This is a genomic window from Corallococcus sp. AB018, from assembly GCF_003986945.1.
Lineage (GTDB): Bacteria > Myxococcota > Myxococcia > Myxococcales > Myxococcaceae > Corallococcus > Corallococcus exiguus.
This window is the reverse complement of record NZ_RAWR01000034.1, coordinates 1-55427: the sequence shown is the minus strand read 5'-3', so window position 1 is coordinate 55427 and position 55427 is coordinate 1. Positions and strand designations below refer to the sequence as shown.

Here is a 55427-nt window from a genome sequence, read left to right as displayed (position 1 = left end):
GCTCGGGCTCCGGCTCGTCGGCCTCCTCGGAGCCGGTGTCCTCCACCGGATCATCCTCCGTGGCCTGGAAGGTGCTGGGGTCCGGCTCCGGCTCGATGACCTTCTCCTCGATGCGCAGGAGCGGCTCCTGCATCAACGCAGGGGCGCGAGCGGGGACAAGCAGCACGAGGCTGCAACACAGGCCGAGGAACGAGCGGAGCATCCGGACGTCCGATGATAGGCGACAGGCTGGACGATCCGAAATCATGTGGTGCCTTCCGCCCGTGCTACAGGATCCCGTGGCGGGGGGATTGCTCGGGAGTGAATGAATGGCGGCGCCTGGAAGCGAGCTGGAACGACTGGTGGAGATCATGCGGCTTCTTCGGGCCGAGGGAGGCTGCCCGTGGGACCGCGAACAGGACCTGCGCTCGCTGCGCCCCTACCTGACCGAGGAGGCGTTCGAGGTCCTGGATGAAATGGACCGCGTCTCCGACGGCGGCCCGTGGCGCCCGCTGTGTGAAGAACTGGGGGATCTGCTCTTCCAGATTGTCTTCCACGCGCAGCTGGCGGCGGAGCTGGGCGAGTTCACCATGGCGGACGTCTGCGCGGCGATCAGCGACAAGATCACCAGCCGGCACCCGCACGTGTTCGGGGATCAGCAGGTGAAGGTGAACGGCGCCGAGCAGGTGCTGGCCAACTGGGCGCAGCTGAAGGCGGAGGAGCGCAAGAAGAAGACCGGGCGCGCGGGCTCCGTGCTGGACGGCGTGCCCACCGCGGCCCCGTCCCTGCTGCGCGCGGAGCGCCTGACGGAGAAGGCCAGCCGCATCGGCTTCGACTGGCCGGACCTGGCCGGGGTGCGCGGCAAGCTGGACGAGGAGCTGCGCGAACTGGACGAGGCCATCGCGTCAGGCGGCCGGGACGCCATCGAGCACGAGCTGGGGGACGTCCTGTTCTCGCTCGCGAACCTCGCGCGCTTCGTGAAGACGCCCGCGGAGGACGCGCTGCGCATGGCCACGCGCCGCTTCGTCACGCGCTTCCAGTACATCGAGGCGAAGCTGCACGAGGAGAACGTCCCGTTCGGCGGCGCCACGCTCGAGCACATGGAGCGCCACTGGCAGGCCGCGAAGGCCGTGGAGAAGGCGCTCCCCCCGCCCAGCCACCCGCCGCGCGCGTCCGTGGCCACCCTGCGCCTGGCGGTGCCGGACGTGGCGGCCCAGAAGGCCTTCTGGGACGAGCTGGCCTCCTGGCTGGGCTGGACGCCCACCCGGACGACGGATGGCACGGCGGCCTACACGGGCGCGGGCCTGGGGCTCGTCTTCATGCCGGGCGCCCAGGGACAGGTGGCGTCCGCGGTGGCCCTCACCCTGGAGGCCCCCTCCTTCGGGGGGGTCGCCCGGCTCCTGGAGCTGTTCCGGGCCCACCATCCGGGACGGTTGGTGCCGTGCGCCAACACCGAGGCGGGCTTCCAGTTCGTGGATCCCGCCGGGTTGCGGTGGGAATACGCCGCCCCTCCGGCATGATTCTTCCGGCGTGAGGCGTCGATGGGGCCCCGGGAGGCATTCCGGAGGCCTCCGGGGGTTCCGGAACTGGAAATCCTGATCGCGATCGCACGCGTGCCTTGACGCAATGGGGGCGTCGCAGTAAGGACGGCCCCTCTTTTTCCTTGCCTTGCCTTCCGCTGGAGCATTGCCTTGGCGAACACCAAGTCTGCAGAGAAGCGTTACCGCCAGTCCCTGAAGCGCCGCGCCCGGAACGTGAATGTCCGGACGTCCGTGAAGGACGCCGTCAAGTCCGCCCGCGAGGCCATTGCCTCCAAGGACGGTTCGAAGTTGACGGACTCGCTGAAGGCGGCTTCCAAGTCCCTCAACAAGGCGGCCAGCAAGGGCGTCCTGCACAAGCGCACCGCCGCGCGCCGCATCTCCCGGCTGGCCAAGGCCGCCGCGAAGAAGAAGGCCTAGTCGTCCCGTAGCACCACCGCGCGTTGAGGACCGGGCTCCCCGGTCCTCACCAGGTGCTGGCCAGCCGATCGTACCCGTCGCGCATGAGCAACTCCGCCAGGCGCGCCAGCGCGGCCTGACGGTTGGCCTCGGCTTCCAGGACGTTTCCGCGTCCCTGGAGGTAGTCCTCGGTCCCTGACACCACCGTCTCCCCGAGCAGCTGCCCCTCCTTGACGAGGCGCAGCCGCACCGTGGTGGAGACGCGGTAGTTGTTGCCGATGATGGTCGGGGAGGCCCAGACGTTGAGCACCGCCCCCTCAATCGTGGACGTGCAGTTCGGAGCGCTGGCCAGACGGCCCGCTTCGATGAGCTGCTGCCGCAGGTAGCGCGTGAAGAGGTTCTCCAGCGCGGGCTCCGGCGTCTCGTTGGCGAAGATGGGGGCGCACACCTGGCCCGTGCCCTCTGGCAGCGCGGAGCCCCACGGGCTGAAGCGGTAGCCGCACCCGGCTCCCAGCATCGCCACGGCCACCACGCCCCACCGGAACGCCTTCACCGCACCCACCTGAACCGCGCTCCTCGAGGGCCGCATGGGCGCGCACCCTACCCGGCCGCGATCCTCCGTCAAGCGCCGGGGCCGGCCAGCGGCGCGGCTTCGAGACCGGGCCCGTTGTCCCGCGGCGCGGGCTCCCTCAAGCGCCGGAGCCGGCCAGCGGTACTCCTCGCATGCGTCCAGCAGCCGCCAGCGTGTCGCGGGCCGCGGTGAGCCGTGCCTCGCGGGCCGAGCCCTTCAGCGCCATGCCCAGCGGCCACTGCATCCGCGTGCCGTCATCCAGCTCCAGCGTGAGGCCATGGTGGCGGTACAGCGCCGCGAGCCCCAGGCCGATGACGCCCGCCATGAAGGCCATGATCCGCACCGCCTGCGTGGGCGCCCAGAAGAGGCCCAGCGCTGTGAAGGCGAGCAGCCCCAGCGATTCGAAGTAGGGCCGCGTGCGCCACTCCAGCCGCCGCACCCTCGTCCAGGGCACCTCGAGCGTCGGGCCTCCGCCCGGGCGCCCCTGGAACGACAGTTGCGTGTCGTTCACCGCCAGGGCGCGTCGGTTGCCCAGGTCCAGCGCGAAAGGGGAGACGCCCGGCAACGGCGCGGGCGACTCCGAAGCCTCGGGAGACCGGGGCGGCAGGGGCGCCTCCGGCAGCTCCGCGTTGCAGAAGGCACAGCGGCGCCGGGCCGCCGTCTGGGGGCGCCCGCAGGCGGAGCACATGACGAGCACTTCCGCGGGCACCGCCCCTCCCTCCCGCCGTCAGCCGACGACGAAGTTCACCAGCCGCTTGGGGACGAAGACGAACTTGCGCAGCGTCTTGCCTTCGAGGGCGGCCTTCACCTTGTCGTCCGCCTCCGCCGCCGCGCGCACATCCGCCTCGCTCGCGTCCGCCGCCACGCGCACCTCCGCGCGCAGCTTGCCGTTCACCTGCACGGCGTACGGAATCACGTCGTCCACCACCAGCGCCGGGTCGAACTCCGGCCAGGACTCCGTGACGGTGGACGCCTTCGCGCCGTAGGCCTCCGCCAGCTCGTCCGCGATGTGCGGCGCGAGGGGCGTGAGGATGCGCGCGAGCAGCCGCACCGCCTCCCCCATCGCCGCCTTCTCCGCGGGCGTCTCCGGCGTGCCCACCGCGTAGAGCGCGTTCACGCACTCCATGACGCCCGCGACGGCGGTGTTGAAGGACAGGCGCTCGATGGCCTCCGTCACGCGCTTGACGCACTTGTGGGCCGCGCGGCGCGTCTCCAGCGCCTTGCCCTCGTAGGGGCCCGAGTACGTGGCCTCCGCCGAGGAAGCGTGGTGCGTGGCGGCCAGCGTCCACACGCGCTTGAGGAAGCGGAACACGCCCTCCACCTGCTCGTGGGACCAGTCGAAGTCGCGCTCCGGCGGGCCCGCGAAGAGCACGTAGGTGCGCGCGGTGTCCGCGCCGTACTTCGCCACGATGGTGTTGGGCGCCACGCCGTTGCCGTAGCGCTTGCCCATCTTCCGGCCGTCCGCGCCGTTGACGATGCCCTGCGTGATCAGCCGAGTCACAGGCTCGTCCACCGGGGACAGCCCGAGGAGCTTCATCACCCGGGTCCAGAACCGGAAGTAGAGCAGGTGCATCACGCCGTGCTCGGGGCCGCCCACGTAGATGTCCACCGGCAGCCAGCGCTGGCCCTCCTTCGGGTCGAAGGGCGCCACGTCGTACTTCGGCGACAGGTAGCGCGCGAAGTACCAGCAGGAGTCGACGAAGGTGTCCATCGTCTCCGTCTCCCGGCGCGCGGAGCCACCGCACTTCGGGCAGGTCGCGTTGACGAACTCCGGCACCTTCGCGAGCGGCGGCTCCCCCTTGCCGGTGAGCACCGCCTGCGTGTCGATGTCCGGCAGCCGCACCGGGAGCTGCTCCATCGGGACGGGGATGCCCTTGCGCTCGGGGTCGCACTTCTCGCAGTAGACGATGGGGATGGGCGTGCCCCAGTAGCGCTGGCGGCTGAAGCCCCAGTCCTTCTGGCGGTACGTCACCGTGGCCTTGCCCTGCCCCTGCGACTCCAGCTTCGCGGCCAGCTTCACGCGCACTTCGGCCGAAGGCATGCCGGTGAAGTCACCGGAGTCCACGAGGACGCCGTCCTCCGTGTACGCCGCGTCGAGCGTCTCACCGGCGCCGAGCTTGTCGCCGGACGCCGGCTGGATGACCACGCGCACGGGCAGCGAGTACTTGCGCGCGAAGGCGAAGTCGCGCGCGTCGTGCGCCGGGACGCTCATCACCGCGCCGGTGCCGTAGTCGCTCACCACGAAGTTGGCGATCCAGATGGGCACCGGCTGGCCCGTCACCGGGTTCAGCGCGTAGCCACCGGTGAAGACGCCCTCCTTCTCCGCGTCCTCGCCCAGCCGCTCCGTCTTGTTCTGGGCGGCCATCTTCTTCGCGAACGCGTCCACGTCCGCGCGGCGGTCCGCCGTCGTCACCTGGGCCACGAGCTTGTGGTCCGGCGCGAGCACCACGTAGGTGCAGCCGTAGAGCGTGTCCACGCGGGTGGTGAAGACGCGCAGGGCGGCGTCATGCCCCTGCACGCGGAAGTCCACCTCCGCGCCGTCCGAGCGGCCAATCCAATTGCGCTGAGCCGAGGTGATGCGGTCCGGCCACTCCTTGAGCGTGTCGAGCGAGTCGAGCAGGTCCTGCGAGTACTTCGTGATGCGGAACGCCCACTCGGGCATCTCCTTGTCCTGCACCTCGGAGTCACAGCGCTCGCAGCGGCCGTCCTTCACCTGCTCGTTGGCGATGACGGTGTGACAGCCGGTACACCAGTTCACCTTGCTGAAGCGGCGATAGACGAGCCCGCGCTCGAGCATCTGGAGGAAGAACCACTGGTTCCAGCGGTAGTACTCCGGCTGGCTGGTGTTGACCTCGCGCGTCCAGTCGTAGCTGTAGCCGAGCGTCTTGATCTCCGCCTTGAACGACTCGATGTTCTCGCGGGTGCGGATGGCCGGGTGGACGCCGTCCTTGATGGCCGCGTTCTCCGCCGGCAGGCCGAAGGCGTCCCAGCCCATGGGGTGCAGCACGTCGAAGCCGCGCATCTGGTAGTAGCGCGCGTAGACGTCCCCGATGAGGTAGTTGCGCACATGCCCCATGTGCATCTGGCCACTGGGGTACGGCAGCATCTCCAGGACGTACTTCTTCGGGGCATCCGGGCGCCTGCCTGCCCGGAAGAGGCCCTCCTGCTCCCAGCGGGTCTGCCACTTTCCTTCAATCGACTGCGGCTCGTAACGCTCGTTCATCGCCATGGCTTCTCGGTCTCTTAGCGGGAGGTAGGACACGCGGGCAACAAGTCTTGGCGCGTCGAAAGCCTGGACGGCTGGCGGCCCCGGGGCCCTGACCGGGAAACCCGGATGGGCGGGGACCCGGCAGGCCCCGGGCCGGGGCCAGGCTTCGCTCGGTGCTTGCCCTTGGGGCCGGGCACGACTAACTCGCCTTCCCGGTCTGGAGCAGAGGGAGAGCACCATGCAGGTCGTGAGTGTGAAGAAGGCCCTGTCGGGGGCCGTCGAAGCGGGCTCGAAGGTGGAGGTGCGCGGCTGGGTGCGGACGCGCCGCGACTCCAAGGCGGGCATCAGCTTCGTGAACGTGAGCGACGGGTCGGTCTTCGACCCCATCCAGGTCGTCGCGCCCAATTCGCTGCCCAATTACGAGAAGGAAATCCTGCACCTCACCGCGGGCGCCTCCGTCATCTGCCGGGGCACGCTGGTGCAGTCCCAGGGCAAGGGCCAGGCCTTCGAGATCCAGGCGGATGAAGTGCAGGTGCTGGGTCTGGTGGACGACCCGGACACCTACCCCATCCAGCCGAAGCAGCACTCGCTGGAGTTCCTGCGGGAGGTGGCGCACCTGCGCGTGCGCACCAACACCTTCGGGGCCATCACCCGCGTGCGCAACGCGGCGGCGCAGGCGGTGCACCGCTTCTTCCACTCGGAGGGCTTCTGCTGGGTGAACACGCCCATCATCACCGCGAGCGACGCGGAGGGTGCCGGGCAGATGTTCCGCGTGTCCACGCTGGACGCCACCAACCCGCCCCGTGGGCCGGACGGGAAGATCGACTGGGGCAAGGACTTCTTCGGCAAGGAGGCCTACCTCACCGTGTCCGGGCAGCTGAACGTGGAGGCGTACTGCCTCGCGATGTCGAAGGTCTACACGTTCGGCCCCACGTTCCGCGCGGAGAACAGCAACACCACGCGGCACCTGGCCGAGTTCTGGATGATTGAGCCGGAGATCGCCTTCGCGGACCTCAACGAGGACGCGCTGCTGGCGGAGCGGTTCCTCAAGTACGTGTTCAAGGCCGTGCTGGACGAGTGCGCGCCGGACATGAAGTTCTTCGAGGAGCGCCAGCAGAAGGGCGTCACGGAGCGGATGGAGAAGTTCATCGGCTCCAGCTTCGAGCGCATCGACTACACGGACGCCGTCTCCATCCTCCAGAAGGCGAAGAAGAAGTTCGAGTACGCGCCGGAGTGGGGCAAGGACCTCCAGACGGAGCACGAGCGCTACCTCACCGAGGAGCACGTGGGCCGGCCCGTGGTGGTGATGAACTACCCGGAGGCCATCAAGGCCTTCTACATGCGCATCAACGAGGACGGGAAGACCGTGGCCGCGATGGACGTGCTCGCCCCGGGGATTGGCGAGATCATCGGCGGCAGCCAGCGCGAGGAGCGCCTGGACGTGCTGGACGCGCGCATGAGGAAGTTCGGCCTCGATCCCGCGCACTACCAGTGGTACCGCGACCTGCGCCGCTACGGCACGGTGCCGCACGCGGGCTTCGGCCTGGGGTTCGAGCGGCTCATCGTCTACATGTGCGGCCTGCAGAACATCCGCGACGCCATCCCCTACCCGCGCGTGCCGGGCTCCGCGACGTTCTAATCCGCGCCGCGGCGCACTGAAGTCAGCGAGGGCCTTCCGTGGCGCGAACCACGGGAGGCCCTTCGTCTTTTCAGCCCTTCTTCGTGATGCCGGCGCGCTCCTGAGCAAGCGCGCCAAGCGCGGACCAGTCCTCATCGCCGCGCCCCTGGGCGACGCCGGTGAGGAAGTGGTCTCGCAGCAGGCTGGCGAGTGGCAGCGGCACCTCCGCCGCCCTTCCCGCTTCGAGCGCCAGCGTCACGTCCTTGAGGCCCAGGCGCAGCGCGAAGCCCGCGGGCGTGTACTGCCCCTTCGCGATGGCGCCCGCGTAGTTCTCGAAGATGGGCGCCTTGGCGAAGACGGACTTGAAGACGTCCAGGAACGCGGCGCGCTCCACGCCGCACTTCTCCGCGAGCGCGAAGGACTCCGACAGCGCCTCCATCATCGACGCGATGAGGAAGTTGCCGGACAGCTTCACCGTGTTCGCGGCGGACGGCCGTTCCCCCAGCTCCGTGAGGCCGCGCCCCAGGGCCGTGAGCACCGGACGCACGCGCTCCACCTGAGCCTTCGGGCCCGCGGCGACCACCCAGAGCTGCTTGCCCGCGGCGGCTTCGGGCCGGCCGAAGACGGGGGCGGAGACGTAGCCCTGTCCCGCGTCCGTGTGCGCCTTCGTCAGGCGCTCCGACAACGCGACGGAGATGGTGCTGGAGGAGACATGAATGGCGTTCTTCGGCAGGGCGCTGACGATGCCGTCCTTCCCCAGCACGGCTTCTTCCGCGGCGTGGTCGTCCGCGAGCATGGACACGACGACCTCCGCGTCGCGGGCGGCCTCCGCGGGCGTCTTCGCCACGCGCGCGCCCTGCTGCTTCAGCGGATCCGCCTTGGAGGCGGTGCGGTTCCAGACAACGAGCTCATGGCCCGCGCCGATGAGGTTCTTCGCCATGGGCGTGCCCATGTTCCCCAACCCGATGAAGCCGACCTTCATGGAGATGCTCCCTTCGTGCTCGCGTTCACGCTTCGTTCGACTGTTCTTCCGACACGTCCAGCCGCTCGAAGGCGCGGCCCAGGACGGCGACGCCCAGCGCCACCTCCGCGAAGAGTGCTCCCGCCGCCGCCAGCCCCGCGAGCGGAACCGCCCAGCGCCCCATGACAGTGAACAGCGGATAGCCCACGAGGAGGGCTACAACGGCGGCCGGCAACAGTCCCAGGAACGTCACCACCAGCGTGCCCACCAGCGTGAGCAGCCGCTGGCCCAGCGCCTCCACGCCACGCGCCCGCTCGGAGTCCGCCGGAATCCACGCGGGCAGCAGCACTACCGCCGCGTTCTGCACGAACAGCCCCGCCAGGCCCAGCGCCGGCAACACCGACAAGAGGCCGAGCACCACCGGCGTGGACCACGGCGCGAGCGTCACGTCGTCCGCGCCCACGCCCAGCACCAGCGCCACGAGCAGCATCACCCATTGCGCCACGCCCAACGTCAGCGCGGACGCCGCCAGCTCCGCGCCCACCACCTGCCGCCCCGTGAGCGGCAATGCGCGCAAGAGCTCCAGCTTCGGCAGGTCCATGCGCAGGTCGGTGCGGAACGCGCTCGGGCCAATCACGGCCATGGCCACCGCGACCATCAGCGCCATGGGGCCCAGGAACTCACGACTGTTGGAGAACAGCCGCGTGTCCCCCATCACCAGCGCGAACACGGCGCCCAGCACCCCGAAGGACAGCAACATCACCAGCCCGCTGCCCATGCGTCTGCGCGCGATGAGGTTCTTCCACAGGAGCGCCACCTCCGGACGCCCCCGGGCCTTCAGCACGAAGGGCACCCGGCCCACGCGCAGATTTCCCGAGCGCGCGGCCCGCTGCTCCCTGCGCTTCGTCCGCGCTTCCGCCCCGGCCACAGCGGAGTCCTCGAAGGGCACCTCCACCGCGAGCACCCAGGCGTAGTGCGCCACCAGCAGCGCCAGCGACGCGGGCAGGTAGCGCAGGAAGCCCTCCCAGCTTCGCGCCATCGCGGGGGCCACCAGCGCCCGGCCCGGCCACAGCACCGCTCGGGGGCCGGGAGCATCGAGCACATCGCGCAACCACTCGCGCACGGCGAAGGGTCGGGAGAGGTTCTCTGGCAGCGGGTAGTCGCGCAGCGTGGACAACAGCGTGCCCATCCCCGCGACCATGACGACCGCCACGATTGCCCACCGCACCGCGCTGCCCCAGCGGCCTTGAGACACGAGCCACGCGCGCACGAAGGACGCCGCCGTGCCGTGCAGGTAGAGCGTCCCCATGGCCAGCGCCGCGCCCAGGAAGAAGAGCACCGGCTGGGGGCTCGTGAATCGCCCCACGAAGAGGGTCGCCGCCAGCGCCGCGAGCATCGCGCTCAAGAGGCCGCGCAGCAGCTTGTAGTGCAGGAGCGCCTTGCGCGTGACGGGCGCGGCGAAGAAGGTCTGCACCTCCGTCTGCGTGAAGGTCAGCGCGGGCCGGTCCGCGCCCAGCACCCACGCCGTCACCAGCGTGCCCAGCACGGAGACCTCCAGCGAGAACTCCGCGAACAGCCTCGCGTTGGGCGACACCGCGCGGCCCGTGCCCTGCACGAAGACGCTGCGCCCCACCAGCGAGTACAGGTACGCGAGCCCCACCAGCGCGCCCAGGAGGTAGCGCGGACGCTTCAGCCGCTGCACCTGGCGCACCACCCGGTTGCGCCACGTCCTCACCCAGAGGAACGCCACCGCGCTCGGGAAGCTCACGCCGGTTCGGTCCCCCGCGCTTCCGCCTCCTCCGACGCCGCGCTGGTGATGCGCACGAACAGCTCCTCCAGCGACGCGCCGTCCCCGGCTCCGCCCGCCATCTGCTCGCGAATCTCCGCCAGCGAACCCAGCGCCACCGCGCGCCCTCCGGCGATGACGAGCAGCCGGTGGCACAGCTCCTCCACCAGCGGGAGCAGGTGCGACGACAGCACCAACGCCGTGCCCTCCTCCGAGCGGCGGCGCAGCGAGGCCTTCATGCGGCGGATGCCCAGCGGATCCAACCCCGTCAGCGGCTCATCCAGGAGGATGAGCCGGGGCTGGTGCAGGAAGCCGCACGCGATGGACAGCTTCTGCTTCATGCCCCGCGACAGCTCACCCGGCAGTGACTTCTCCCGGCCCGTGAGCTCCATCTCCGCCAGGAGCTCGCGGCCCCGCTCCTCCCAATCCTCCACGCCGTAGAGGCGCGCGGTGAAGTTCAGGTGCTCCCAGACGGTGAGATACTCGAAGAAGCGCGGCTCGTCCGGGAGGAAGGCCAGCTGGCGCTTCGCCTCCACCGGCGCCTGCGCCACGTCGAAGCCCGCCACCCGCACGCGCCCCTCGGAGGCCGGAAGGATTCCGGCCAGGCACCGCAGCGTGGACGTCTTGCCCGCGCCGTTGGGCCCCACCAGCCCCAGCACCTCGCCCGGTGCCACCTGGAAGGACAGGCCGCGCACTGCCCGCACCGCGCCGTACGTCTTCTCCAGCCCTTCGACGTCCAGCGCCGGTTCCATGCGTGCCCTTGGGATTCCTGTCGAAGCTCAGCCGAGCTTCAGCAGTTCCTTCACCGTGTCCAGCACCACGCGGGCCTGCACGGGCTTCACCAGGTAGGCCGTGGCTCCCAGCGCCATGGCCCGCTCGCGGTCCGCCGCCGCGCCCTCCGTCGTCACCACGACGATGGGCACCGCCCGGTGCTCTTCCGTCTGGCGGATGTGGTGGATGAGCTTCAGCCCGTCCATCAACGGCATGTTGATGTCCGTCATCACCAGGTCGAAGCGGCCCTGCGTGGAGAGCTTCTTCAGCCCCTCCACGCCGTCCTGTGCCTCGATGCAGACCACCCCGGCCAGGCGCTGGAGCGCGTACATGATGCTGCGGCGCATGGCCTGCGAGTCATCCACCACCAGCGCGCGGATCTGCTGCGACATGGACACCAGCCTAGCACCCGCACGCCGTCCGGCCTGGGATTGTGCGGCGGCTGTCATGCAGCCAGCGATTCACTGCCCGCCGGACTGCCGTCGGCGGCGCACCAGCGCGGCCAGCTCCGTCCCGATGGCGTCCAGGGCCAGCACCCGGCTCACCGCGCCCGTGGCGATGGCCTCCTTGGGCATGCCATACACCACCGCCGTGTCCTCGGACTCGGCCCACGTCTCGCCGCCCTCGCGGTGGACGGCGCGCACGCCCTGCGCCCCATCCGCTCCCATCCCCGTCAGCACCACCGCCACCGCGCGCGGTCCCAGCACGTCCGCCGCGCTCTCGAAGAGCCGGTCCACCGACGGTGCGTACTTGTCCGCGGGCACGGGCGACGGCGTGCGCAGCTCCAGGCGCCCGGTGCGGTCGGACAGCAACAGGTGGCGACCTCCCGGCGCGATGTAGACGTGGCCCGGCTTCACCATGTCGCCCTCGCACGCCTCCCTCACCGTGAAGGGGCCGATGCGATCCAACCGCTCCGCGAAGGCCTTGGTGAACTGCGACGGCATGTGCTGGCCCACCAGCACGCTGACGGTCGGCTCGGTGGCCAGTCCCTCCAGGAGCCGCTGCACCGCGGGAGGCCCGCCCGTGGACGCACCCACGGCGATGATCTGCGGCACCTCCCCCGACAGCACGACGCCGCGCGGCGCGGCCCCGTGGCGTCCCCCGGCCTTCACGTGGCGCGCCGCGAGCACCTTGTCGATGAGTTCGCGCCGCAGGTGCTCCAGCGCCGCTGGCGTGACCTGGGGCGGCTTGGCGATGAAGTCGAACGCGCCCAGCTCCAGCGCCTTGCCCACGTCCGAGCGGTGCGCGTAGCTGGAGATGACGATGACGGGCGTGGGCGCCGCGCGCATGAGCAGCCGCAGGAAGGTGTGGCCGCCCAGCCGGGGCATCTCCAGGTCCAGCGTCACCACGTCGGGCTTCAGGTCCAGGACCTTCCTGAGCCCCTCCTCGCCGTCCTGGGCCCAGTCCAGCACCATCACCTCCTGGGAGGACTCCAGCAGCGTGGTGAGCGTGCGGCGGTTGGTGGCCGAGTCGTCGATGACGAGCACCGTGAGCGGGCGTCCCATCAGCGGCCCTCCCCGCCCGGAAGCTCGGGCCGGCGGTAGACGAGGTCGCCCTTCAGGTGCACCAGTTCGAAGTCCGCGCCCAGGCTGAGCAGGTTCTCCGCGTGGCCCAGGAGCAGGTAGCCCCCGGGACAGAGCCGGTCGCGGATGACGCCCAGCACGCGGCGGCGCGCGGCCAGGTCGAAGTAGATCATCACGTTGCGGCAGAAGACGACGTCCGAGCGCGGCACCAGCTGGCTGCCCGCCACGTCCGACAGGTTGTGGTGACCGAAGTTCACCCACGCCTTCACGTCGTCGCGCACGCGGACGCGGTTCACCCCCGCGGGCACGAAGTAGCGCTCCAGCAGGTCCGGCGGCGTCGCGCGCAGGGCGCTGGGGCCGTACTCGGCGCGGCGGGCCACGGCCAGCACGCGGCGCGACAGGTCCGTGCCCAGGACCTCCACGTCCCAGTCGTCGAAGCGGCCGCTCTCCTTGAGCAGCATGGCCAGCGTGTACGCCTCCTCACCGGAGGAACACCCCGCCGACCACAGCCGCAGCCGCCGCGTGTGCGCGTTGCGCTTCTCCAGGATGGGGAGCAACTCCTCGCAGAAGGCCTTGAGCTGCGCGGGTTCGCGGAAGAAGTACGTCTCGTGCGTGGTGAGGGACTCCACCGCCGCTTCCAGCTCCGCGCTGCGCTGGGCGTCGTAGCGCAGGTAGCGGTGGTAGGAGCCGAAGTCCTGGATCCCCAGCGCCTCCAGCCGGGGCCACAGCCGGCGCTCCATCACGAACTTCATGTTCTCGTGGATGAGGATTCCGCAGTGCGCGTAGACGTGGTCGCGCAGCAGCCGGAACTCCTCCAGCGTCATCTCCGGGCGGCCCTCGTCGAAGCGTGGCATCCGAGTCCTCTCCTCAGCGCCCCGACAACCGGACGACCGCTTCCGCCAGCGCCACCTGGGCCAGCGCGTCCTGCTCCACCGCCATCGCCTGCTCGAGCGCGGGCAGGCACTCCGGCCGCCCCAGCCCGCCCAGCACGCGCGCCGCGGTCGCCCGCACGTCCCAGCGGGGATGCCCCAGCAGCGACACCGCCAGCGCCGCCCCATCCGCCGAGGCCTCCGCCGACCCCAGCGCCGCCAACGCCGCCTTCACCACCTCCGCGTCGTGATGGCTGAGCGCGTCCCACAGCACGCCCGCGCCCACCGTGCCCAGCTTCGTCAGTGCGCGCACCGCCAGCATCGCGAGCGCACCATCGCCGTGGCGCACCAGGGCCTCCAGGTCCGGCGAGCGCTCCTTCGCGCCCGCCACGCCCACGGCCTCCACCGCGGCCACTCGCACACCGCGGTCCTCGTCCTTCAGCGCGAGCCCCAGGAACGTCGCGGCCTCCCTGCCGCCCTGCTGCCCCAGGGAGCGCACCGCGGCGATGCGCACCTTGGGGGACTCGTCCGCCAGCGCGCCGCGCGCCAGCTCCATGCCGGCCTCGCCGTCCGCCCGGCCCGCGGCCTCGACCGCCGCCGCGCGCCAGGAAGCGTCTTCATCGCGAGCAATCCGCCGCAGCACGGGCAGCACCCGCGCTCCACCCAACCGGCCCAGCACCGCCACCGCCGCGGGCGTCGTGCGCTGCTCCACCGCCTCCTCCAGCGCGGCCAGCGCCGCCAGCGGGTGGGCCACGGTCAGCTGCTCCAGCGCTCGCGCCGCCATGCCCGACAGCGCGGGGTCCGAGAGCAGCTCCACCAGCGGCGCCACGGCCTCCGGCGAGCGCGTGCGCCCCAGCGCGCGCACCACCACCGCGCGCAGGTCGTCCTCCGCCCACTCCAGGAGCGCGCACAGCTCCGACACCGACGTCGAGTCCACCAGCAACACCAGCGCCTCGGCCGCCACCGTGCGCGCGGGCAGCGACAGCGTGCCCATGCTCCCGAGCAGCAGGCGACGGCCCTCCGGCCCCAGCTGGCCCAGCGTGAAGAGCACCTCGCGCAACAGCCGGTCCTCGCGCGCCACCTCCGCCACCGCCACCGCGAGCGACGCTTCGCCCAGCGCTCCGGCCGCCACCAGCGCGCCGGCCCGCACCCGGACATCATCGCCGTCCAGGGCCTGCGCCACATGCGCCGTCACACCTGGGATGCCGCTCAGCACCGAGCGAGCCACGGCATCCAGCTCACCGCGCTCGTACGGGCCCAGCCCCACGGCCTGCTTCCCCAGCGCGACGAGCGCCGCCTCGCGCACCGAGCGCACCGGCGACGCCAGCGCCCGGCAGATGCGCTCCGTGGACACGCCCGGGGGGTACAGGCCGAGGAGCCGCAGGGCGCTGCGCTGTACCCCCGGGTCCTCGACCAGCGCCAGCACCCGCACCAACGGGGGCGCGCGCTTGAGCGACGCGAGCCCCTCCAGCGCGGCCAGTCGCAACAGGGGCGTGGGCGCGTCCAGCAGGCCTTCCAGCGCCCGCGCCGCGGCGTCCCCGCCCATCCGGCCCAGCGCCTCCGCGGCCGCCACGCGCACGTTGAGGTCGTCGTCGGAGAGCGCGCGCAGGAGCACGTCCTCCACCTCCGGACGGCCCAGCTGGCCCAGGATGTCCGCCGCCAGCTTCCGCTGATCCGGATCCTCGTGCTCCAGCAGGTGCACCAGCGGCGGGATCGCCACCGGGCCCATTCCGGCCAGCGCCTCGGCCGCCGCGTTGCGCGCGCCCGTCTCGCCGCGCTTGCCCAGGACGGAGATGAGCCGCGCGGTGACGCTCCGCGCATCCGGCACGTGGCGCAGTCCTTCCGCCGCCGCGTGGCGCACGCGCCAGCTCTCGTCATGCAGACCGGTGGTGAAGGTCTCCAGGGCTCCGGGCGCACGCGGATCCACCGCCTGCAATGCCCGATACCGCGCCTCTTCCTGCCCCGCGGGGGACCGCACCGTGTCGCTCATCCGCCGTCCTCCTTCGGGGCTCGTGTTGCTCGGTTTGGCTCCATCCTGCTCGAAGCCGCCGGGGGAGTCGCGTCCCACGAGACTGCTCCCACCGCAGGTGGACAGCCCTGCGCCGGATGGAAACGTTCACCTTCGCACCCTTCGCCACACGCGGCGCGCTCAGGCCTCCTGGAGGTCCGCGTCCCAGCCCTCCTGGCCGAAGAACCAGAGCGAGTAGACGCCCAGCACCGTACCTAGCGGAAAAGTGGGCAGGGCCACGAGGCCGAGCAACGTCGCCAGGCCCTTGGAGACGGGGCGGCCGCGCACGAGCCCCAGGCCCAGGGCGAGCCCTGCGATGGACGCCGCCAGGAGCACCACGAAGATGCCCGCCATCGCGAGGACGAGCGGGTTCTCCCACACCGGAATCGCGGGGGCGGACCTGCCGGCGGCGGCGACGAAGCCCAGGGCGGCCGTGACGTACGCCAGCACGCCCGTGCCCGCCAGCATCAGCGTGTGCACGAACAGGTAGAGGAACCCCAGGGACTTCCGGTGCCCGCTCAGGTCTCGCATGAGGCCCCCTCCTAAAGCCGGGATGCGCACGCCGAAAACGCGCGCTCAGCCAGCGGGCGGCGGGCGGGAGTCGCGCTCCAGCTCCGCGCGCAGGAGCGCCTTCAAGTCCAAGAGCAGCCTCAGCCGCTCCGGCGGTCCGCACACGCCCACCACGAACGGCGTGCGCCCCCCGGCCATGAGCGCCGGCGCGGGCTTGATGTCAGCCCGGCGCACGCGCAGCACCTCCGCCACGCGGTCCACCCGCGTCACCACGCGCCGCGTTCCCAGCCGGCACACGAGCAGGCGCGTGCGCCGCGTCTCCTGCGCGGGCTCGCCCAGCAAGCGCCGCCGCAGGTCCACCACGGGCAGCATCGCGCCGCGCAGGTGCAGCACGCCCTCCACGAAGGCGGGCGCGTGCGGGATGGGAATCACGCGCTGGGGCGGGAGGATCTCCTCCACGCGCATGATGTCCAGCACGTACTCCTCGTTGCCCACGAAGAAGGCGCACAGCTGCACCTCGGCCGAGGGCGTCTCGGAGGTCTTCTCGCCGCGCGGTCGGCGGACCATCAGGTTCACGGGGTCCGTCATGGGGCGAGCGCCTGCTCCGGATCCAACAGGATGTAGAGCTGCGAGCCCTTGCGCCCCAACCCCGCCACGCAGTCCCGGTCTCCCCGCAGCCCCGCGGGCGACAGCTCCACCATGGACGGCTTGAGCCGCACCACACCCGCCACCGAGTCCACCCATACGCCCGCGGGCCCGTCCTCCGTCTTGAGCACCAGGATGCGCGAGGCCCGGGGCGGCAGGCCCGCGTCCGGCCCCGCCACCAGTGGCGGCACGTCCGCCAGCCGCAGCCGCAGCTTCACGTCGTAGACGGGCAACAGCTCCCCGCGCAGGTTCATCACGCCCAACAGCTGCGGCTCCGCGCGCGGAATCTCCGTGAGCAGCGGCACCTTGCAGATCTCCCTCACCGCGAGGATGGGCACCGCGTAGCACTCCGCCTCCAGGCGGAAGGCCAGGTACTCGACGGGCTCCTCCTCCAGCAGAGGCTGCGCCAGGTCGTCACTGCCCGCGGCGAAGTCCAGCAGGCCGCCGACGTCCTCGTCCGGACGGTAGAAGAACGCGTCGAGCAGGGCTTCGAAACGGGACACGCCCGGGAGGATAGCAGCCCCCGGCGTGGACGCCTCAAGCGCGGCGCCGCTCCTGCGCGATGCCCTCTTCCAGGAGTTCCGCGACATCCAGCACCAGGACGGTGCGGCGGTTGCCCAGGTCGGTGGCGCCGGAGATGCCCTTCACGCGGCTCAGCCGGCCGCCCAGGGGCTTGGTGACGATGTCCTGCTGGCCGAAGAGCTCGTCCACCGCGATGCCCAGCCGCTGCTGCGCCAGGCCCACCACGACGACGAAGTGGCGGCTCACCTCGCGCTCCGGCAGGTGGAACAGGCGCCCCAGACGCAGGAAGGGCAGCGTCTGGCCGCGCAGGTCCAACACCTCGCGCCGCTCCACGGTGCGGATGTCGCGCGGCTGCACGGACAGGATTTCCAGCACGCTGTTGAGCGGCACCGCGTAGGTGCGGCCGCTGACGCCCACCACCAGCGCGCGCACGATGGCCAGCGTCACCGGCAGCGTCAGGTGGAAGGCCGTGCCCTTCCCGCGCTCGCTCCACACGTCGATGATGCCGGAGAGGTTGCCCAGGTTGTTCTTCACCACGTCCAGGCCCACGCCTCTTCCGGAGAGCGCGCTGACGCTGGAGCGGGTGGAGAAGCCCGGCAGGAAGATGAGGTTGAGCAGCTCGCGCCGCGTCATCTCACTGACCTGCGACGGGGTGACGAGCCCGCGCGACAGCGCCACTTCGCGCACGCGCACCTCGTCGATGCCCGAGCCGTCGTCGGACACGCTGATGACGACGTGGTTGCCCTTCTGCTCCGCGCGCAGCCGGACCGTCGCGCGCCGGGACTTGCCCGCGGACAGCCGCGACTCCGGGCCCTCCGCGCCATGGTCGATGGCGTTGCGGATGAGGTGCATCAGCGGGTCGCTGAGCTCCTCCACGATGAGCTTGTCCAGCTCCACCTCGCCGCCGGAGCTGACGAAGTCGATCTCCTTGCCGGCCTCGCGGGCAATCTTGCGCACCAGCCGCGCCAGCTTGTCGAAGACCTGGCCCACCGGGACCATGCGCGCTTCGAGCAGCCCCTCCTGGAGCGCCTCCAGCTTGCGCTCCAGCTGCCGCGTCTCCCGCGACAGCTCCTGGCCGAAGAGCTTGGACAGCGCGACGGTGCCGTCCTGCCGGGACGTCTCCGCCAGCCGCTGGAGGTTGGCCTTGATAAGCAGCAGCTCGCCCACCATGTTGATGAGCCCGTCCAACCGCCCGATGTCCACGCGCACGGTCTGCGTGAGCGAGCGCAGGGACGTCTCTTCCGCCTTGGGGCGGCCCGCGGTGAGGGGCGCGGACGCGGCGGCCTGGAGCCCCACCACCGTGGCCGGAGGCGTCACCGCCCGCATGCGCGGAGGGCTTGCTCCCGGGTGCGCGGACACGGTCGCGAGGCCTCGGGTCTCCACCGGCCCCTCCGCGTCCTCGTCCTCCGGAGGCAGCACCTCGACGTCCTCGCGCACGGTCGCGGCATCGCGTGGCCGAGGCATGTCGAACGCGGGCCCCGTCGAGCCCGATTCCGGCGGCCGGACGGACAGCGGCGCCAGCTCCGCGGGCGTGCCCCGGAGGCCGTCCTCCAGCGCTTGCGCACCCACCTTCGCGCCGAAGATGAGATCGAACGCGATGCCGGTGGAGCCGCCCGGCCGCGACGAGGGCAGCGTGCTGATGACCTCGCCCAGGGGCTTGAGGCGCGCGTTCAGGTCCGCGAGTCCCTGGTCGAAGTCCGTGAGGTCGAACGCCGCGCGCACCCGCCACAGCGCCACCCCGCGCCGCACGTTCTCGCGCAGCCGGTGTTCCTCGTACTCGGTGAAGACGGCGCGCACCGTCGCGTCCAGCTCCAGCCGCTCCAGCGGATCCTCTTCCACGGCGGGCGGGGGCGACCCCAGCCGCGCCATGCGGTCCTCCATGTCGCGGGTGCGCTGGGAGAGCTCGGGGCCCTCCTCGCTCCGGGACGCCTCTCCGAGCAGCGCCTGGAACGTGTCCAGCGCGTCCACCAGCGTGTCCAGGACCTGGTCGTCCAGCGTCAGCCGGCCCAGCCGAAGCCGGTCCAGCAGGTCCTCCGCCGCGTGCGCCAGCTGGGTGATGCGCTCCTGGCCGAAGAGGCCCGACAGGCCCTTGAGCGAGTGCGCCGCGCGGAAGATGCCGTTGATGTGCTCGGGGTCCGCCTCCAGGCCCCGCGCCTCGTCCAGGGCCAGCAGGTCGCGGCCCAGCGCATCCAGGATTTCGGTGGCCTCGGCGACGAACTCCGCGAGCGCCTTGCCCCCAGGCGTCACAGCGGCTTCAGGAAGCGCCGCAGGAGCGCCTCCAGGTCCGCCGGCTGGAACGGCTTCACCAGGTAACCAGCGGCGCCCAGCGCCATGCCCCGCGAACGGTCCTGCTCACGCCCCTCGGTGGTGACGATGATGAGCGGCACGTCCCGGTAGTTGGGGTTCTTCTTGACGAAGTTGATGAGTTCCAGCCCGTTGATGTCGGGCATGTTGATGTCGGTGATGATCAGGTCGAAGCGCTGACGCGGCAGCAGCTTCAGCGCCTCGAAGCCGCTGGCGGTGGTGACGGCCTCGACGCCGTCCACGGCCTCCACGGTCGCGGCGATGTGCTCGCGCGACACCTTGGAGTCCTCGACGATCAACACCTTGAACTTCATCGCGCGCGCCTCAAGGGCCGGATGCTAGCAGAACCCCTGTCTGGCCGCTGTGCGTCAACCCTTCCGGGATGACAGCGACCCGACAAGGCCCTTGTCCGCGAGGAGGGACACCCGTCCCCCCTTGAACGCGGGCAGGAACTGCCGCTGGTACGCCTCCGCCCGAGCGGAGTCGCTCAGGGAAGACCCCTGAGGCACCTCCAAGGCCACGGACTCCACCTTCGCGCGGCTCAAGACCTTCGCCGCGCCCGCCAGCGCCTCGCCCAGCGAGGCCGCGTCCAGGCGCTTCCGGGAGCCCAGCCCCACCACGAAGATGCGCGGCACGGTCAGCTTCCCGTCCGACGGCAACAGGAGCCAGTCGTCCTTCACGCCGGTGAAGAACCCACCCTGGAGCACGCGCGACAGGGCGCCGCACAGCCGCCAGTCCACGTAGCCGGCGGAGGACGGCAGGGGGCGGTCGTCCTCGGCCACGAAGAGGCAGAGGGCGTCCACCCCGTTCAGCGCGTCCAGGCCCTCCAGGCCCACGTCCAGGGTCTGCGTCTGGCTCACGGCTTCCCGAGCGCCACCGCGACGCGGTCCAAGAGGCCGTTGACGAAGGCGCTCGACTCCTCGTTGCCGAAGTTCTTCCCCAGCTCCACCGCCTCGTTGATGGTCACCTTGCGGGGGATGTCCGGGCGGTACTTCAGCTCGAAGATGCCCAGCCGCAGCACGTTCCGGTCGATACGGGACATGCGGTCCAGGCGCCAGTTGTGGCTGTGGCGTTCGATGAGCCCGTCAATCTCCTCGCGGTGGGCCTCCACGCCCTCCACGATCTCCTTGGCGAACTTCACCGCGTCCGGCTCCGGCGTACCGTCCTCCGAGGAGGCGGCCCACGCCGCGTCCAGGGCCTCCCGCGTGGTGGCGCCCTGGGTCATCTCCAACTTGTAGAGCGCCTGCAGCGCCCGCTCTCGTGCCGTTCTGCGCGCGCCCATCGCGGTTATCCCTTTCGCTCCGCGCCGGACATCCGCGCGAAGAGGTTGACCATCTCGATGCAGGCCAGCGTGGCCTCCGCGCCCTTGTTGCCCGCCTTCACGCCCGCCCGGTCGATGGCCTGCTCCACGGTATCGCACGTGAGGACGCCGAACGTCACCGCCGCAGGCCGGGGGCCCGCCGCGGCGCTGAACGCCACCGAACCAATGCCCTTGGCGCACTCGCCAGCCACGTAGTCGAAGTGGGGGGTGCCGCCGCGAATCACCGCGCCCAGGACGATGATGCCCGCGTACTGGCCACCCTCCGACACGCGGCGGGTGACGCCGGGCAGCTCATAGGTGCCGGGGCAGCGGTACACGTCGATGGCGTCGTCCTTCACGCCATGGCGCACCAGGGTGTCCACGGCGCCCTTCAAGAGCTCCTCCGTGATGAAGCTGTTGAACCGGGACACGCAGATGGCGAACCGGCCCTGGGGGGGGAGGAAATCCCCTTCGAAGTAGCGAGGCATGGCGCGCTCCTTACACCACCCGAGCCCCTACCCGCGAGGGCTGAAACCCGCGGCCCGCACCACCGCCTCCGTCAGCCCCGCTCCCTGGGCGGCGGCCTCCGGGGCGCCCCGGAGGGCGTACAGCCGGGCCACGTACTTGCCAATGAGGTCGCCCTCCAGGTTCACCCGGGCCCCAGGCCCCTTGCCGTGCAGGGTGGTGCGCTCCTGCGTCTCCGGAATCAGCTGCACCCGGAAGCGGTCCGTCTCCACCGCGTTCACCGTGAGGCTGATGCCGTCGATGGTGACGGAGCCCTTCTCGATGAAGCAGGGCGCCAGCTCCGGGGGCAGCCGGAACACCATCACCCACGAGCCGCCCTCCGCGAACGTCTCCAGCACTTCACTGACGGCGTCCACGTGGCCCGACACCAGGTGTCCGCCCAGCCGGTCCCCCAGGGCGAGCGCCCGCTCCAGGTTCACCTTGTCGCCCGTCTTCCGGGCCCCCAGGGTGGTGCGCCGCAGCGTCTCCGGGGCCGCCTGCACGCGGAAGGTGTCCCCGCCCTTCTCCACGACGGTGAGGCAGGCGCCGTCCACGGCGATGGATTCCCCCAGGGCGAAGGCCTCCGCGCCCAGCGAGGTGCGAATCCAGAAGTCGGTCATCGCGCCGGTGGTGACGCGGGTGACGGTGCCAGTGTCCTGGATGAGTCCGGTGAACATGGCCGGAACCTTAACGGATGCCCTGTCCGGGCGCTGGCCTTCAGAGCAGCGCGCGCAGGAGGACGTCGTCCCCCACCTTCTCCATCGTCAGGTCCTTCACGGCCAGGGCGTGGGCCATGTCCTTCACGCCCAGCTCGCCCGCCCACGACAGGCCCCCGGCCCCCACCAGCTTGGGAGCGAGGAACAGGGCGAGCGCATCCGCCAGGTGCTCGCGAAGCAGCGTGCCGTACAGGCCCGCGCCGCCCTCCACGAGCACGTGGTTGAGCCCTTCCTTCTTCACGCGCTTCAGCACCGCCTTCAGGTCCACGCGGTCCTGCTTCGCGCGCACGTTCCACACCTCCACGCCCTGGGCCAGGAAGCGCCGGGCGCGCCGTCCCTCCGGGTCCTCCAGCGTGGCGATGACGGTGCGCGCAGGGCTGCGCTGCGTGAAGACGGTGTGCCCCGGAGACAGCTTGAGGTGCGAGTCCACCACCACGCGCACCGGGTCCTTGCCCCCGCCGCCCGGCAGCCGGGTGGTGAGCTGCGGGTCATCCATGCGCACGGTGTTGGCGCCCACGAGGATGGCGTCCACCTGGTTGCGCAGCCGGTGCACCCACGCGCGCGAAGCCTCGCCCGTCACCCAGCGCGAGTCTCCAGACGGCGCGGCGATCTTCCCATCCAGCGTCACCGCGGCCTTGAGCGTCACCCACGGCAGGCCCGTGCGCATCATCTTGAAGAAGGGCCGGTTGAGCGCGTCCGCCTCGTCCTTGAGGACGTGCGTCACCACCGCCACGCCGCCGCGCTTGAGCCGGTTGAGCCCCTTGCCACTGACCAGTGGGTTGGGGTCCGACGACGCGCTGAACACGCGCCGCACGCCGGCCTCCAGCACCGCCAGGCTGCACGGCGGGGTGCGCCCGTAGTGGTCACACGGCTCCAGCGTCGTGTAGAGGTCCGCGCCGCGCGCCTTGGAGCCCGCGGCCTCCAGCGCCACGACTTCCGCGTGCGCCGTGCCGGCCTTCTTGTGGTGGCCGCGCGCGATGATGCGCCCGCCCTTCACCAGCACCGCGCCCACGACGGGGTTGGGGCTGGTGCGGCCCAGGCCCTTGGCGGCTTCTTCCAGGGCGATGCGCATGAAGAACTCGGCCACCGCGTGGTCGAAGTCCGCCGCGCGCTTGGAGCGGGGCGTCTTCACCGCCTGCAACCGTGACCTCGTGAGCAAGCGCATACCGCCCTTCCTAACCGTCCTTGGGCGGAGTCACAGGCGGCTTCGCCTTGCGCTCACGCTCCTGGTCCTCGAGCAGGTCCTTCAGCTCGTGCATGAACTCGGAGATGTCCCGGAAGCTCCGGTACACGGACGCGAAGCGAACGTACGCCACCTCGTCCAGTTGCTGTAACCGCCGCATCACGTGCTCGCCAATGGATGAGGAGGGAACCTCCTTCTCCCCCATCCCCTGGAGCAGCCGCTCGATGTCCTCCACCGTCGCCTCCAGCTGCGCGGCGGACACCGGGCGCTTCTCACACGCCTTCTTCAGGCCGTTGAGCATCTTCTCGCGGTCGAAGGCCTCGCGGCGCCCGTCCTTCTTCACGATGAGCGGGTAGAGCTCCTCCACCCGCTCGTACGTGGTGAAGCGGCGCTTGCAGACCAGGCACTCGCGGCGCCGCCGGATGACGGAGCCCTCGTGCGACTCTCGCGAGTCGATGACCTTGTTCTCCGGGTCCTGACAGAAGGGGCAGCGCACGGGCGGGCTACTTCAACCGCGAGGCGTACAGCGGGAAGCCCTGCGCCAACTCCTTCACCTGCCCCTTGACCCGCGCGAGCGCCGCGTCGTCCTGCGCGGCGTCCAGCGCCTGGCCGATGAGCCGGCCCACCACCGCCATCTCCGCCTCGCGCATACCGCGCGTGGTGATGGCCGGGGTGCCCACCCGGACGCCAGAGGTCGTCGTGGGCTTCTCCGGGTCGAAGGGGATCATGTTCTTGTTGACCGTGATGCCCGCCTTGCCCAGCACGTCCTCGGCCACCTTGCCGGTGAGCTTCTTGGCGCGCAGGTCCACCAGCATCAGGTGGTTGTCCGTGCCGCCCGAGCACAGCCGCAGGCCCGCGGCCTTCAGCGCCTCCGCCAGCGCCTGCGCGTTGGCGACAATCTGCTTCTGGTACGTCTTGAACTCCGGCGACAGCGCTTCCTTGAAGGCCACCGCCTTGCCCGCGATGGCGTGCATCAGCGGGCCGCCCTGGATGCCGGGGAAGATCTGGCTGTTGATGGTCTTCGCGAAGGCCTCACGGCTGAGCACCATGCCGCCGCGAGGACCGCGCAGCGTCTTGTGCGTCGTCGTCGTGACGATTTCAGCGAAGGGCACCGGCGACGGGTGCACGCCCGCGGCCACCAGACCCGCGATGTGGGCCATGTCCACCAGCATGGCGGCGCCCACCTTGTCGGCGATCTCCCGGAACTTCGCGAAGTCGAGCGTGCGCGGGTACGCGCTCGCGCCCACCACCAGCACCTTGGGCTTGTGCTCCAGGGCCAGCGACTCCACTTGCGCGAAGTCGATGGTCTCCGTGTCGCGGGACAGGCCGTAGTGGACGACCTTGTAGAGCTTGCCGGAGAAGTTGAACGCCGCGCCGTGGGTGAGGTGGCCGCCGGAGTTCAGGTCCAGGGACAGCATCGTCTCGCCCGGCTTCATCAGCGCCATGAAGGCGCCCATGTTGGCCTGGCTGCCGGAGTGCGCCTGCACGTTCACCGCGTCCGCGCCGAACAGCTCCTTCGCGCGCGCGATGGCCAGGTTCTCCGCCACGTCCACCACCTCGCAGCCGCCGTAGTAGCGCTTGCCGGGGTAGCCTTCCGCGTACTTGTTGGTGAGCACGGAGCCCACCGCCTCCAGCACCGCGGGGCTGACGAAGTTCTCCGAGGCGATGAGCTCCAGCCCCTCCTCCTGACGCTCCGTCTCGTGCCGGAGCACCTGGGCGATTTCAGGATCCACCTGGGACAGCGTGCGGGTGTTCTCCATGGGGGTTGCCTCCTGGCGTACGAACGAAGGGGACTGCGAAGGGACGCCTCACGGCCCTCAGCGCTGCTGGGCCTCGACGTCGCGAATCTTCTGGACGCGCTTCTCGTGGCGGCCGCCCTCGAAGGCGGTGGAGAGGAAGGCCTCCAGGATGCCGCGCGCCACGCCCGCGCCCACCACGCGCTGGCCCAGGCACAACACGTTGGCGTCGTTGTGCGCGCGGGTCATCCGCGCCTCGAACTCGGTGGTGCACAGGGCCGCCCGGATGCCCCGGTGCTTGTTGGCCACGATGCTCATCCCGATGCCGGTGCCGCACACCAGCACACCCAGCGTGCCCTCTTCCGACACCACCTGGCGGGCCACCTGCGAGGCGAAGTCCGGGTAGTCCACGGACTCGCGCGTCTGGGGGCCCAGGTCCTGGAAGTCGGCGCCGCGCTCCTTCAGGAGCGCCACCAGTTCCTGGCGCAGCTCGATGCCCGCATGGTCGGAGGCGAGGATGACTTTCACGGCCGGACTCCGGAAGGCGGGGCCCGCGCCGTGAGGGCGGGGCCGGGAAGGAGGGCCCCTGCCCGCCGCTGCCCGTCACCGGGAGCAGCGGGCCGGATGGCCGTCAGGCGAAGCGCTTGAACACCAGGACCGCGTTGGTGCCGCCGAAGCCGAACGAGTTGCTCATCACCGCGTCGACACGGGCGTCGCGCGCCGTGTTGGGCACGTAGTCCAGGTCGCAGTCCGGGTCCGGAGATGTCATGTTGATGGTGGGCGGCAGCACGTTCTTGGTGAGCACCTGCACGCTCACCACCGCCTCCGCGCCACCCGCCGCGCCGAGCATGTGGCCCGTCATGGACTTGGTGGACGACACCGCCAGCTTGCGCGCGTGGTCGCCGAACACGGCCTTCAGGGCCTTGGTCTCGTTCGCGTCGTTGAACGGCGTGGACGTGCCGTGGGCGTTGACGTAGCCCACCTGGTCCGGCCGCATGCCCGCGGACGCCAGCGCCAGGCGCATGCAGCGCGCCGCGCCCTCGCCCTCCGGGGCAGGCTGGGTGACGTGGTACGCGTCCGAGTTGGCGCCGTACCCCACCACCTCCGCCAGGATGTTGGCGCCGCGCTTCTTCGCGGCCTCCATCTCCTCCAGGATGACGATGCCCGCGCCCTCGCCCATCACGAAGCCGTCGCGCTCCTTGTCGAAGGGACGGCTGGCGCGCGCCGGGTCGTCGTTGCGCGTGGACAGGGCCTTCATCACGGAGAAGCCGCCCATGCCCAGGGGCGTGATGGCCGCTTCCGCGCCGCCCGCGATGGCCGCGTCCGTCTCACCCAGGCGGATGGACTTCCAGGCCTCGCCGATGGCGTGCGCGCTGGTGGCGCACGCCGACACCGGGGACCAGTTGGGGCCCTTACAGTTGTAGCGCATGGAGATGAGCCCAGGCGCCATGTTGATGATCATCTGGATGATGAAGAAGGGCGACAGCCGGTCGAACCCCTTCTCCAGCCCCTTGCGGTGCTGCTCCTCCAGGGAGGAGATGCCGCCGATGCCGGAGCCCACGATGACGCCCACGCGCTCCGGCTGGTAGCCATGGGGCGCGTCCGGGCCGATGGGCAGGCCAGACTCCTTCACCGCCATGTCGGCCGCGGCCATCGCGTACTGGGCGAACAGGTCCATCCGGCGCACTTCGCGCCTGTCGATGAACTGCTCGGGCTGGAAGTCCTTCACCTCGCCCGCGATTCGCGCGTCGAGCTTCCCCAGGTCGAAACGGGTGATCGTGCTGATACCGGATTGACCGGCCAGCATCGCCTGCCAGTTCTTCTCGGTGCCGGTGCCCAGCGCAGAAATGATGCCGGTTCCGGTGATGACGACTCGACGGTTTGACACTGTTCTTCTCCGCTGACCGCGATGGGGCGTGGAAGCGCCGGTGAGGACGCTCCCCCAGGCCCCGGACTTCCGGGTGTCGCGACTGCCTACTTCTTGTGGGTCTTCACGTAGTTCACGGCGTCGCCGACGGTCTTGATGTTCTCCGCCTCGTCATCCGGAATCTCGACCTCGAACTCCTCTTCCATCGCCATGACCAGCTCGACGATGTCGAGGCTGTCCGCGCCCAGGTCTTCGATGAAGGACGACTCGGGCTTGATCTCATCCTCACCCACACCGAGCTGGTCGGCGATGATGGACTTGATCTTGGTTTCCACGTCGGTTGCGGTGGTGGACATACGTGCAGAACCCTCCAGCTACAGATGGGGCCCGCCGTTTTGAGTCGCGGGCCGTCTTCAAGGCGGGCGCGGTATATCCCACGCCCGGCGCCAATCCAACCTTGGCTTACATGTACATGCCGCCGTTGACCTTCAGGACCTCGCCGGTGATGTAGGACGCCGCATCACTCGCGAGGAATACCACGGCCCCGGCGACCTCCTCCGGGTTGCCCAGGCGGCCGAGCGCGATGCCGCCCACCATCTTCTGGCGCAGCTCGTCGTCCAGGTGCGACGTCATGTCGGTCCCGATGAACCCGGGGGACACGGCATTGACGCGGACGCTCCGGCTGGCCAGCTCCTTGGCCACGGACTTGGTCAGGCCGATGAGCCCCGCCTTGGCCGCCGAGTAGGCCGCCTGCCCCGGGTTGCCCATCTCCCCCACGACCGAGGTGATGTTGATGATGGCGCCGGAGCGCTGCTTCATCATGGGCCGGCTGGCGGCGCGGATGAGCGCGAAGGCGCCCCGGAGGTTGGTGTCCATCTGCCGGTCCCAGTCCTCGTCCTTGACGCGCATCACCAGACCGTCAATGGCCATGCCCGCGTTGTTCACCAGCACGTCCAGCCGGCCGTGCGCCTTGATGACGCCGTCGATGGCGCCCGCGCACGCGGCGGTGTCCGCCAGGTCGAACCGCACGGCCTCCGCCTTCGCGCCCGCCTGCTGGAGCAGGCCCACCGTCTCCTGCGCGGCGGCCTCGTTGCCCACGTAGCTGATGACCACGGTGGACGCGCCCGCCTTCGCGAAGGCCTGCGCGCACGCCCGGCCGATGCCGCGCGAGCCGCCCGTCACCAGCACCACCTTGTCCTTGAAGCCGCTCATGCTGCCCCCAACGCGGCGAGCACCTTCTCCAGGGTCGCGGCGTTCTCGACGTTGAACGATTCGATGTCCTTGGTGATGCGCTTGATGAGTCCGCCCAGCACCTTGCCCGGCCCCAGCTCCACCACGTGCGTGACGCCGTTCGCCTTCAGCGACTCCACGCACTCAATCCAACGCACTGGCGAGCTCACCTGCTCCAGCAGCAGCGGCACCACGCGGGACGCGTCCGCGTTGGGCTTCGCCTCCACGTTGCTCACCACCGGCACGGACGGCGCCAGGATGCGCACGCCCGCCAGCACCTCCGCCAGGCGCGGCTTCACGGGGTCCATCAGCGCGCAGTGGAAGGGCGCGGAGACGGGCAGCGGCATGACGCGCTTGGCCCCGGCCTCCTTGCACTTCGCGCCGGCGCGCTCCACCGCGGCCGCGTGGCCCGCGATGACCGTCTGCTCGGGCGAGTTGTAGTTGGCCGGGGAGACGACCTGCCCTTCCGCCGCCGCGTCGCAGGCGGCCTTCACCGCGTCCGGGGTGAGGCCCAGGATGACGGCCATGCCGCCCGTGCCCACGGGCACCGCCTCCTGCATGAAGGTGCCGCGCGCGCGCACCGCCCGCGCCGCGTCCTGGAGGTTCATGGCGCCCGCGGCCACCAGCGCGGAGTACTCGCCCAGCGAGTGGCCCGCGACGAACGCGGGGGCCGGGCCGCGCTTCTGGAACACCGCGTGAACCGCGGCCGACACCGTGAGGATGGCCGGCTGGGTATTGGCGGTGAGCTTCAGCGCGTCTTCCGGGCCCTCGAAGCAGGAGGTGGAGAGCTTCTCGTGCAGCGCGTCGTCCACGGCGTCGAAGACGGCCCGCGCTTCAGGGAACTGCTCGTAGAGGTCCTTGCCCATCCCCACGGCCTGACTGCCCTGCCCGGGAAACACGAACGCGACCTTCGCCATGTTGCGGTCCTTCCTTGTGTCGTCCTGCCTACCAGCGCACCACCGCGCTGCCCCACGCCATCCCCGCGCCAATGGCCATCATCGCGATGACGTCGCCGCGCTTGAGGCGGCCGGCGCGCTGCGCCTCGTCCAGCGACATGGGCAGCGAGGCGGACGACGTGTTGCCGTACTTGTGCAGGTTGAGCCAGCATTTTTCCTTGGGAATCTCCAGCCGCTCCATCACGGCTTCCAGGATTCGCAGGTTCGCCTGATGGGCGATGACGTGGTCCACCTGCGTCGTATCCATCCCGTGGGCCCCCAAGGACGTCTGGGTGGATTCCACCAACGCGCGCACCGCGAAGCGGAACACTTCCTTCCCGCTCATCTTGAGCTTGTGAAGATTTGCATCCACGTTGTCCGCGGTGACGGGGGTACGCGAGCCACCGGCAGGGATGCAGAGCAGGTTCGCGAGGTCGCCGTCGGTGCGCAGATGGGTGGAGAGGATGCCGCGCGGCGCCATGGCGTCTTCGTCCGCGTCCTGTTCCGCCGCCAACACCAGGGCGCCCGCACCGTCCCCGAAGAGGACGCAGGTGTTGCGGTCCGTCCAATCCACCGCGCGGGTGAGCAGGTCCGCGCCCACGACGAGCGCGCGCTTCACCTGGCCCGAGCGCACGAACTGGTCCGCCACGCTCAGCGCATACAGCCCACCCGCGCACGCGGCGGACACGTCGAAGGCGAAGGCGCGCTTCGCACCCAGCTTCGACTGCACCAGCGCGGCGCACGAAGGCATGGGCATGTCCGCGGTGACGGTTCCCACGATGATGAGGTCCAGGTCGCCGGGCGCCACGCCCGCCATCTCCAGCGCGTGACGGGAGGCGTTCACCGCCAGGTCGCTCGTCGCCTCATCGGGGGCGGCCTGCCTGCGCTCCTGGATGCCGGTGCGCTCGCGGATCCACGTGTCGCTGGTGTCCACCAGGCGCTCCAGGTCCTGGTTGGTCAGGACCTGCGCGGGAGCATAGGAACCCGTTCCGATGATGTGCGTGCGTGCCAAGAGGCCTCCGAGTCGTCGGAGTCCAACGCATGGCCGGCGCGCTCTAATCGGCCCCTTCGTCCCCGTCCGCCTTCCTTCCCCGCTGGTGGGGAGGAAGCCAGGCGGCGGCGTTGGCAATGCAGCGCGTCAGCTCTTCCTGCACGCCCGCGCGCACATGCTGCAGCGCGGTGACGAGCGCGTTGTGGATGGCGCGGGGAGAGGAGCGGCCGTGCGCGACGATGCCCACTCCCTGGAGGCCCAGGAGCGGCGCGCCGCCGTATTCGGCGTAGTCCATGACGCGGCGCAGCCCCAGCAGGGTGGGCTTGAGCAGGAGCGCGCCCAGCTTCTCCGGCAGGCCGCCGCGCTTCTCGATGGCGGAGCGCAGGAGTCCGGTGATGCCCATGCCCACGCCCTCGGAGGTCTTGAGGACGATGTTGCCGGTGAAGCCGTCCGTCACGACGACCTCCACGTCGCCGGAGAACAGGTCCTTGCCCTCCACGTAGCCCACGAACTCCAGGTCCGAGCGGCGCAGCAGCGCGCTGACGTCCCGCGTGAGCTGCGTGCCCTTGGATTCCTCTTCGCCGTTGGAGAGCACCGCCACCCGGGGACGCTTCACGCCCAGGCGGGTGCGCGAATAGGCCTCGCCGAGCACGGCGAACTGGGCCAGGTGCGAGGGACGGCAGTCCACGTTGGCGCCCGCGTCCAGCAGCAGGCAGCGGCCTTCGCCCTTCAAGGCCGGGAACAGGGCCGCGATGGCCGGACGCTCCACGCCGGGAATCCGGCCGAGCGTCAACATGCCACCGGCCATCACCGCGCCGGAGTTGCCCGCCGACACGAGGGCGGACGCCTCCCCTTGCCGGACGAGCTCGAAGCCCACCCGGAGCGAGGAGTCCCGCTTGCGCCGGAACGCGGCGGTCGCGGGGTCGTCCATCTCCACCACTTCGGACGCGTGGTGGAGGTGGATGTTGGGAGGCGAACCGGCGCGCTCCAGGACAGGGCGTACACGCGTGGCGTCCCCGACCAGCACGAGTTCGTGCCCGGGATACGCTCGCGCGAACAGCACGCCCCCGTCCACGACGGCGTCGGGGGCGTGGTCGCCACCCATCGCGTCGAGGACGAGCCGCACCGGCAGCCTTCCGCTTTCAACTACTCCGCGGCGGTCGCGATGACTTCACGGCCACCGTAGTTGCCACAGGCCGCGCAGGCGCGGTGCGGCATCACGGGCTCCTTGCACTTGGAGCACTTGATGACCTGCACGGGGGTCCGCAGGTTGTTGTTGCCGGCCCGACGACGGTCCCGGCGCATCTTCGACGTCCGCTTCTTGGGAACTCCCACGGCTCACCTCGGCATCGGACCCGTCCCCCCTCGCGACCTGCGAGGGGCATAGGGACCGTCAGTTCAGCTTGATGTTCTTCAGCGGCGACAGTCGAGGGTCCACGACCTTCGGCTCGCAGCCGCACTTCTTTTCATTGAGGTTCTGGCCGCACTGCGAGCAGAGCCCCTGGCAGTCTTCCCGACAGACCGCGCTCATCGGGAGCGCGAGCAATACCTGTTCCCGGAGGATCGGATCCAGATCGATCGTCTTCCCATCGAAAACCTGCTCGTCCGTGCCGTCCAGTTCGAAGGTGCCCCCGGATTCACCCTGGGTGCGTTCCTTCTTCTCCATGACCTTCTCGTCGTCGTCCTTGAAGTCGTCTCCCCGGGCCAGGGACTCCGGCACCAGGTTGATGATGAAGGACACGGGGAGGTCCAGCTTCACGTCCGCGAGGCAGCGCTTGCAGGGCGCGCCCAGGTGGACGGTGAAGTTGCCGTTCAGCAGCACGCCGCCGCTGAGCTTGCGCAGGGTGGCGTGGAGCGTGGACGGAGCGGTCGCCTGAAAGCCAGTGCCCTCACCGGACGACTGGCCCTCCAGGGCCTCCTTGAGGAGGCCAGGAGCGATGGGCTCGTCGAGCTTCAGCCCTGCTTCTTTGATTTGTTCAATCTTTACGACCATCTACAAGGCTTCCCGGCAAAAGGGCGCGCAACATAGAGGGACTCCCCCCTTCAGTCAACACGCCGGGTTGGACTCGCGAGCCGAGCCGCGTGGATCCACTCAACACCGCTCTGCTAGCTTTCCATCTGATGCGCAACCCCGCCCGAGGTTGGCGGGGCGCACTCTGTGTCTGGGGGCTCGGGCTGACGCTCGCCCTGCCAGCGCAGGCCCGTGCGCCCCTGCCCCCGTCTCCCCTCCTCTTCCAGTTGGGCCCCACGAGCCCCGCCATCGACTCCGCGAAGGAACTCCTGGAGGCCGGCCGCTTCCAGGAGGCCCTGGGCGTGGTGCAGGGCGGGCTGGATGCGCCCGACGTCACGGACGACGAGCTGGTGGAGCTCTACCGCCTGCAGGGGCTCACCGCCCTCTACCTGGGCGACGAGGCCCTGGCGCGCGGGGCGTACGAGAAGCTGCTCCAGGCCCGGCCGGACTTCGAGCTGCCCCGCTCCGCGCCGCCGAAGGTCCGCGGCCTCTTCGCGAAGCTGAAGGAGGACCTGCGCCACCGCCGCGTCCACCCCGTCACCCTGGAGGTGGACCCCATCCCGGACCCGGCGCCGGGAGACCGCGTGGAGGTGGACGCCGTCCTCCGGGACATGGCGCTGGGCGCGCGGGCCCGGCTGTTCTACCGGCGCGCCGGGGCGCAGGGCTTCTCGTCGGTGGACTTCGTGCGCGACCGCGCCCGGGCCGAGCACTACCTCGCCGTGCTGCCCGCGTATGAGCTGCCGGTGGAGTCCACGCCGTATGAAGTGGAGTACTACTTCGAGGTCGTGGACGCGGCGCAGCGCCGGCTCGCAGGACGCGGGGATCCGTTCCACCCCCTCCTCTTCCAGGTGGCGTCGAAGGCCGCACCCGCCGCGGCCCTGACGGAAGGGACGAGCCGCCCCTGGTACAAGAGCCCCTGGCTCTGGGTGGCCGTGGGCGCGGTGGCCATTGGCGGCACGGCCGGCGTGGTCGCCCTGTCCTCCTCCGAGGAGCGCGGCCGGGTGCCCATCACCATCCGCGTGGAGGACGCAGCACCATGAGACGCCCCACCCTGCTGATGCTGGCGCTGCTCGCCGGCTGCGGCCCGGACGCCACTTCGGAGGCCCTGCCCTTGGGCCTGGACATCACCTTGAGCCGCGCCGTCGCCAGCCAGGTGGGCGCGTACCAGGTGGCCGTGTTGAAGGACGGCACGAAGCGCAACTGCACGGAGCTGCAGCGCACCTGCCTGTCCTCCCAGGTGTCCTCCAGCGACCTGCTGGAGTTGAAGGACGCGGACGGCAACTCGGGGCGCACGCTGCGCTTCCCCTCGGCTCCCGGCGGCGCGGCCATGGGGCTTTCCGTGGACGTGCCGGTGGGCCGCGACTACGCGCTCGTCATCGAGGCGCTGACGGCCGACACGCCCACCCGCTTCCTGGGCAGCTCCTGCAACTACCTGCGCGTGGTGAACTCCGGCACCAACGCGACCCTGGTGGCGGCGCCCATCGAGCTGACCACGCAGTCCTGCGACCCGGTGTTTCCGCGCTGACGCCCGGTCCCAGGTCCCCTGGTGGGAGAGCGGGCATGGTGCATGGATGTCACATGGATGTCCCGGGCGCGCCGGAACGAATCTGTTACGGGACGCCACGCATTCCATCCCTTCGCGGGAGCACCTTCATGGCGCGCATCCTCATCATCGAGGACGAGCAGGACCTGGCCGGACTCGTCGACTACAACCTCCGCGCGGCGGGCTTCGAAACGGACACGGCGAACACCGGCGCGGGGGGGCTCGCCCGGGCGCGGGCCCATCCTCCGGACCTGGTGCTGTTGGACCTGATGCTGCCGGACGTGGCGGGCGGTGAAGTCTTGCGCATGCTCAAGAGCGACGCGGAGCTGAAGAAGGCCGCGGTCGTCATCGTCAGCGCCAAGGGCCAGGAAGCGGACCGCATCCAGGGACTGGAGCTGGGCGCGGACGACTACGTGGTGAAGCCCTTCTCCGTGCGCGAGCTGCTGCTGCGCGTGAAGGCCGTGCTGCGCCGCGCGGACGCGGAGGAAGGCCCCGCCGCGGAGCTGGTCGCGGGCGACATCAGCCTGGACACGTCGCGCCACCAGGTGCGGGTGAAGGGCGAGGAGGTCATCCTCACCGCGCTGGAGTTCCGCCTGCTGCGCACGCTCCTGGAGCGAAGCGACCGCGTGCAGACGCGCGAGGTGCTTCTGTCCGACGTCTGGGGCATCCAGGCCGAAATCCACACGCGCACCGTGGACACGCACATCAAGCGCCTGCGCGAGAAGCTGGGCCCCGCGGGCGACATCATCGAGACCGTACGCGGCGTGGGCTACAAGCTCAGCCCTCCGTGAGGCCGCCATGCCCCTGCGCTTCACGCTCCTGGCCCTGCTCGTCCCTCCCCTGCTGGTCTCGACGCTGCTCGTGCTCTTCGGGCACCCGGCGGGCGCGCTCGCCGCGGGGCTCGTCACGCTGGCGGGCTCCGCGCTGGCCCTGGGGACGAGCCGCGTGGCCATGGAGCGACAGCTTCGCGCGCTGACCCAGAAGACGCAGTCGCTGGCGGCGGGCATGGACGTGGCACCGCCCGCGGGCCTGGAGCGCACGGACGACCTGGCGCAGCTGGAAGACGCCATCGACACGCTGGACGACAAGCTGTCCATGCGCGCCGCCGCGCTCAACCAGGAGGCTCGCATCCTCACCGCCGTGCTGGACGGCATGGCGGAGGGGCTCTGGGTGACGGACGCGGAGGGCACCGTGGTACGCCACAACGACGCGCTCGCGGAGATGCTCCTGCCCGCGCACGGCGCCATCGTGGGCCAGCGGCCGCTCGCGCTCATCCGCAACGAGGCGCTCAACGACGCGGTGGCCCGCGCCTGCCATGAAGGCGCCTCCACGCGGCTGGAGCTGACGCTCGAGGGGCTCTACTCCCGCACCCTGGCCGTGCGCGTGACGCCCGTGGGGCGGGATTTGCCCGGCAGCTCCGCCGTCTTCCACGACGTCACGGACCTGCGCCGGCTGGAGAAGGTGCGCAAGGACTTCGTGGCCAACGTCTCCCACGAGCTGCGCACGCCCATCACCGCCATCCGAGGCTACGCGGAGACGCTCCAGGGCGGCGCGCTCCAGGACACCCAGGTGGCGCCCAAGATGGTGGAGATCATCCACCGCCAGTCCGAGCGCCTCTCCGAGCTGGTGGAGGACCTGCTGGAGCTCTCCCGCCTGGAGGCGCGCGAGATGACCTTCCAGCGCACGGAGGTCCCCCTGGCCCTGGCCGTCTCCCGCGCCGCAGAAGGCGTGCGCCCCAAGGCCGAGGGCAAGAACCAGCAAATCGGGTTGCACGTGCCGCCGGGGCTGGTGGCGATGGGGGATGGGCGGGCCATCGAGCAGGTGCTCCTCAACCTGCTCGACAACGCGGTGAAGTACACGCCTGCGGGCGGCAGGGTGGACGTGGACGGGGCGTACGAGGGCGGCCGGTGCGTCGTGCGCGTGCGCGACACAGGCGTGGGAATCGAGCCCAAGCATCTTTCCCGGATTTTCGAGCGATTCTACCGGGTGGACAAGGGCCGCAGCCGGGACATGGGGGGGACGGGACTGGGCCTTTCCATCGTGAAGCATCTGATGGGCGCGATGGATGGCGAGGTGAAGGTGGAGAGCCAGCCGAACGCGGGCAGTACCTTTGTCATTTTTCTACCCTCGGCGGCTGGCCCGACGGCTGCGACGGGCTAGGATGGGGGCGGCCATGCGGGTCGCCATCCTCGCGGACATTCACGGGAACCTTCCGGCCTGCGAGGCCGTGCTGGACGACATCACCAAATCGGTGGCGCCGGATTACATCGTCGCGGCCGGAGACCTGGCGCTGCGGGGCGCGCACCCGCGCGAGACGGTGGAGCTGCTCTTCAGCAAGTGCCACGCCCTCATCATGGGCAACACGGACGCGTACCTCGCCGGCAACTACCTGGGCGGCGCGTACCGCGAGCGCGACCACTGGAAGACGGAGCTGTTGCGCTGGACGCGCGACCAGCTGGGCGACACGCTGCTCCACCAGCTGGGACAGATGCCCTTCTCCCTGCGCTACACGCCGCGCAAGGGACAGGACCTGTTCATCTGCCACGCGAATCCCCGAAACCTGGAGGAGTCGCTGGACCCCACGCTGGACGACGTCGCGGTGCGTCGCTTCTTCACGCACCTGGACGCGGCCGCGTGCGCCTTCGGGCACCTGCACTTCCCCTACCGCCGGCGCGTGGGCCGGATGCTCATCGCGGACGTGGCCAGCGCCGGGATTCCTCGCGACGGCGACCTGCGCCCTGCCTACGGCGTCTTCACCTTCACCCCCAAGGGCTGGCGCGTGCAGATCCGCCGCGTGCGCTACCCGGTGCGCAAGGCCACCCAGGCCCTCACCGCGCGCCGCGTGCCCGGGGGGCCGCTGCTCATCCACAAGCTCGTGGAGGCAAGGTACCGCCACCACAACGCCCTGATGGAGGCCGCGCGGCGGCACTCGGGGCTGCCTCCTCCGGGGCCCGTGCTGCGTCCGCCCCCGGGGACCGGAGGTGCGCGCCCCGTGCTCGCCGCGCCCTTCGAGAACAACCCTCCGCCAGAGGTCGATCCGTCCACGCTGCCCCTGGACCTGGACGGCACGGTGACGGGCGCATCACCGCTTCCGCCCGACGCGCTCAACGACCTGGACGGGTGAGGCCCACGCCCACCGTGTGCGTCAGGACGGCCCGTCCGGGAATGGACAGGCGCGCCGTCACTTCTGACGGACAGCGGGCTTTTCGCAGCCCGAAATCCGCTTGGCCTCCCGCACGCACAGATGCACTCGGGCGCGCCGGGCCTTAGCAACACCTGAGGCGACGACAACGCGGGAGGGGCCATGGTCGGGTGGATGGTCGGACTGTCGGTGGTAGCGGTGTCCCTGACCGCTGCCGGAGCAGAGGCGCCCTCTACGACTCCGCCGCCCACGGAGGCGCCCGCGGAGGAGTCACCACCGCCCGCGCCATACTGCGAAGGCGAATACGCGGACAGCTACGCCGCTCTGTCCCCCAAGGCGCGGGCCTTCGAGCAGGCGATGAAGAAGAAGTACACGTACTGCGTGCGCAGCACCGCCGTGTACGAGTGCCTGTCCTACGGAGCGGAGGGCAACGTGCGCCGCACGCGCACGCCGGTGTCCGCGCACGGCACCGCGTTCGCTTACAAGCAGCAGGCCGGGGAGACGCTGCTGCTCACCAACGAGCACGTCGTGGAGTGGCCGGACGTCACCAGCGACGCGCGCCCGGTGGACGGCGTGCCTTCCGGCTGCAAGCGCGTGAAGGACGGCCTGAGCATCGTGGAGAACGAGGCGGACCACTACGACCGCGACGACGTTCCGTTGTCCAAGGCGGTGGTGGATCCGCAGCTGGACCTGGCCGTCATCAAGTCCAAGACGCCCCTGACGGTGATGCCGTGGAAGGTGGGCCGGAGCGCCGCCGTGCGCGAGCGCGACGTGGTGGACGTGCGCGGCTTCCCACTGGGCGTCTTCAACGCCACCAACATGGGCAAGGTCATCTCCGCCTACGACCGCGACGAGTACAAGGAGTGGTACCACGACGACTTCGTCATCGACGCGCTCCTGTCGCAGGGAAACTCGGGGTCGCCCGTGCTCGCCATCTCCTGCAAGACGGGCGAGTTCGAGCTGGTGGGCGTCTACCACGCGGGCTATTCGCGAGGCAGCGCGCTCAACGTGGTGGTGGGCATCGACCAGGCGCGCGACCTGATGAACAACCTGCGCCGCACGCCCAAGCGCGCCATGGAGGACACGACGCCGTTGGACGCGCTGGCCCGGGCCCGCGTGGCGAAGCGCGCGGAGGTGTCCGCCACGCCCTTCTTCCCCTTCGGCTCGCGCACCGCGGCGGTGTTCCCTCGCGCGGACGGCACCCTGCTCTTCGCGCTGTATGAACAGGACTTCCCGCGCCGCGTGCACCCGCTGCTCGTGATGGAGGACGTGCCCCTGGCCTCCGCGGACGAGGGCTTCGGGAAGGTGGGGCGCGTCTGGTTCGGCGGCGAGCGGGGCCTGCTGGAGCGCCCTCGTGCGGAGCAGGACGCGGAGCTGCAGCAGCAGCTGGCCCGGCTGCTGGATGCGCTGCGCCGGGACGCGACGCTCGCGTTCTCGTACCAGGACTCGCTGCCGGGCTCGGACGAATCCCGGCAGACCTTCGACACGTCGGCCCGGCTGGGCAAGACGCTGGAGCGCACCATCGTCGCGCACCGCGAGATGAGCGACGCCGCCGCGGAGCTGGCGGACCGCTTCGCGCCGGACATCACCGAGCCCGCGACGCGGACGGAGTCCGTGCTGAAGAACCCTCCGCCGCCCGGCATCCACCTGGGCCTCACGGGTGAACCGGAAGGCCAGCCCTCCACGGGCGCCCCGCCTCGGGACTCCGGTGCTCGCCAACCCGCGAAGAGCACGCAGGGAAAGGGAGCCAGGACTCCGTCGGGCAAGTAGTCCATCCGGAACGCGACAGCCCGCGCGAGGCATGCAGCGCTGCGCGGCAAGGACTCCGGCGGCCCGGTCACCCGTCCGGAACGCGACAGCCCGCGAAAAGCACGCAGCGGGACGTGGCCAGGACTCCGTCGGACCGGCAGTCCGTCCGGAGGACAGGCGGCCAGGCGGAAGCCTCCGGGAAATACCGTGCGGTCCCGGGAAGGCCCTTCCCTCCTCCGTACATTGGACAGGTGTGGAGGCCATGCCCGAACCCGCATCCGGAGCCGTACATCCCGACCTGAGGACGGGGGCACCCTCGCCCTGGCTGCGGCGGATCCTCCGGGGCCTGTTGGGACAGGAGCGGCGCTTCTGGGTGCTGGTGGTGGGCGTGGGCCTCATCTCCGGCCTGGGCGCGGTGGCGCTGCTCGCCGTGCTGCGCTTCACCCAGCACCTGTTCTGGCAGACCAACTCCGAGCACTTCCTGGAGGGCGCGCTCGCGTCGCCGGGCTGGCGCCGGTTCCTGGTGCCGGTGCTGGGCGGCGCGCTGGTGACGCTGGTGTCCCTGGTGGTGGGCCAGCCCCTGCGAGGCCACGGCACCGCGGGCATCATCGAGTCCATCTGGGTGAAGTCCGGCCGGCTGCCCTTCCCCCGCGCGCTGCTGCGCGGCTTCGTGTCCATCCTCGCGGTGGCGCTGGGGGCTCCACTGGGCCGCGAGGGCGCGCTCCTCCAGACGGGCGCGGCCAGTGGCTCCGCGATGTCCGGATGGCTGAAGTTGGGGCCGGGCCAGGCGCGCGTGCTGGTGGCGTGCGGCGCTTCGGCGGGCATCGCGTCCGCGTACAACGTCCCCATCGGCGCGGCCCTCTTCGGTCTGGAGGTGCTGCTGGGCAGCTTCGCGCTGGAGCTCTTCGGCCCCATCGTCGTGTCGTGCGTGGTGGCGACGCTCGTGTCGCGCACCCTCATCGCGGACCATCCCAGCTACGTCATCCCCCACTACGCCCTCACCCACCCGCGCGAACTGCTGCTCGCGCTCATCCTGGGCGTGCTCGTGGGCGGGGCCTCCGCGCTCTACGTGCGCGGCATCAACTTCACGTCGGACCTGCTGGACAAGCTGCCCTCGTGGCTCACCCCGTTCATGCCGCTGGTCGCGATGACGGTGGTGGGCGTCACCGCCATCGCGGGGCCGTACCTCATGGGCAACGGCTACGACTCCGTGAACATGGCGCTGCACGGGACGCTGCCCCTCACGCTGCTGCTCATCCTGCCCCTGGCGAAGCTGGCGGTGACGTCGCTGTGCGCGGGCGCGGGGGTGCCGGGCGGTCTCTTCACCCCGTCCCTCTTCTTCGGCGCGCTCCTGGGCGGCGCGTTCGGGATGATGGTGGAGCGGGCGCTTCCGGGCGGGGCGGCGCCCAGCGGGGCCTACGCGCTGCTCGGCATGGGCGCGGTGCTCGCGGGCACCACGCATGCGTCCGTGTCCGCGGTGCTGATGATCTTCGAGATGACCGGCGACTACGACCTCATCCTCCCGCTGATGCTCGCCGCGGTGGTGGCCGCCGTCGTCAGCCGCCGGCTGGAGCCGGAGTCGCTCTACACGTCCGTGCTCGCGAAGCGCGACGTGCGCGTGCCCGCCTCCGTGCCGCACTGGCTGCGGGAGGAAGGCGTGCGCTCGCTCCTGTCACCGGCCACGCAGCGGGTGCCTCCCTCCGCGCCCTTCGACGAGGTGGTGGTGCTGCTCCTGGAGCAGCCCGCGGGCGCGGACCTCTACGTCACCGACGCGGAGGGGCGCCTGTTGGGCGTCATCACCCTGGACGCGCTCAAGGGCCACCTGCCGGACCACTCGCTGCTCCAGGCCACCGTGGCCGCGGACGTGATGGACACCGGTGTGCAGCCCATCACCCCGGACCTGTCCCTGGCGGAGGTGGCCGCGCGGTTCGGCCACACGGAGTTGGACCGGCTGCCCGTGGTGGATGGACGCAGGCACCTGCTGGGTTCGCTCTCCAAGGGCGACCTGCTCAAGCGGGGGCGCTTCTAGATGGAGCTGGAGCCCCGCACGCGCGCGTGGAGCATCGTCGCCATGAGCTTGCTGTGCGTCGTGCTGGCGTGGGTGCTGCTGCGCACGCCACCGCACCCCGGTCAGCGCCTGGAGCCAACGGAACCCACGGAAGAACCCACCCGGGGCAATCCCTACCGGGGCTGGCCGCTCTTCCAGGGTTGGCAGATACCGCAGCCCCCGGACACGCCGCCGGCACACGACACGAAGCCGTCCAACGCGCCCCGGCAACGTTGAAGGACCACCGTCCCCTCACCCTTGGGGGGCGGTCCAGGGCGGGCAACCAGACGGGCTGCGCGTGAAGCGCTTGCATGCAGGAGGGCCAGGAGGAAGATGGCCACCGTCTTGGACGCCACTCCGTTCAACTTCGTCGCCATCGTGCTGTGCATCTCCATTGGAGCGGGCCTGATGGGTTCGCTGCTGGGCCTGGGCGGTGGCCTCATCCTCATCCCCGTCCTCACGCTCGTGCTCAAGGTGGACATCCGCTACGCGGTGGGAGCCTCCATCGTGTCCGTCATCGCCACGTCCAGCGGCGCGGCGGCGGCGTACGTGCGCGACGGGCTGGCCAACATGCGCGTGGCCATGTTCCTGGAGCTGGCCACCGTGGCGGGCGCCGTCACGGGCGCGATGCTCGCGGGCGTGGTGAGCGGGCGCGCGCTGTACTTCCTCTTCGGCGCGGTGATGGCCTATTCGGCGCTCGCGATGCTGCGCAAGCTGCGCGAGGACGGCAGACCCCGCGAAGAGCCGCCGCCGGATGCCCTCGCGGACCGGCTCGCGCTGCACGGCAGCTACTACGACGTGTCCACCGGCGGCGAGGTGGCGTACCGCGTGCACCGTCCGCTCGTGGGCCTGGGGCTCATGTACGTCGCGGGCACGGTGAGCGGGCTCCTGGGCATCGGCTCCGGCGCGCTGAAGGTGCCGGCCATGGACCTGGCCATGGGGCTGCCCATCAAGGTCTCCACCGCCACCAGCAACTTCATGATTGGCGTCACGGCGGCGGCCAGTGCGGGCATCTACTTCGCGCGAGGCGACATCGACCCGTTCATCGCCGGCCCCGTCTGCGTGGGCGTCACGCTGGGCGCGTTCGCGGGCTCGCGCTACCTCACGAAGCTCAAGAGCGGCTCCCTGCGCAGGCTCTTCGTGGCCGTCCTGCTGTGGGTGTCGTACGAGATGCTGTCCAAGGGAATCCACGGATGAGCTCGGCCACCGGCGAACCTCCGTCTCCTCCGGAGACCACCACCACCGCCGTCGCGCAGGACGAGGTGGTGCCGCTCACGCCGGAGCTGCTCATCAGCCAGCTGTTGCGCGGCGGCGTGCTGCTCAGCCTGTCGCTCGTCGCGTGCGGCATGGTGATGACCTTCTTCCGGCACCCGGACTACTTCTCGTCCCCGGACGCGCTCCAGCGCCTCACCTCGCCGGACGACGCGCCGCACCAACTGACGGACGTCTTCGAGGGCGTCATGGCCGTGCGCGGCCAGTCCTTCGTGATGGCCGGGCTCCTGGTGATGATCACCGTGCCCGTGCTGCGCGTGGCCCTGTCCCTGGGCATCTTCCGCGCGCAGAAGGACCGCGCCTTCGCCGCCATCACCACCGGCGTGCTCGCGCTGCTCCTGCTCGCCTTCCTGCTGGGCGGTGTGGAGTAGTCCACTCAGCAGTCCACCCGTTCGTCACATCCACGCGGGCGCGAAAAGCACTACAACGCGAGCCCATGGCCGAACGTGATCTGCCCATCCTCCTCGTGCGCCACGCCGTGGCCGAGGACTCCCACGCCCTGGGCGACGAGGCCCGCGCCCTCACCCCGCAGGGCCGCGCCGCCTTCCGTCAGCACGCGAAGAAGCTCGCGCGCCTCACGCCGCTCATGGGCATCATCACCAGCCCCCTGGTGCGCGCGGTGCAGACCGCGGAGCTGCTCGCGGACGCGCTCGGCCTGTCCCACGTGGAGGTCCACCCCGCGCTCGTCCCCATGAAGGGCGCGGCCCGCAACGTGCTCAAGCTGGCGCTCGACGTGGGCCCGGGCTGGGCGCTGGTGGGACACAACCCCTCGCTGGAGCGCGCCGCCGCGCTCGCGCTGGGCCATGCCTTGCCGGACAAGCTCCGCAAGGGCTGCGCGGTCGCCCTGCGGCCCGAGGGCCGCGAATTCACCCTGCAGTGGATGGCTGCGCCGGGGCGGCCCCTGCGGCGCCCGTGATCCACCCTCGCGGGCGACGAGGTGCTTTTCCGGGATTGGGGCGCATGCGGGAAGAGCCGTTGCGGTAGGATGCTCGCTTCGGCGACTCATGCATGCCCCCCAGGCCACAGCCCTCGCGGTTCCCGGTGCAAGACACGGCCTGGAGCGCGCGTGCGCGTCGGTCGTGGCACGCATGAGCAGTCTGCTGAAGCTGATGCTGATGGCAGGGGTCGTCGTCGGGCTCGGGTTGCTGCCCGGCGTGATGGCGCCCAACAAGCCCTTCACGCCCACCGTCCCGATGAGCCAGGGCCAGGGCAATCAGCGCCCCTTCGAGGAAGACCACCCCCGTGCCGACGTCGGCATCAAGGTCTTCGCGGAGAAGCACCGCCGTTCGGGCGGCCTGTTCATCGAACCGGTCCCCACCGAATGCGGCCTGGCCGCGTTCCTCGCCTCGCTCCAACCCGCGTTGCGCGGCGTGGCCCCCGTGGCCCCGCCTGACGCTCCGGATGAGCCAGGCATCGCGCTGCGCCGCAAACAGCTGCCGCGCCGCGGTGGCATGGACGAAGCCGCCGCCGTCTGACGTCCGCCGTCTCCCGCGCCTGAAGCCCATGAGCCGCGCGGCGTGGACGCCGTCATGCCGGTGGTGCCCAACGAAATGAATGGCGACGGCCACGGCGCGGATGCGCCAGGCCGCACGCCAAAGGTGGCCTCGCGCAGCCCAGGCGAGGACAAGTGGCGCGGACGGCCCCGTCCCCCTTCTCCTCGGGGTCCGTCCGCGCCCGTCGTATTCGCGCACACCCTTCCGTGACGGACGTGACGCACTTGTTGCCGGCGCGTCACGTAGGCGCGAAGCGATGCGCGCACAGTACGTGCCCGCCATGTCCCACGTACTCATCGTCGACGACGAGCGCGACCTAGCGGAGCTCATCGACTTCAACCTGCGCGGCGCGGGCTTCACCACCCGCGTGGCCTTCACCGGGGAGGCGGCGCTCACCGCCGCGCGCGAGCAGACCCCGGACGTGGTGCTGCTGGACCTGATGCTGCCGGACCTGTCCGGCATCGAGGTCTGCCGCCACCTGCGCGCCAACCCCCGCCTGCGTGACGTGCTCATCGTCATGCTCACCGCGAAGAGCGAGGAGGCGGACCGCATCCGAGGCTTCGAGGTCGGCGCGGACGACTACGTCGTCAAGCCCTTCTCCGTGCGCGAGCTGGTGCTGCGGCTCAAGGCCATCCTCCGGCGCTCGTCCTCGCCCCAGGAGGGCAACCCGCCCCTGGCGCTGGGCCCCCTGCGCCTGGACGTCACCCAGCACCGCTTCTTCGTGGAGGAGAAGGAGACGCCCCTCACCGCGCTGGAGTTCCGCCTGCTGGAGTACCTCATGGCCCGCCTGGGCCGGGTGCAGACCCGTGAACAGCTGCTGGAGCAGGTCTGGGGCCTGTCCAGCGCGCTGGAGACGCGCACCATCGACACGCACGTGATGCGCCTGCGCGACAAGCTGGGCCCTGCCCGTGCCCTCCTGGAGACGGTGCGCGGTGTTGGCTATCGCATCGTGGATCCGGCGGCCGGTTAGCCAGGCGCTCCCTGCCGTAACCCATTTGTCACACAAGGGCCGTCAAACGGCCACATCGGGTCCATAGATCGTCACGCGACCTCGACACCCTTCGAGGAGGAGACACCTCATGAAGAAGACTCTGCTCTCAAGCTTCGTCGCCTTCGGGCTTGCCGTCCTCCCGCTGACCGCCCAGGCAGGCACGGTGACGGTGAAGGGCTCGGACACCATGGTCATCCTCGCCCAGCGCTGGGCGGAGGCGTTCATGAAGAAGAACCCCGCCACGAAGATTCAAGTGACGGGCGGCGGCTCCGGCACGGGCCTGGCGGCCCTGCAGAACGGCACCACCGACATCGCCATGTCCAGCCGGGAGATCAAGGAGGCGGAGTCGGCGAAGATCCGCGCCCGCAACAAGACCGCGCCCACCGCTCTGTCCGTGGCCAAGGACGGCGTCACCTTCTACGTCAACGACACCAACAAGGTGGACGCGCTCAGCACGGAGCAGCTCAAGGCCATCTACCTGGGCGACACGACGAACTGGAAGGACGTGGGCGGACAGGACGCTCCCATCGTCCCGTACTCGCGTGAGAACTCCTCCGGCACCTACGTCTTCGTGAAGGACCATGTGCTGGGCGGCGAGGACTTCGCCCCGGAGGCGCAGACGCTCCCCGGCACGGCCGCGGTGGTCAACGCGGTGGCCAAGGAGAAGAACGGCATCGGCTACGGCGGCGCCGCGTACGGCAAGGGCATCAAGGAGCTGAAGGTGAAGAAGGGCAACGAGACCTTCGCCCCTAGCGCGGAGAACGTGAAGAGCGGCAAGTACCCGCTGTCGCGCGACCTGTTCTTCTACCTGGGCAAGGCGCCCGCGGGCGAAGTGAAGGCGTTCATCGACTTCGCGCTGTCCGCCGAGGGTCAGGCCATCGTCACCCAGGTCGGCTACTTCCCTGTGAAGTAGTTGGCGTCACGCGATTGTCACCCGGCGCGGGGTTCCCATGTTGGATAGACAGGCCGTCATGCAGGAGCAGGACCTCGCGCCCCCAGTGGCGCTGCCCATGCTGTCGCCCGCGGCACGCCGGCGCCAGCTGAAGGAGAAGGCCATCGCCGCGCTGATCACCGCGGTGGCCTTCACGGGCATCGCCGCGCTGGTGCTCATCCTCGTCTTCGTGGCGAAGGAGGCGCTGACGCTCGTCACCGACGCGGCGGCGCGCGAGGAGGCCAGCTTCTCCAAGATGTTCCTTCCCCAGATGGTGCGGAAGGGGAAGCCCCTGGGCTACGTGTGGCAGCCGGTGTCCGGCGTACCCAAGGTCAGCATGATTCCGCTCTTCATCGGCACGCTGAAGACGACGGCCGTGTCCATGCTGGTGGCCGTGCCCCTGGGCATCTTCGGCGCGCTGTTCGCCGCGGAGTTCGCCCCCCGCCGCCTGCGCGAAATCCTAAAACCCACCATCGAACTGCTCGCCGGCATCCCGTCCGTGGTGCTGGGCTTCTTCGCCCTGATGGTCATGGCCTCCTTCCTCCAGGAGACGTTCGGCTTCACGTCCCGGCTCAACGCCGTGGTGGCGGGCCTGGGCCTGGCGTTGGCCATCGTGCCGGTCATCTTCACGGTGACCGAGGACGCGCTCACCGCCGTGCCGCGCAGCTACCGGGAGGCTTCCCTGGCGCTGGGCGCCACGCCCTGGGAGACGGCCTGGAAGGTGGTGCTCCCCGCGGCGGCCCCCGGCATCCTCGCCGCGTGCGTGCTGGGCTTCGGGCGCGCCATCGGTGAGACGATGATCGTCCTCATGGCCTCCGGCAACGCCGCCATCGTGTCCTGGAACCTGGGGGACTCCGTGCGCTCGCTGTCCGCCACCATCGCCGCGGAGATGGGCGAGGTGGTGGTGGGCAGCCCGCACTACGCGCTGCTCTTCTTCATTGGCGTGGAGCTGTTCCTCTTCACCTTCGTGCTCAACATGCTCGCGGGGGTGTGGACGAAGAAGGTCATCCAGCGGCTCAAGGGAGGTGCGGGGTGAAGCACGCCACACGCAAGGTCGTGGGCCTGTCGCTCGTGTCCCTCACGGGGCTGGCCGCGTTCGTCATGGTGGCGATGCTCGCCCTCATCCTCCTGGACGTCGTCCGGGGCGGCTGGAGCCACGTCTCCTGGCAGTTCCTCTCCCAGGCGCCGTCGGACGGGATGATGGGCGGCGGCATCTTCCCCGCCCTCTTCGGCACCGCGGCGCTCACGCTGCTGATGACCCTGGCGGTGATGCCGGTGGGCGTGCTCACCGCGGTGTACCTGCATGAGTACGCCCGGCCCACCAGCTTCCTAGCCCGCGCGGTGCGCGTGGCGGTGGCGAACCTGGCGGGCGTGCCCTCCATCGTGTTCGGCCTCTTCGGCCTGGGCTTCTTCATCCTCTTCGTGGGCAAGGGCCTGGACCACGCGCTGGGCTACGAGGAGCTGCACTGGGCCCAGCCGGGCATCCTCTGGGCGTCGCTCACGCTGGCGGTGCTCACCCTGCCCGTCGTCATCGTGTCCACGGAAGAGGCGCTGCGCGCCGTGCCTCAGGAGCAGCGCACCGCGAGCCTGGCGCTGGGAGCCACCCAGTCGCAGACGCTGGCGCGGGTGGTGCTGCCGGGCGCGCTGCCGGGCATCCTCACCGGCGCGGTGCTGGCCGTCTCCCGCGGCGCGGGGGAAGTGGCCCCCATCCTCTTCACCGGCGCGGCGTACTTCCTGCCGGACCTGCCCACGAGCCTGAACTCTCAGTTCATGCACCTGGGCTACCACACCTACGTGCTGGCCACGCAGTCGCCGGACGTGGAGGCCACCCGCCCGCTGCTGTACGCGACGGTGCTGGTGCTGCTGCTCCTCACCTTCGCCCTGAACCTGGTCGCGGTCGTCATCCGCACGCGCACGCGCCGCAAGGCCGCTGCCGGACACTGACGCTCTTCATCCCATGCCCCTCTCCTCCGCCACGCCTCGCAACAAGATGGAAGCCCGCGAGCTCACCCTGCGCTACGGCAGCAAGGTGGCCATCAAGCAGGTGAGCCTGCCCATCCTCGAGCACAAGGTGACGGCGCTCATCGGCCCGTCCGGCTGCGGCAAGTCCACCTTCCTGCGCTCGCTCAACCGGATGAACGACCTCATCCCGGGCGCGAACCACGACGGCAGCGTGTTCCTGGACGGCCGCAGCATCCACGACCGCGCCCTGGACGTGGTGGACCTGCGCCGGCGGGTGGGCATGGTGTTCCAGAAGTCCAACCCCTTCCCCAAGTCCATCTTCGAGAACGTCGCCTACGGCCTGCGCGTGGGCGGGCTCAAGGACAAGGCGAAGCTCGCCGCCCGGGTGGAGAAGTCCCTGCGCGGCGCGGCGCTGTGGGACGAGGTGAAGGACCGGATGGAGGAAAGCGCCCTGGGCCTGTCCGGCGGTCAGCAGCAGCGCCTGTGCATCGCGCGCGCGCTGGCGGTGGAGCCGGAGGTGCTACTGATGGACGAGCCCGCGTCCGCGTTGGACCCCATCGCCACGGCGAAGATCGAAGAGCTCATCCACGAGCTCAAGGCCACGTACACCATCGCCATCGTGACCCACAACATGCAGCAGGCCGCGCGCGTGAGCGACCGGACGGCTTTCTTCTACATGGGAGAATTGGTGGAGTGCGGTCCCACGGAGCAGATCTTCACCAACCCCCACGAGAAGCGCACGGAGGACTACGTCACCGGGAAGTTCGGCTGAAGCCCTCCCGCGCGACGGAACAGGACGACATGGCGGCCACGCACACCGACAAGGCATTCGAGCAGGACCTGCGCAACCTGCGCGAGAAGCTGCTCGCCATGGGGGCCAAGGTGGAGGCCCTCATCTCCCAGAGCACCCGCGCCCTCACCGACCGCGACTCGGCGCTGGCGGAGCAGGTGGTCGGGGCGGACCGCGAGGTGAACCGGCTGGAGGTCGACATCGACGACCTGTGCCGCCGCATCCTCGCGCTGCGCCAGCCGGCCGCGTCCGATTTGCGCCTCATCACCACGGCGCTGAAGATCGTCACCGACCTGGAGCGCATTGGTGACCTGGCGGTGAACATCGCCGAGCGCGCCATGGACCTGAACCAGGCGCCGCCGCTGGCGCCATACGTGGACACGCCGAAGCTGGCGGAGCTGGCGCAGCAGCAGGTGAAGAAGGCGCTGGACGCGTTCGTGTCCGGGGACGCAGCCAAGGCGGAGGACGTCCTCAAGGGGGACGACCTGCTGGATGCCCTCTTCCTGAAAATCTTCAACGAGCTGCTGGCCTACATGATGGAGGACTCGCGCAACATCCGCCGGGCCACGGCGTTGATGTTCATCGCGAAGCACCTGGAGCGCATTGGCGACCACGCGCTCAACGTGGCGGAGATGGTCATCTACATGGTGCGTGGCAAGGACGTGCGCCACCCGCGCAGCCGCGACCTGGAGTAGGCGGCTTCACCGGCGTGTCACGGCGAGTTGGCCGTCCCGCCGTTCCGCCGCCCCGGTCCCGCCTTGTGGGACCTCTAGGGTGGCGACATGCTCATCGCATCCAGCCTCCTCCTGGCCGCGTCCGCAGTGGGCCTCGTCGCCCTCCTCCTCCAGGCGCTGTTCGTGCGCCGCCACCGCCGCACCGTCCCCGCCGGCCCCACGCACCGCCCCGGCCTGTCCATCCTCAAGCCGCTGTGCGGCGTGGATGACGACCTGGAGGCGAACCTCGCCTGCTTCGCGCGGCTGCCCTACCCCCACTACGAGGTGCTGCTGGGCGTGAAGGACGCTCGCGACCCCGCCTACGCGGTGGCTCGGGCCGCGCAGGCGAAGTGGCCCCACGTCATGCGCGTGGTGCTCCAGGAGGGCGAGCCCGGCCTCAACCCCAAGGTGAACCAGCTGGTGACGCTGTCGTCCGAGGCCCGGTTCGACTTGTGGGTGGTGAGCGACAGCAACACCCGCGTGGGGGACGGCTACCTGGAGGAGATCGCCGCTGGATTCGAGGACCCCACGGTGGGCTGCGTGACGCACCCTGTGGCGGGACTGGGTGAGAAGACCTTCGGTTCGCTCCTGGACAACCTGCACCTGTCCTCCAGCGCGGCGGCGGGGATGATCGCCGCGAAGCACGTGGCGGACCGGGACATCGTGGTGGGCAAGTCCATGGCGCTGCGCCGCGAGGACGTGGAGGCGCTGGGCGGCTTCTTCTCCGTGAAGGACGTGCTGGCGGAGGACTACGTCATTGGCCAGTGGGTGACGCGCAAGCTGGGCAAGCGCGTGGTGCTGGCGCACGCCCCTGTCTTCAACGTGTCCCTGCGCAAGAGCGTGGACGCCTTCTTCCAGCGCTACCTGCGCTGGAGCGTCATCCACCGCACAGCGGTATCGCCCTCGACGTACCTGGCGCAGGCGCTCCTCAACCCGGTTCCGCTCGCGGTGCTGGGCGCGTTGATCCACCCGTCCGCGCTCACGGGCCTGGCGGCGCTCGCGGTGGCGCTGGGCAAGGTCTGGGTGGACGTGGCGGTGTTCCGCTCGCTGCGGCCCCAGCCCGTTTCCTTGCGCGCGGCTCCCGCGGTGCTGGTGAAAGACGCGCTGCTCTTCGCCGCGTGGTGGCACGGCGCGTTCAGGCGCACGGTGGACTGGCGCGGCACGCGGTTGCGCGTGGTGTCAGGCACGCGCCTGGTGCCGATGCGTGCTCGTGGCACTCCCGCGACGGAGTGGATCCCCAGCAACGGGGTGGGGTGAACGACGCTGGCCCAACTTTTGACGAACCTTCGTACAGCAACCCTCGCCGCTCGAAGAATCGATGCCTATCTCCTTCAACATGCCCTCCCTGAAGCTGGCGCATCTTTCGGATCTTCACCTGGACATGAGCCGCGAGAGCGATGCCTCCGCGTCCTCATTGGTGAAGGCCCTGACAGCGCAGGAAGTGGATCACGTGGTGGTGACGGGAGACCTCACGCACCGCGGATCCCACGCCGAGTTCCAGCGCTTCCGTGAACACTTCTCTCCCTGGATGGAGACCGGACGCCTCACCTTCATCCCCGGCAACCATGACCGGCCCGGCGAGGATGTGGGCAGCGTCTTCATGGAGGGTCGCAAGGTCCACACGGTGGAGAAGGCGGGCCTCTTCCTGGTCTGCGTGGACTCCACCGGTGAACACAACCGCAACTATTTCCACAGCCACGGCGAACTGACGGAAGGCGTCGTGGACGAAGTGGACCGCGCGCTGGAGCAGGCGCCGAAGGACACGCTGGTCGCGGTGCTGCTGCACCACCACGTGATGCCGCTGCCGCTGGAGAGCTTCCCGGAGTGGATCGCCACGAAGTTCGGATTGCCCCACGCGTCGGAGCTCGCGTTGGGAAGCCGACTGCTGGAGCGCGTGGGCGGCCGTGCCGACCTGGTGCTGCACGGCCACCGGCACATCCCCAGCGAGGCGGACCTGGGCACCCCGGGCGAGCGCTCCTTGCGCGTCTACAACTCCGGCAGCAGCACGGACCTGGGCCGCTTCCGCGTCTTCAGCCACATCGCCGGCCGGATGGTGGGTGAGCCCGCGTGGTGCCAGGCGTCGGAGCCCGCGAAGCCGCGCACGGCGGTCCACAACGTCAGGCCCGCCCTCCAGTACCTGGTGGGCCAGTTGGGCATGGCGCTGTTCTAGGGCCTGCCCGGCTGCCTGCTGGAGGCTGTCCCTGAGTACAAGTGTCGCGAATGCCAGCGGGGCCCCGGAAGGTTCTCCTCAGGTCAGGAGGATGCTTGGGGCGACTCGCGCTGGATGATGGGGCTCGGAAGGTCCTGGTCGTGGATGACGATGCGGACTGGAGGGAGTTCCTCCGGGTGAGCCTGGAGGACCTCGGTTATGAGACCACCGAGGCAGCGGACGGACAGGAGGCGCTCGACTCGCTGCGGCGGGGCGAGCGCTTCGGCGTCATGCTGCTGGACCTGAACATGCCGGGGATGAGTGGCCTGGAGGTGGTGGAGAAGCTTCCACGCGCGTCCACCAACCCGCGCATCGTCTTCCTCACCTCCGCGGCGGCGCAGGATGTGGGCAGCGCACTCATGTCCGGTCCCCACTACTACCTGCCCAAGGGAGCGAGTCGCGACCAATTGTCGCTCCTCCTGCAATCGCTGGGGGTGTAGGACTGGAGGCGTCACCCGCCGCCACGTGGCGAGGTGGATCCAGCCAGGAGGGCCGCCATCGTCACGGAGCTCGTCATCATCCTCTTGCTGGTCCTGGCCAACGGCGTCTTCGCGGGCGCCGAGCTGGGCCTGCTGTCCGTGCGCAAGACGCGGCTGAAGGAGCTGCTGGAGCAGGGCAGCAAGTCCGCGAAGGCCGTCGCGGCGCTGCGGGATGATCCGGAGCGGCTGCTGGCCACGGTGCAGATTGGCATCACGGTGATTGGCTCCACGGCGGCGGCCTTCGGCGGCGCGAGCATCGCGCACCGGCTGTCGGGGGTGCTGGCCGGGCTGGGTGTGCCGGAGGCCACGGCGAGCCAGGTCGCGTTCGCGCTGGTGGTCGCGCTGGTGTCGTACCTGTCGCTGGTGCTGGGAGAGCTGGTGCCCAAGTCCCTGGCGCTGCGCTACTCCGAGCAGTACGCGCTGACGCTGGGCCGGCCCCTCAAGGCGTTGGCGTGGGTGATGCGGCCCCTGGTGTGGTTCCTCACCGCGAGCTCCAACGTGGTGCTGAAGCTCTTCGGGGACAAGACGAACTTCTCCGAGTCGCGCCTGTCGCCTGACGAGTTGCTGCAGCTGGTGGAGGAGGCGTCGAAGCAGGGCACGTTGGATCCGCGCGCGGGGGAGATTGCGTCGCGGGCCTTCGCGCTGGGGGATTTGACGCTGGGCGAGGTGATGGTGACGCGCGAGCACATCATCTCGTTGCGCCGGCACGCGAGCAACGAGGAGATCCGCCAGGTGCTGCTGGAGCACGGGCACTCGCGGATGCCGGTGTACGAGGGCACGCTGGACAACGTGGTGGGCTACATCGTGGCCAAGGACCTGCTGGGCGTGGCCTGGGAGGGGCACCTCATCGTCATGGAGGACGTGCTGCGCCCGCCGCTGTTCCTGGTGGAGTCCATGCGCGCCATCGCTGCGATGAAGGAGCTGCAGCGCCGGCGGATGCAGCTGGCGGTGGTGGTGGACGAGCACGGAGGCGTGGTGGGGCTGGTGACGGTGGAGGACCTGGTGGAGGAGCTGGTGGGGGACATCCTCAGCGAGTCCGAGACGCCGGAGGAGCTGGTGCGGCGCGAGGGCCCCACCGTCGCGGTGGTGCAGGGCGAGGCGAGCCTGCGCGTGGTGAACCGCGCGCTGGAGCTGGAGCTGGAGGAGAGCGAGGACTACTCCACCGTCGCGGGCCTGTGCATCGCGCTCGCGGGAGGCGCCATCCCGGAGCCGGGCACGAAGCTGCCCATGCCGGACGGCACGGTGCTGGAGGTGATGGAGGCGTCACCGCGCCGCGTGCGCCAGGTGCGCTTCCACCTGCCGGAACAGCCCGCGCAGCCGGAGGCGTGACGGCGGTCCCTCCCCTTCGTGCGAATCCGGACGGGTGCCCCGGGGTGCCGTTGGTGATACCGCACCGGGCACCTATATGCCCGGGAGGGACACCCTGGCCCTGGGGAGGCGCGCGCAGCGGATGCAGTCCTCAGCTCCACGCATCGCGTTCGTCATCGAGACGACGCTCGGCAACGCGGTGTTCCTGGACAACCTCAAGCGGGCGATGGCGCGCCGCGACGACATCGTGCCGGTGTGGCTGCCCATCGACGAGCACGCGGATGACGTCTGGGAGCAGCTGCCGCTGGTGCGCTCGCGGCTGTCGGTGCGCGGAGGGCTGCGCGCCCGGAGTGCGCTGAACCGGGCCTGCGCCACGGAGCCGGTGCGGGCCGCGGTGGTGCACACGCAGCGGATGGCGCACCTGTCGCACGACTTCATGCGCCGCGTGCCGAGCGTCATCTCCACGGATGCGACGCCGAGCGGGCTGGAGGAATACCTGCGCTATTACGGCCTGCGCACGCAGCACGCGGGCTGGATGGGCCGGGCGAAGAACGTGTTGCACCGGCGCACGTACGCCATCGCGAAGGGGCTGCTGTCCTTCTCCGAGTTCACCAAGCGCTCCCTGGTGGAGGAGTACGGCGTGCCCGACACGAGCGTGCATGTCGTCTGGCCCAGCGTGGACACGACGCTGTGGCGGCCCGCGCCGGAGAAGAAGCGCCGGGACGGAGTCGTGCGGCTGCTCTTCGTGGGAGGAGACCTGGGGCGCAAGGGCGGCCAGCTGCTCTTGCGCTGGGCGCGCGATACGCGGCGGAAGGGCTGGCACCTGGACATGGTGACGTCCACGCCCTTCGAGGCGCCGCCGGGGGTGCGCGTGCACGTGGGCCTACAGCCGAACTCGCCGGAGCTGATTGGCCTGGCGCAGGCGGCGGACCTCTTCGTGCTGCCGACGATGGCGGACATGTCGTCGTGGGCCATCGCGGAGGCGAAGGCCGCGGGCCTGGCGGTGGTGTCGACGCCCGCGGGCGGCGTGGGTGAGCTGGTGCGTGACGGCGTGGACGGGCGCATCGTGCCAGCGGGGGACTACACGGCGCTGGCGCACATGTTGGACGCGCTGGTGCAGCGCCCGGCTACACTGGAGGCCATGGGACTGGAGGCCCGCCGCATGGCCGAGGCACACATGGACCTGGACACGACGTGTTCGCGGATGCTCGCGTTCATCCGTCAGGTGACGGGCGTCTGAGCGGGACATGCGCTCGCGCCATCCCGCCCTGGAGCATGTGCACCCGCAGGCCCGGGGCGGTCCCATGGATCGCCAGCTCCGGGTCACCCTGCACTTCCATCCGGATGCACTCTTCGAGGGAGGCGGCATCCTGACCGCGATGCGGCGTGACGGCCGGTACCGCTCCCAGTTCGAGACGCGCACGAGCAACGGCGGACTCACGGCGTTTCCCGACGGAGCCCGCTGGCGGTGGGAGAGCCGTCTCTTCAATGGCTTCTATGATGCGCGCCACGGCAGCGAGCGCCCCAAGTACGGCTCACTGAACTTCCGCGGAGAGGCCCATGGGGGCTCACCCCGCTTCGGCTCCAGCTACTTCCGGCTGACGGAGGCAGCGCTGGACCGCTCCAGCTTCTGCTTCCCGGACAGCGTCTTCGAGCCCACGTCCTTCGGGACCTCCGAGCGGATGGCGCTGATTGGCCTGGCGGAGGCCACGCCCTTCGAGGATCCGCTGGACTGGTACGTCGAGGCCCACGTCCATGGCGACCTCCGGATTCCAGAGGACATCGAGGCCCTGGTGCTCGACCCCAGCTACGAGGGAACCCCCATTGAGGACGAAGCGCGCGCGTTGGGCGTTTGCGTGGAATGGCATCCGGGCTACGCCGTCACGCTGAACGAGCTGCGGCCTCACGCGAGCTACCGGGGTGACGACATCCTCCGGCTCGCGGAGCAGCTCGCGGACGATGAACGCCTCACGCCGTTCATCCTGGGCCGGGCACGTGCGGACGCGTCGGTGGAGCCGCAGCAACTCAAGAAGGTCTGGCACTGCCTGGCCCGCTTCGGCCGGAGCTGGGGCATTCGATAAGGGGAGGACCCTGCGCCACCAGCGCGAGCAACGGCGGGCTCACGGTTTCGCCGCGAGGGTGCGGGCGAAGTCCGGCTCCAGGCGCTGGAGCAGTTGCCACTCCAGGTCGCGGTCGCGGTCCGCGGGGACGAGCCGCGAGCCCTGGATGCCATCCGGCTGGTATTCCAGGTGCTGATCCGCCTGGCCGGGCCGGCTGGGGACGACCGCGACGGATCGCTCGTTGCGGAAGTACCGGAGGGTGCATTGACCGGAGCCGCGCTCGGTGCCAACCACGAAGAAGGTCGCGTAGTGGGTCCCCAGCGAGGAGGGCGGAGTGATCTGCGCCCATTCCGTCCGGGCTTCGTAGCGGGTGGGATCCGCGATGACCGAGAAGCCTTTGTCCTTGAGCAGGGCAAGGGCCGTGGGCCACACGTCCGCGAGCTGCTTGCGATACACGTGTTCGCGGACCTCATCCTCCAGCGCGACCTGCTGGCGTTGGGCCGCGCAGCCCATGCCCATCAAGAGCAGGACCGGGAGGGTCAGCAGGCAGACTGCGCGGGGCGACGACGTCTTCCGAGGGTTCATGAGTCCGTCTCCAGGTGGGCTGAGGCAACGCCATCCCCTGGAACGTCCAAGCCCCGCCGGCATACCGCCGCGAGCAGCGCACGCCCCAAAAGCAAAGGCCCGGAATCCCTGGGATTTCCCCAGTGATTCCGGGCCCTTACATCTGCGCGCGATGCAGGATTCGAACCTGCGGCCTTTGGCTCCGGAGGCCAACGCTCTATCCAGCTGAGCTAATCGCGCAGAACCGCTTTCCGGTGTCGGAGGAGTAACCGAAGTCCCCAGACGACGCAAGCACGCAATCCTGACAGGCCGTGGCTGTCAGCCCAGCCTGATGGCTCCTGCACAGAGGCGGCGCGCCCCCATCCGTCCCTTCAGCATGATGGACTAGACCCGGGGACATGAACCGCGCTCCCCTGCTATCCGCTTGTCTCCTCGCCGCCTGCCTGGCCTGCACGGAGTCACCCCAGACGCCCGTGGCGTCCCCCGCCC

The 55427-nt window shown here is 70.3% G+C and carries 60 protein-coding genes and 1 tRNA gene; 27 read left to right on the top strand and 34 right to left on the bottom strand.

The window, feature by feature from the left end; genetic code table 11:
* Positions 1-202 (bottom strand): hypothetical protein (locus D7Y11_RS10115; RefSeq protein ID WP_199753710.1); only part of this gene is annotated, 202 nt, incomplete at its 3' end.
* Positions 203-308: 106 nt separating this feature from the next.
* Here D7Y11_RS10115 and mazG point away from each other — a divergent pair.
* Positions 309-1499 carry a nucleoside triphosphate pyrophosphohydrolase gene (gene mazG / locus D7Y11_RS10110; protein ID WP_120576274.1) on the top strand — a complete coding sequence of 397 codons (1191 nt, stop codon included), beginning with the start codon at positions 309-311 and terminating at the stop codon, positions 1497-1499.
* 171 nt (positions 1500-1670) lie between these two features.
* Positions 1671-1937 (top strand): 30S ribosomal protein S20, encoded by a 267-nt coding sequence (gene rpsT, locus D7Y11_RS10105; protein WP_120576275.1) that lies wholly within the window; start codon positions 1671-1673, stop codon positions 1935-1937.
* A gap of 46 nt (positions 1938-1983) precedes the next feature.
* Here rpsT and lptE read toward each other — a convergent pair whose 3' ends face one another.
* The 3 genes from lptE to leuS form a co-directional block, all read right to left on the bottom strand.
* Positions 1984-2505: an LPS assembly lipoprotein LptE gene (gene lptE, locus D7Y11_RS10100; protein WP_120576276.1), complete on the bottom strand. Its 522-nt coding sequence runs from the start codon at positions 2503-2505 to the stop codon at positions 1984-1986.
* 100 nt (positions 2506-2605) lie between these two features.
* Complete coding sequence (locus tag D7Y11_RS10095; RefSeq protein ID WP_126933567.1) at positions 2606-3196, bottom strand: hypothetical protein; 591 nt, start codon at positions 3194-3196, stop codon at positions 2606-2608.
* Between the two features lie 18 nt (positions 3197-3214).
* Positions 3215-5716 (bottom strand): leucine--tRNA ligase, encoded by a 2502-nt coding sequence (gene leuS, locus D7Y11_RS10090; protein ID WP_126933566.1) that lies wholly within the window; start codon positions 5714-5716, stop codon positions 3215-3217.
* A gap of 217 nt (positions 5717-5933) precedes the next feature.
* Here leuS and asnS point away from each other — a divergent pair, with 217 nt between their 5' ends.
* Complete coding sequence (gene asnS, locus D7Y11_RS10085; RefSeq protein WP_126933565.1) at positions 5934-7334, top strand: asparagine--tRNA ligase; 1401 nt, start codon at positions 5934-5936, stop codon at positions 7332-7334.
* Positions 7335-7404: 70 nt separating this feature from the next.
* On the opposite strand, the gene D7Y11_RS10080 is transcribed toward asnS, so the two are convergent.
* The 28 genes from D7Y11_RS10080 to D7Y11_RS09945 form a co-directional block, all read right to left on the bottom strand.
* Positions 7405-8295 (bottom strand): NAD(P)-dependent oxidoreductase, encoded by an 891-nt coding sequence (locus D7Y11_RS10080; protein ID WP_126933564.1) that lies wholly within the window; start codon positions 8293-8295, stop codon positions 7405-7407.
* Between the two features lie 25 nt (positions 8296-8320).
* Positions 8321-10042 carry a putative ABC exporter domain-containing protein gene (locus D7Y11_RS10075; protein ID WP_126933563.1) on the bottom strand — a complete coding sequence of 574 codons (1722 nt, stop codon included), beginning with the start codon at positions 10040-10042 and terminating at the stop codon, positions 8321-8323.
* Positions 10039-10812, bottom strand: coding sequence for an ABC transporter ATP-binding protein (locus D7Y11_RS10070; protein ID WP_120576282.1), 774 nt, complete (start codon positions 10810-10812; stop codon positions 10039-10041). The genes D7Y11_RS10075 and D7Y11_RS10070 overlap by 4 nt, the downstream gene beginning before the upstream one ends.
* 27 nt (positions 10813-10839) lie before the next feature.
* Positions 10840-11223 carry a response regulator gene (locus tag D7Y11_RS10065; RefSeq protein WP_120576283.1) on the bottom strand — a complete coding sequence of 128 codons (384 nt, stop codon included), beginning with the start codon at positions 11221-11223 and terminating at the stop codon, positions 10840-10842.
* A gap of 69 nt (positions 11224-11292) precedes the next feature.
* A complete protein-coding gene (cheB, locus tag D7Y11_RS10060) occupies positions 11293-12336 on the bottom strand; it encodes a chemotaxis-specific protein-glutamate methyltransferase CheB (protein ID WP_121752165.1) in 1044 nt (347 codons plus the stop codon).
* Positions 12336-13208 (bottom strand): protein-glutamate O-methyltransferase CheR, encoded by an 873-nt coding sequence (locus tag D7Y11_RS10055; RefSeq protein WP_180945998.1) that lies wholly within the window; start codon positions 13206-13208, stop codon positions 12336-12338. The genes cheB and D7Y11_RS10055 overlap by 1 nt, the downstream gene beginning before the upstream one ends.
* Positions 13209-13221: 13 nt before the next feature.
* Entirely contained in the window at positions 13222-15213 is a 1992-nt protein-coding gene (locus D7Y11_RS10050) for a HEAT repeat domain-containing protein (protein ID WP_121752166.1), read from the bottom strand.
* A 159-nt stretch (positions 15214-15372) separates the two neighbouring features.
* Positions 15373-15762, bottom strand: a complete 390-nt coding sequence (locus tag D7Y11_RS10045; RefSeq protein ID WP_121752167.1) for a hypothetical protein — start codon at positions 15760-15762, stop codon at positions 15373-15375.
* Positions 15763-15807: 45 nt separating this feature from the next.
* The gene (locus D7Y11_RS10040) at positions 15808-16329 is read right to left on the bottom strand and encodes a chemotaxis protein CheW (protein WP_120576287.1); all 522 of its coding nucleotides are present in this window, start codon (positions 16327-16329) and stop codon (positions 15808-15810) included.
* A complete protein-coding gene (locus D7Y11_RS10035) occupies positions 16326-16889 on the bottom strand; it encodes a chemotaxis protein CheW (RefSeq protein ID WP_120576288.1) in 564 nt (187 codons plus the stop codon). Before D7Y11_RS10035 ends, D7Y11_RS10040 begins: the two co-directional genes overlap by 4 nt.
* Positions 16890-16923: 34 nt before the next feature.
* Positions 16924-19155, bottom strand: coding sequence for a chemotaxis protein CheA (locus tag D7Y11_RS10030; protein WP_121752168.1), 2232 nt, complete (start codon positions 19153-19155; stop codon positions 16924-16926).
* Positions 19152-19526 (bottom strand): response regulator, encoded by a 375-nt coding sequence (locus tag D7Y11_RS10025; protein ID WP_120567722.1) that lies wholly within the window; start codon positions 19524-19526, stop codon positions 19152-19154. Before D7Y11_RS10025 ends, D7Y11_RS10030 begins: the two co-directional genes overlap by 4 nt.
* 54 nt (positions 19527-19580) lie before the next feature.
* Entirely contained in the window at positions 19581-20072 is a 492-nt protein-coding gene (locus D7Y11_RS10020) for a M17 family peptidase N-terminal domain-containing protein (RefSeq protein ID WP_120567723.1), read from the bottom strand.
* Positions 20069-20494: a transcription antitermination factor NusB gene (gene nusB / locus D7Y11_RS10015; protein WP_120576291.1), complete on the bottom strand. Its 426-nt coding sequence runs from the start codon at positions 20492-20494 to the stop codon at positions 20069-20071. The genes D7Y11_RS10020 and nusB overlap by 4 nt, the downstream gene beginning before the upstream one ends.
* A 5-nt stretch (positions 20495-20499) precedes the next feature.
* Positions 20500-21000: a 6,7-dimethyl-8-ribityllumazine synthase gene (gene ribE / locus D7Y11_RS10010; RefSeq protein ID WP_120576292.1), complete on the bottom strand. Its 501-nt coding sequence runs from the start codon at positions 20998-21000 to the stop codon at positions 20500-20502.
* A gap of 27 nt (positions 21001-21027) precedes the next feature.
* On the bottom strand, positions 21028-21693 hold the full coding sequence (locus D7Y11_RS10005) for a riboflavin synthase (protein WP_120576293.1): 666 nt from the start codon (positions 21691-21693) through the stop codon (positions 21028-21030).
* Positions 21694-21733: 40 nt separating this feature from the next.
* Positions 21734-22897, bottom strand: a complete 1164-nt coding sequence (ribD, locus tag D7Y11_RS10000; protein ID WP_120576294.1) for a bifunctional diaminohydroxyphosphoribosylaminopyrimidine deaminase/5-amino-6-(5-phosphoribosylamino)uracil reductase RibD — start codon at positions 22895-22897, stop codon at positions 21734-21736.
* 10 nt (positions 22898-22907) lie between these two features.
* A complete protein-coding gene (nrdR, locus tag D7Y11_RS09995; protein ID WP_120576295.1) occupies positions 22908-23411 on the bottom strand; it encodes a transcriptional regulator NrdR in 504 nt (167 codons plus the stop codon).
* 7 nt (positions 23412-23418) lie between these two features.
* A complete protein-coding gene (glyA, locus tag D7Y11_RS09990; RefSeq protein WP_126933562.1) occupies positions 23419-24675 on the bottom strand; it encodes a serine hydroxymethyltransferase in 1257 nt (418 codons plus the stop codon).
* A gap of 57 nt (positions 24676-24732) precedes the next feature.
* Entirely contained in the window at positions 24733-25179 is a 447-nt protein-coding gene (rpiB, locus tag D7Y11_RS09985; protein ID WP_121762699.1) for a ribose 5-phosphate isomerase B, read from the bottom strand.
* 103 nt (positions 25180-25282) lie between these two features.
* Positions 25283-26539 (bottom strand): beta-ketoacyl-ACP synthase II, encoded by a 1257-nt coding sequence (gene fabF, locus D7Y11_RS09980; RefSeq protein WP_120576298.1) that lies wholly within the window; start codon positions 26537-26539, stop codon positions 25283-25285.
* Between the two features lie 86 nt (positions 26540-26625).
* Entirely contained in the window at positions 26626-26874 is a 249-nt protein-coding gene (acpP, locus tag D7Y11_RS09975) for an acyl carrier protein (protein WP_014395452.1), read from the bottom strand.
* Positions 26875-26980: 106 nt separating this feature from the next.
* A complete protein-coding gene (gene fabG / locus D7Y11_RS09970; RefSeq protein ID WP_120576299.1) occupies positions 26981-27730 on the bottom strand; it encodes a 3-oxoacyl-[acyl-carrier-protein] reductase in 750 nt (249 codons plus the stop codon).
* Positions 27727-28665 (bottom strand): ACP S-malonyltransferase, encoded by a 939-nt coding sequence (gene fabD / locus D7Y11_RS09965; RefSeq protein WP_120576300.1) that lies wholly within the window; start codon positions 28663-28665, stop codon positions 27727-27729. Before fabD ends, fabG begins: the two co-directional genes overlap by 4 nt.
* A gap of 28 nt (positions 28666-28693) precedes the next feature.
* Positions 28694-29695, bottom strand: coding sequence for a beta-ketoacyl-ACP synthase III (locus D7Y11_RS09960; RefSeq protein WP_121752171.1), 1002 nt, complete (start codon positions 29693-29695; stop codon positions 28694-28696).
* Positions 29696-29738: 43 nt separating this feature from the next.
* Positions 29739-30800 (bottom strand): phosphate acyltransferase PlsX, encoded by a 1062-nt coding sequence (plsX, locus tag D7Y11_RS09955; protein WP_120576302.1) that lies wholly within the window; start codon positions 30798-30800, stop codon positions 29739-29741.
* Positions 30801-30820: 20 nt separating this feature from the next.
* A complete protein-coding gene (gene rpmF, locus D7Y11_RS09950; RefSeq protein WP_014395447.1) occupies positions 30821-31009 on the bottom strand; it encodes a 50S ribosomal protein L32 in 189 nt (62 codons plus the stop codon).
* A gap of 58 nt (positions 31010-31067) precedes the next feature.
* Positions 31068-31667: a DUF177 domain-containing protein gene (locus D7Y11_RS09945; RefSeq protein WP_120576303.1), complete on the bottom strand. Its 600-nt coding sequence runs from the start codon at positions 31665-31667 to the stop codon at positions 31068-31070.
* Between the two features lie 128 nt (positions 31668-31795).
* On the opposite strand from D7Y11_RS09945, the gene D7Y11_RS09940 reads away from it, so the two are divergent.
* The 24 genes from D7Y11_RS09940 to D7Y11_RS09825 all read left to right on the top strand — a co-directional run bounded on the left by D7Y11_RS09940 (position 31796) and on the right by D7Y11_RS09825 (position 54395).
* Positions 31796-32725 carry a hypothetical protein gene (locus D7Y11_RS09940; RefSeq protein WP_120576304.1) on the top strand — a complete coding sequence of 310 codons (930 nt, stop codon included), beginning with the start codon at positions 31796-31798 and terminating at the stop codon, positions 32723-32725.
* Positions 32722-33210 (top strand): hypothetical protein, encoded by a 489-nt coding sequence (locus D7Y11_RS09935; protein ID WP_120576305.1) that lies wholly within the window; start codon positions 32722-32724, stop codon positions 33208-33210. The genes D7Y11_RS09940 and D7Y11_RS09935 overlap by 4 nt, the downstream gene beginning before the upstream one ends.
* Positions 33211-33338: 128 nt before the next feature.
* A complete protein-coding gene (locus tag D7Y11_RS09930; RefSeq protein ID WP_120576306.1) occupies positions 33339-34019 on the top strand; it encodes a winged helix-turn-helix domain-containing protein in 681 nt (226 codons plus the stop codon).
* A gap of 7 nt (positions 34020-34026) precedes the next feature.
* The gene (locus tag D7Y11_RS09925; protein ID WP_121752172.1) at positions 34027-35388 is read left to right on the top strand and encodes a cell wall metabolism sensor histidine kinase WalK; all 1362 of its coding nucleotides are present in this window, start codon (positions 34027-34029) and stop codon (positions 35386-35388) included.
* A gap of 13 nt (positions 35389-35401) precedes the next feature.
* A complete protein-coding gene (locus D7Y11_RS09920; RefSeq protein WP_120576308.1) occupies positions 35402-36352 on the top strand; it encodes a metallophosphoesterase in 951 nt (316 codons plus the stop codon).
* 180 nt (positions 36353-36532) lie between these two features.
* Positions 36533-38140, top strand: a complete 1608-nt coding sequence (locus D7Y11_RS09915; protein ID WP_120576309.1) for a S1C family serine protease — start codon at positions 36533-36535, stop codon at positions 38138-38140.
* Positions 38141-38381: 241 nt separating this feature from the next.
* Complete coding sequence (locus tag D7Y11_RS09910) at positions 38382-40148, top strand: chloride channel protein (RefSeq protein WP_126933561.1); 1767 nt, start codon at positions 38382-38384, stop codon at positions 40146-40148.
* On the top strand, positions 40149-40403 hold the full coding sequence (locus tag D7Y11_RS09905; RefSeq protein ID WP_120576311.1) for a hypothetical protein: 255 nt from the start codon (positions 40149-40151) through the stop codon (positions 40401-40403).
* A gap of 96 nt (positions 40404-40499) precedes the next feature.
* The gene (locus D7Y11_RS09900; RefSeq protein WP_120576312.1) at positions 40500-41363 is read left to right on the top strand and encodes a sulfite exporter TauE/SafE family protein; all 864 of its coding nucleotides are present in this window, start codon (positions 40500-40502) and stop codon (positions 41361-41363) included.
* Positions 41360-41809, top strand: coding sequence for a DUF1634 domain-containing protein (locus tag D7Y11_RS09895; protein WP_126933560.1), 450 nt, complete (start codon positions 41360-41362; stop codon positions 41807-41809). Before D7Y11_RS09900 ends, D7Y11_RS09895 begins: the two co-directional genes overlap by 4 nt.
* A gap of 65 nt (positions 41810-41874) precedes the next feature.
* Positions 41875-42354: a histidine phosphatase family protein gene (locus tag D7Y11_RS09890; RefSeq protein WP_121752174.1), complete on the top strand. Its 480-nt coding sequence runs from the start codon at positions 41875-41877 to the stop codon at positions 42352-42354.
* A gap of 172 nt (positions 42355-42526) precedes the next feature.
* Complete coding sequence (locus D7Y11_RS09885; RefSeq protein WP_126933559.1) at positions 42527-42913, top strand: hypothetical protein; 387 nt, start codon at positions 42527-42529, stop codon at positions 42911-42913.
* Positions 42914-43211: 298 nt separating this feature from the next.
* Positions 43212-43901, top strand: a complete 690-nt coding sequence (locus D7Y11_RS09880) for a response regulator (protein WP_120580417.1) — start codon at positions 43212-43214, stop codon at positions 43899-43901.
* Positions 43902-44010: 109 nt separating this feature from the next.
* Positions 44011-44835 carry a phosphate ABC transporter substrate-binding protein gene (locus D7Y11_RS09875; RefSeq protein ID WP_121752176.1) on the top strand — a complete coding sequence of 275 codons (825 nt, stop codon included), beginning with the start codon at positions 44011-44013 and terminating at the stop codon, positions 44833-44835.
* 58 nt (positions 44836-44893) lie between these two features.
* Positions 44894-45889 (top strand): phosphate ABC transporter permease subunit PstC, encoded by a 996-nt coding sequence (gene pstC / locus D7Y11_RS09870; RefSeq protein ID WP_169821295.1) that lies wholly within the window; start codon positions 44894-44896, stop codon positions 45887-45889.
* Positions 45886-46797, top strand: a complete 912-nt coding sequence (gene pstA / locus D7Y11_RS09865; protein WP_121752177.1) for a phosphate ABC transporter permease PstA — start codon at positions 45886-45888, stop codon at positions 46795-46797. The genes pstC and pstA overlap by 4 nt, the downstream gene beginning before the upstream one ends.
* A gap of 46 nt (positions 46798-46843) precedes the next feature.
* Positions 46844-47587 (top strand): phosphate ABC transporter ATP-binding protein PstB, encoded by a 744-nt coding sequence (gene pstB, locus D7Y11_RS09860; protein ID WP_120580415.1) that lies wholly within the window; start codon positions 46844-46846, stop codon positions 47585-47587.
* 29 nt (positions 47588-47616) lie between these two features.
* Complete coding sequence (phoU, locus tag D7Y11_RS09855; RefSeq protein WP_120567750.1) at positions 47617-48300, top strand: phosphate signaling complex protein PhoU; 684 nt, start codon at positions 47617-47619, stop codon at positions 48298-48300.
* Positions 48301-48387: 87 nt separating this feature from the next.
* On the top strand, positions 48388-49575 hold the full coding sequence (locus tag D7Y11_RS09850) for a ceramide glucosyltransferase (RefSeq protein WP_120580409.1): 1188 nt from the start codon (positions 48388-48390) through the stop codon (positions 49573-49575).
* A 61-nt stretch (positions 49576-49636) separates the two neighbouring features.
* Positions 49637-50488 carry a metallophosphoesterase gene (locus D7Y11_RS09845; RefSeq protein WP_126933558.1) on the top strand — a complete coding sequence of 284 codons (852 nt, stop codon included), beginning with the start codon at positions 49637-49639 and terminating at the stop codon, positions 50486-50488.
* A 95-nt stretch (positions 50489-50583) separates the two neighbouring features.
* The gene (locus D7Y11_RS09840) at positions 50584-50967 is read left to right on the top strand and encodes a response regulator (protein WP_120567753.1); all 384 of its coding nucleotides are present in this window, start codon (positions 50584-50586) and stop codon (positions 50965-50967) included.
* Positions 50968-51051: 84 nt separating this feature from the next.
* Entirely contained in the window at positions 51052-52335 is a 1284-nt protein-coding gene (locus tag D7Y11_RS09835) for a hemolysin family protein (protein WP_120580414.1), read from the top strand.
* Between the two features lie 121 nt (positions 52336-52456).
* Entirely contained in the window at positions 52457-53554 is a 1098-nt protein-coding gene (locus D7Y11_RS09830; RefSeq protein WP_120580406.1) for a glycosyltransferase family 4 protein, read from the top strand.
* A gap of 7 nt (positions 53555-53561) precedes the next feature.
* On the top strand, positions 53562-54395 hold the full coding sequence (locus tag D7Y11_RS09825; protein WP_120580405.1) for a DUF3626 domain-containing protein: 834 nt from the start codon (positions 53562-53564) through the stop codon (positions 54393-54395).
* 39 nt (positions 54396-54434) lie between these two features.
* Here the strand turns inward: D7Y11_RS09825 and D7Y11_RS09820 are convergent, their stop codons facing one another.
* Entirely contained in the window at positions 54435-54959 is a 525-nt protein-coding gene (locus D7Y11_RS09820; RefSeq protein ID WP_120580404.1) for a hypothetical protein, read from the bottom strand.
* 145 nt (positions 54960-55104) lie between these two features.
* Positions 55105-55178: transfer RNA gene (locus tag D7Y11_RS09815), tRNA-Arg, on the bottom strand.
* Positions 55179-55427 lie beyond the last annotated feature (249 nt).

Bases quoted from the DNA above. Each gene is read 5' to 3' on its own strand.
- D7Y11_RS09945 (WP_120576303.1), bottom strand. From the start codon at position 31,667: ATGGTCGTAAAGATTGAACAAATCAAAGAAGCAGGGCTGAAGCTCGAC.
- D7Y11_RS09940 (WP_120576304.1), top strand. From the start codon at position 31,796: ATGCGCAACCCCGCCCGAGGTTGGCGGGGCGCACTCTGTGTCTGGGGG.
- D7Y11_RS09825 (WP_120580405.1), top strand. From the start codon at position 53,562: ATGCGCTCGCGCCATCCCGCCCTGGAGCATGTGCACCCGCAGGCCCGG.
- D7Y11_RS10055 (WP_180945998.1), bottom strand. From the start codon at position 13,208: ATGCCACGCTTCGACGAGGGCCGCCCGGAGATGACGCTGGAGGAGTTC.
- D7Y11_RS10070 (WP_120576282.1), bottom strand. From the start codon at position 10,812: ATGGAACCGGCGCTGGACGTCGAAGGGCTGGAGAAGACGTACGGCGCG.
- D7Y11_RS10045 (WP_121752167.1), bottom strand. From the start codon at position 15,762: ATGCGAGACCTGAGCGGGCACCGGAAGTCCCTGGGGTTCCTCTACCTG.
- D7Y11_RS10040 (WP_120576287.1), bottom strand. From the start codon at position 16,329: ATGACGGACCCCGTGAACCTGATGGTCCGCCGACCGCGCGGCGAGAAG.
- D7Y11_RS09875 (WP_121752176.1), top strand. From the start codon at position 44,011: ATGAAGAAGACTCTGCTCTCAAGCTTCGTCGCCTTCGGGCTTGCCGTC.
- nusB (WP_120576291.1), bottom strand. From the start codon at position 20,494: ATGGGCGCGCGCAGAACGGCACGAGAGCGGGCGCTGCAGGCGCTCTAC.
- D7Y11_RS10080 (WP_126933564.1), bottom strand. From the start codon at position 8,295: ATGAAGGTCGGCTTCATCGGGTTGGGGAACATGGGCACGCCCATGGCG.
- D7Y11_RS09925 (WP_121752172.1), top strand. From the start codon at position 34,027: ATGCCCCTGCGCTTCACGCTCCTGGCCCTGCTCGTCCCTCCCCTGCTG.
- ribD (WP_120576294.1), bottom strand. From the start codon at position 22,897: ATGCGCTTGCTCACGAGGTCACGGTTGCAGGCGGTGAAGACGCCCCGC.
- D7Y11_RS09830 (WP_120580406.1), top strand. From the start codon at position 52,457: ATGCAGTCCTCAGCTCCACGCATCGCGTTCGTCATCGAGACGACGCTC.
- asnS (WP_126933565.1), top strand. From the start codon at position 5,934: ATGCAGGTCGTGAGTGTGAAGAAGGCCCTGTCGGGGGCCGTCGAAGCG.
- D7Y11_RS09885 (WP_126933559.1), top strand. From the start codon at position 42,527: ATGAGCAGTCTGCTGAAGCTGATGCTGATGGCAGGGGTCGTCGTCGGG.
- D7Y11_RS09915 (WP_120576309.1), top strand. From the start codon at position 36,533: ATGGTCGGGTGGATGGTCGGACTGTCGGTGGTAGCGGTGTCCCTGACC.
- D7Y11_RS09820 (WP_120580404.1), bottom strand. From the start codon at position 54,959: ATGAACCCTCGGAAGACGTCGTCGCCCCGCGCAGTCTGCCTGCTGACC.
- D7Y11_RS09920 (WP_120576308.1), top strand. From the start codon at position 35,402: ATGCGGGTCGCCATCCTCGCGGACATTCACGGGAACCTTCCGGCCTGC.
- glyA (WP_126933562.1), bottom strand. From the start codon at position 24,675: ATGGAGAACACCCGCACGCTGTCCCAGGTGGATCCTGAAATCGCCCAG.
- phoU (WP_120567750.1), top strand. From the start codon at position 47,617: ATGGCGGCCACGCACACCGACAAGGCATTCGAGCAGGACCTGCGCAAC.
- fabD (WP_120576300.1), bottom strand. From the start codon at position 28,665: ATGGCGAAGGTCGCGTTCGTGTTTCCCGGGCAGGGCAGTCAGGCCGTG.
- D7Y11_RS10005 (WP_120576293.1), bottom strand. From the start codon at position 21,693: ATGTTCACCGGACTCATCCAGGACACTGGCACCGTCACCCGCGTCACC.
- fabG (WP_120576299.1), bottom strand. From the start codon at position 27,730: ATGAGCGGCTTCAAGGACAAGGTGGTGCTGGTGACGGGCGGCTCGCGC.
- D7Y11_RS09935 (WP_120576305.1), top strand. From the start codon at position 32,722: ATGAGACGCCCCACCCTGCTGATGCTGGCGCTGCTCGCCGGCTGCGGC.
- acpP (WP_014395452.1), bottom strand. From the start codon at position 26,874: ATGTCCACCACCGCAACCGACGTGGAAACCAAGATCAAGTCCATCATC.
- pstC (WP_169821295.1), top strand. From the start codon at position 44,894: ATGCAGGAGCAGGACCTCGCGCCCCCAGTGGCGCTGCCCATGCTGTCG.
- D7Y11_RS09910 (WP_126933561.1), top strand. From the start codon at position 38,382: ATGCCCGAACCCGCATCCGGAGCCGTACATCCCGACCTGAGGACGGGG.
- D7Y11_RS10065 (WP_120576283.1), bottom strand. From the start codon at position 11,223: ATGTCGCAGCAGATCCGCGCGCTGGTGGTGGATGACTCGCAGGCCATG.
- ribE (WP_120576292.1), bottom strand. From the start codon at position 21,000: ATGCCTCGCTACTTCGAAGGGGATTTCCTCCCCCCCCAGGGCCGGTTC.
- D7Y11_RS10025 (WP_120567722.1), bottom strand. From the start codon at position 19,526: ATGAAGTTCAAGGTGTTGATCGTCGAGGACTCCAAGGTGTCGCGCGAG.
- D7Y11_RS09845 (WP_126933558.1), top strand. From the start codon at position 49,637: ATGCCTATCTCCTTCAACATGCCCTCCCTGAAGCTGGCGCATCTTTCG.
- lptE (WP_120576276.1), bottom strand. From the start codon at position 2,505: ATGCGGCCCTCGAGGAGCGCGGTTCAGGTGGGTGCGGTGAAGGCGTTC.
- pstB (WP_120580415.1), top strand. From the start codon at position 46,844: ATGGAAGCCCGCGAGCTCACCCTGCGCTACGGCAGCAAGGTGGCCATC.
- D7Y11_RS09895 (WP_126933560.1), top strand. From the start codon at position 41,360: ATGAGCTCGGCCACCGGCGAACCTCCGTCTCCTCCGGAGACCACCACC.
- D7Y11_RS09890 (WP_121752174.1), top strand. From the start codon at position 41,875: ATGGCCGAACGTGATCTGCCCATCCTCCTCGTGCGCCACGCCGTGGCC.
- D7Y11_RS09850 (WP_120580409.1), top strand. From the start codon at position 48,388: ATGCTCATCGCATCCAGCCTCCTCCTGGCCGCGTCCGCAGTGGGCCTC.
- D7Y11_RS09880 (WP_120580417.1), top strand. From the start codon at position 43,212: ATGTCCCACGTACTCATCGTCGACGACGAGCGCGACCTAGCGGAGCTC.
- D7Y11_RS10050 (WP_121752166.1), bottom strand. From the start codon at position 15,213: ATGAGCGACACGGTGCGGTCCCCCGCGGGGCAGGAAGAGGCGCGGTAT.
- mazG (WP_120576274.1), top strand. From the start codon at position 309: ATGGCGGCGCCTGGAAGCGAGCTGGAACGACTGGTGGAGATCATGCGG.
- D7Y11_RS09930 (WP_120576306.1), top strand. From the start codon at position 33,339: ATGGCGCGCATCCTCATCATCGAGGACGAGCAGGACCTGGCCGGACTC.
- D7Y11_RS09905 (WP_120576311.1), top strand. From the start codon at position 40,149: ATGGAGCTGGAGCCCCGCACGCGCGCGTGGAGCATCGTCGCCATGAGC.
- cheB (WP_121752165.1), bottom strand. From the start codon at position 12,336: ATGGGACGCCCGCTCACGGTGCTCGTCATCGACGACTCGGCCACCAAC.
- leuS (WP_126933566.1), bottom strand. From the start codon at position 5,716: ATGGCGATGAACGAGCGTTACGAGCCGCAGTCGATTGAAGGAAAGTGG.
- D7Y11_RS09900 (WP_120576312.1), top strand. From the start codon at position 40,500: ATGGCCACCGTCTTGGACGCCACTCCGTTCAACTTCGTCGCCATCGTG.